Below are 55,866 nucleotides of genomic sequence, written 5' to 3' on the forward strand. Positions count from 1 at the left end.
ACCGCAGTTGGAGATCCGGGTGGACGGGCTGCGCTGGCATCCGGTGGACAGCCTGGCCGGGCGCGGCCCCGACGAGCGGGTGTACGTCACCGGCACCACCGCCGGGGGCGCCTCCCGGTCGAGCGGGGTCGAGAACGGCGGAGGCCGGACGACGGTGACGTTCGGGGACGGGGTGCACGGCGCCCGGCTGCCGACCGGCCACGACAACGTACGGGCCCGCTACCGCTTCGGCACCGGCCGGGGCGCCGATGTCGCGGCGGACCGGATCACCCAGGCCGTCACCCGTCCGCTGGGTGTCACCGCCGTCACCAATCCGCAACCGGCCACCGGCGGCGCGGACGCGGACGGCCCGGCGCTGACCCGGCGCACCGTGCCGCTGGCGGTCTCCGCCCTGGACCGGCTGGTGTCGACGGCCGACTACGCGGACTTCGCGCGGTCCCGGGCGGGCATCGGCCGGGCGTCGGCCCGTGAGGTGTTCGACGGGCGGCGGCAGGTGCTGCATGTGACGGTGGCCGGGGTGGACGACATCACTCCCCCAACCTTCGGCCGCGGGGACCCCCATCTCGCTTCGCTCGCGCCGGACGCGGAGGTGCTGCGGGCGCTGCGGGCCGCGCTGGCGGAGTACGGCGACGGGCGGCTGCCGGTACGGGTCGATGTGCGGGAGCCGGTGCTGCTGCTCTGCGCGGTGAAGATCAAGGTCGCCCCGGACCACGCCTGGTCGCTGGTCGAGCCGCGGGTCCGGGCGGCGCTGCTGGCGCGGCTCGGCTACGACGGCCGGGAGCTGGGGCAACCGGCCCGGCTGTCGGAGGTGCTGGCCGCCGCCCAGGCGGTACCCGGGGTGGACCATGTGGACGTGGACGCCTTCACCGGCGTCCCGGCGTCCGTCACCGTGGCGGAACTCGCCGCGCTGTCCGACACGTTGGCGGGGCCGCCGCAGGAGTCCGTACCGGCCCGGCTCGCCCGTTTCGACGAGCGGATCCACGAGGTCACGGCGGTCGGCGGGCAGACGCTGACCTCCGTCGCCGCCGAGTACGGCATCCCGCTGGCCACGCTGCTGGGCCTCAACCCCGATCTCACCGACACCCGCCCGCTGCCCAGGGGCCGTGCGGTCCGTGTCTTCCGTGGCGTCCGGTCGGCGCAGCTCGCGCTCTTCGCCCCGCACGTCGCGGACACGCTGATCCTTACCGAGGAGACCCGATGACCACCAACAGGGAGCCGGACGGGCTCGCGGAGCTGCTCCCGCAGTGGCACCGGCTGCGCGACGCCGAGGAGGGCGAGCCGCTGCGGGCCCTGCTCGCGGTGATCGCCGAGCAGGTGGACCGGGTGCGGGACGGCGTCGCCCAGCAGTACGACGACTGGTTCGTGGAGACCGCCGCCGAGTGGGTGCTGCCCTACCTGGGCGATCTGGTGGGCTACCGTCCGCTGCCCGGCTACGAGCGGGTGTCGGCCACCGGGTTGCGGGACGGCGGGCTGCCGGACGCCTCGCGGCAGCGGCTGGCCCGGGCGCTGGCGCCGCGCCGCGAGGTGGCCGCCACGGTCGGCAACCGGCGGCGCAAGGGCACCCTGCCGCTGTTGGAGGAGCTGTCCGAGGAGGTGGCGGGCTGGCCGGGGCGGGCGGTGGAGTTCTCCCGGCTGGTGACGCACCAGCAGCCGGTGCGGCTCTACGGGGCGGCCACCGAGGCGGCGGACGCGCTGCGGCGCGGGCGCGGTCGGCTGGTGGACGTCCGCGACGGCGCGGCGCTGGACCTGGCCGGTGGGCCGTTCGGCACCCTCCCCCGCTCGGTGGACGTGCGGCGCGCCGACTCCGCCCGCTCCCCAGGGGGGTGCTCGCCGACCGGTGTCGGCCTGTTCGTCTGGCGGCTGAAGCCGTATCCGGTGACCCGTGCCCCGGCGTACTGCCTGGACCGGGCCCGTCATCTCTACACCTTCTCGATCCTCGGCAACGACACCCCGCTGGTGACCCGCCCGGAGCCGGAGCCGTCGGCGTCGCATCTCGCCACCGTCGACAACGTCCCGGCGCTGATCACCCGCCGTCAGCTGCACGACCGGCTCGCGGACTACTACGGGCCGGGCAAGAGCTTTGTGATCCGGCGGGACGACGAGGACCATCCGGTTCCGCTCGCCGATCTCGTCGTCGCGGACCTCACCGGCTGGCGCTACCGGCCCGGGCGCGGGCAGATCGCCGTCGATCCGGAGCTGGGGCGGATCGCGTTCGGCGCCCGCTCGGCGCCGCGGCAGGGCATCTGGGTGGACTACCACTACGGCTTCGGGGACGACCTGGGCGGCGGGGAGTACCACCGGGAGCCGGTGACGCCGCCGGAGGCGGCCGTCTACCGGGTCGGCCCGGACGCCCCGTTCCACCGGATCATGGACGCCTTCGGGGCGTGGCGGCACGACCGGCGCTCCGGGCGGTGCGGTCCCGACGGGATCATCGAGATCGTCCACAGCGGCGCCTACCAGGAGCAGTTGGACTTCGACCTGGAGCCGGGCGACCGGCTCCAACTGCGCGCGGCGGTGGGCACCCGCCCGGTGATCCGGCTGCTGGACTGGTACAGCAACCGGCCGGACGCGCTCAACATCCGGGCCGTGGAGGCGGAGTGCGCGCCCGGCGAACGCCCGCGGATGGTGCTGGACGGGCTGCTGGTGACCGGCCGCGGTCTGAACGTCACCGGTCCGCTGGGCTCCCTGGTGCTGCGGCACTGCACCCTGGTGCCCGGCTGGTCGCTGGAGCCGGAGTGCCACCCGGTCTCCCCGGAGGAGCCGAGCCTGGTCCTGGACCGCACCACGGCGTGTGTGGAGATCGACCGTACGGTGCTCGGCACCATCGAGGTGATCGGCGACGAGGTCGGCACCGATCCGCTCCCGATCCAGCTGCGCGACAGCATCCTGGACGCCACCGGCACCGACCGCGCCGCGCTGTCCGCGCCGGACTGCCGCCACGCGCACGCGGAGCTGTCGGCGCACCGGACCACCGTTCTGGGCGAGGTCCATGTGCACGCGGTGCGGATCGCCGAGAACAGCCTCTTCACCGGTCTGCTGCGGGTGGCCCGGCGCCAGGTGGGCTGCGTCCGCTTCAGCTACCTCCCGCCCGGCTCGCGCACCCCGCGCCGCCACCGCTGCCCGCCGGACCCGGCGGGCGTCGGCACGGAAGCCGCCCCGGTCCGGCCGCTGCTGCGCGGCACGCGCTACGGCACGCCGTGGTACGGGCAGTTGGCGGCGGGCTGCCCCGAGGAGATCGCCCGCGGCGCGGAGGACGGTGCCGAGCTGGGCGCGTACCACGATCTCTACCTGCCGCAGCGTACGGACAGCCTGCGGGCCCGGCTCGCGGAGTACACCCCGGCGGGCACCGACGCGGGGATCGTGTTCGTGACATGACCCCCGCCCGCCCGCCGTCGCCCCGCCGTCCGCTGCGCGCGGGCGCCCACCACCACCGACCGTCAGAGCTTTTGTACGAGGGGGACCCCTTCCATGCACGCTGACCTCTCCCGCATCACCTACCGGCCGGAGCGCCACTACTCCGCGGTGGTGGCGCAGCAGGGCCGGGTCCAGCTGGACGCCGACGCCAACGAGCAGACCGCGATCCAGTTGTTCCAGGCCCGCACCCTGGCCGCCGACCTGATCGGGCGGCACGGTGGCCCGCAGGGCGCCACCGGCTTCCACATCGAACTGCGCGGCGGTCCGCACGAGTTGGACGATCTGGTCATCGGCGGCGGCCGGTACTACGTCGACGGCATCCTGTGCGACGCCACCCGCCCCCGGCCCGGCACCCCGGTGCCGACCAACCCGGCCGCCGCGGAGGGCGAGGCCGACCCGGAGGCGGACGCCCCGCCCGCCGACGGGACGTGGACGTACTGGAGCCAGCCCGACGCCTTCCGCGACCCCGAACGCCCCGGCGACCGCCTCCCCACCCGGTTCCCCTACCTCGTCTACCTCAAGGTGTGGGAGCGGCTGGTCACCGCGGCCGAGGACCCGGCGCTGCGCGAGGTGGCGCTGGGCGCCGCGCTGCCGGACACCGCGGCCCGTACCAAGGTGGTGTGGCAGGTGCTGCCGCTGCCCGCCTCCGAATTGGGACTGGACGGCGACAACCCGCCGGCCGAGGAGATCCACACCGCCTTCGCCGACTGGTCGCGCCGGGCCGCCACCCCGGACTGCCGCCTGGCGGCCCGCAGCCGACGCCCCGACCACGGCGACGACGATCCCTGTCTGGTCGCCCCGGAGGCCCGCTACCGCGGCCCGGAGAACCAGCTCTACCGCGTCGAGGTCCACGAGGGCGGCACCGCCGGGGACGCCACCTTCAAGTGGTCCCGGGAGAACGCCTCCCCCACCTTCCCCGTCGACGTACTCGACGGCACCTGGGTGGAACTGGCCTCCCTGGGCGGCGACGACGCGCTCTCCCTGCACGTCGGGGACCGGGTCGAGTTCGTGGACACCGCGTACAGCAGCCGGGGCGAGGCGGCGCCGCTGCTCCGGGTGGAGGAGGTCGATCTGCCCGGCCGCCGGGTGCGGCTCTCCGACGAACCGGCGCCGGGCGTGGGCCGACGCCCCGAACTCCATCCGTTCCTGCGCCGCTGGGACCACCAGGGGCCGGGCCACCACCGGACGGTCCGCCGCGGCGAGCGGGCCGACCGGCTCCGGCACGGTGCGGTGCCGGTCGAGGAGGGCGAGTGGCTGCCGCTGGAGGACGGCGTCGAGGTGTACTTCGAGAGCGGCGGCGGCTACCGCACCGGCGACTTCTGGCTGATCCCGGCCCGCACCGCGACCGGCGGCGTCGAATGGCCCACCGACCCGGCGCGCCGCCCGCTGCTCCGGCACCCGCTGGGCGTCCTCGTCCACCACGCGCCGCTGGCCTGGGTGCACGGCGAGGAGGCCGTACCCGACCTGCGGTATGTGTTCCGGCCGCTGGCGACCACCGTCCAGGCGGCGGACGACGCGGCAGCGGCTCCGGCGGACGGCCCGGCGGGAGCGGAGGCTCCGTCCGGGACGCCGGATCAGGGCTCCGGTGCCGACGACGGCGTCGGCACCCTGTCGACCGGCGCGGATGCGGCGCACCCCCGTTCGCAGACGACGGAGGAGGCCGAGGCCCAGGTGGACGAGACGGGGTCGGTGGACTGATGGCCACTCCCCTGACCGGCTCCCGGCTCCTGGCCGCCCTGAGGGCGGAGGGCCTGGTCGTCCACGAGGTGCGCGACTGGCGTCGGCACAATCGCAACACCAAGGGCGGCTGGGGCCCGGTGAACGGGGTGGTCGTCCACCACACCGCCACCGAGTCCACCGACACCTCGGTGAACCTCTGTTACGAGGGCCGCCCGGACCTGCCCGGCCCGCTGTGCCACGGGGTCATCGACAAGGCCGGTGAGATCCACCTCGTCGGCAACGGCCGCGCCAACCACGCCGGTCTCGGCGACCGTCACGTCCTCCAGGCCGTCGTCGAGGAGAGGCAGTTGCCCAAGGCCCACCTCTCCGACACCGACGGCAACCGCCACTTCTACGGCTTCGAGTGCATCAACCTCGGCGACGGCAAGGACCCGTGGCCGGAGGCCCAGTTGCTGGCGGTGGAGAAGGCCGCGGCGGCGCTCTGCCGGGCGCACGGCTGGGGCGCCCGGTCGGTGATCGGCCACAAGGAGTGGCAGCGGGAGAAGATCGACCCGCTCGGCTTCTCCATGGACACCCTCCGGGACCGCATCAGCACCCGCCTGTCCGAGGCCCCCGAAGGACCGGTGACCCCGAGCACGGACGGAGGCGAGGGCTCCGGCCCGGGAAACGGCGCCCCCGGCGGAGCCGACGGCGACGGCGACGGCCGCCCGTCCCCCGTACCACCGAAGCCCCGGCACCCGCCCTACGAGCCCTTCCCCGGCCGCGAGTTCTTCCGCTCCGGCACCCGCAGCCCGGTGCTCGCCGCCATGGGCGAACGCCTGGTCGCCGAGGGCTGCGACCGCTACCGGCACACCCCCGGCCCGGACTGGACCGAGGCCCACCGCAAGTCCTACGCCTCCTGGCAACGCAAACTCGGCTTCCACGGCAAAGACGCCGACGGCATCCCGGGCCCCGTCACCTGGAAACGGCTCCATGTACCGAACAGCTCTGGTGGTCCGGCCGGTTGAGGGGGGTCGGGCTGAACCGGCACTGTGATCACGACTTCATGAAGGCCCAGCCAGTAGGGCTGAGCACGCCGTCGCACAGGAACTTGAACACGAAACGGGATCGACCCGGACCCCGATTTCCGAAGATCCATCCGGTAACGCCGCCCGTACGCGGGAAGGGATTTTCCCTCCCCGGTTGCGTGTACGCAGGTCGGGGCGTGAGCTGAAGGGAAGAGTGCGGTCGTCCTCCGAGGAGGGCGAGCACGGATATGGCCACGGTCGTGGTCAAGGCTGCCGAGGCGAAGAATGGGAAACGTAGCCGGAAATGAGGCCCCGAGCCCATTTCATGGAGTCGGGGGCGAAGAAGGTTCTCGGTAGTCATTGCCGCCGCAATGGTGGCGTAAATCGCCGTCAAACCTCGCCGAATTCGACGCCTCCGGCGGGTGGGTTGACGGGAAGCTCCACTCACATCAGGGGATCATCGTGATCATCATCGGTCTCATACTCCTCATCGTCGGATTCGTCATAGGGCTGCACATCCTGTGGGCGATCGGCATTGCGCTACTCGTCATAGGGCTCATCCTCTGGGTGCTGGGCGCCGTCGGCCATGCGGTCGGAGGTCGACGCCACTATTGGTAGTCCTTGGCAGTCACCACAGTCGCCGCAGCCACCGATACGCGGAGGCGGGGCGGGGGCGGGGACGGGGACGGAGGGGACACGGCGGAGGTGTCATCGCCGAGCCCCGGCGGTGCGCGCGCACCTGGACGGCTGCGAGTCCCTGACCTGGGCTTCGACCGGTTCATGGGGATGCTGCGGACCGAGATCACCGCGCAACTGACCCACCACCCCGGAGAGCCGCCTCCGTCGACTGACGTTGATCTCCGACGAGTTGAAGGAGAGCAGCGCCCCGGACCACGGGACCACCCCGGGCGGCGCGTCAAGCCGGACCAGCGCCGCGTATCGAAGAACGCGGCGCACGCAGGAGTACGATGGAATAACGCGTTTGCGTATTTTAGCCATATACGTCATAAAGTCTCCGATTTCGGAGCAGAAGCATGATCGCAGATAAGAAGGACCGTTCCGGGGCGGGCCACCGCGACGGCGAACCGGCCGCCGATCGGCGCAGCGCCGCCCGGACCGGCGGTCGGACCGGCGGCACGGGCGGGAAGCGCGCGGCGGAGCGGGTGACTGCGGCGCAGGCCATGCGGTATGCGGTCGAGCAGCTACAGGAGTTGCTGGGGCGGACCCCCGAAAGCGTCTCGACGGTCAAGCCGACCGATGAGGGCTGGGAGGCTGCCGTGGAGGTCCTGGAGCTGGAGCGTGTTCCCAGTACCACGAGCGTGATGGCGAGCTACCGGGTGCGCCTGGACGACGACGGCGGGCTGGTGGCCTATGAGCGCGTCCGCCGCTACACCCGAGGACAGATCGACTCGCGTATGTAGGACCTGACCTGGTCATTCCGATGGCCCGTTCACGACGTGGACGGTTCGTTCACCGAGCGAACGGCACGGCCACCCGTACGTGACCGGGAAGCGGCCCGCTGAAGGGAGCCACCGTGACTGTGGTGCCGCAGAGCGGAGGAACCGTCGCCCGAGGAGGTGGGGCGAACTCCGGAAATCTGTATGACGTCCTCGATCTGATCCTGGACCGTGGCCTGGTCATCGACGCCTTCGTACGCGTCTCGCTGGTGGGCATCGAGATCCTCAAGATCGACGCCCGTGTCGTCGTATCGAGCGTCGACACCTATCTGCGCTTCGCGGAGGCGTGCAACCGCCTCGATCTGGAGGCGGGCGCCAAGAAGCCCGAGGAGCTGACGGATCTCGTCGGCGACCTCACCGAAGACGGCTCGCGCGGCAAGGCCAAGGGTGCCCTGAGCGGAGCCGCGGAGGCCATTTCCGGGGCGCTCAAGGAAGGAAGCGAGGAGGACGAGGAGTCCGACGAGCGGGAGAAGGAACCGGTGCGGAAGCACGCCCGGGCGACGCGTCGGCCGAGCAGGCACCGGGAGTGATCAGCCATGGCCGTCTACGTCTACTCCGTTGTCGCGACCACACATCCGCGACGTCTGGACGATCTGCCGGGTGTGGGGGACCCACCGGCCACCCTGCGCACGGTGGGGAACCGGAAGCTGTCGGCGGTGATCAGCGACGCGCCGGAGGGCCTGCGTCCCAAGCGCCGTGATCTCGCCGCGCACCAGGACGTCCAGGAGCGTCTGATGGCCGACGGTCCCGTCCTGCCGCTCCAGTTCGGCTTCACCGCCGCGGACGACGAGGCCGTGCGGGCGGTGCTGGAGGAGCACGCCGACGCGTTCGCGGAACGGTTGCGGGCCGTGGAGGGCTGCTCCGAATACCACCTCAAGGCCGCCCAGGACGAGGACTCGATGCTCCGCCGGGTTTTGGCGGAGTCCGACGAGGCACGGGCGCTCAACGAGCGGATCAGAGGCGGCGCGGACAATCCGGAGCTGCCGCTCGCCCTCGGCGAACTGGTCGCCCAGGAGGTGCAGGCCCGTCAGGAGCGGCTCGCCGCCTCCGTTCTCGAAGCGCTGCGCCCCCTTGCCCGCGAGGAGAACACCTCACCGGCGACCGGGAACGACTTTCTGAACGTGTCCTTTCTGGTGACCCGGGACGGCGAAGCGGATTTCCGTACCTCGGTGCGGAAACTGGCGACGGAGCTGGGCGACGATTTCGATCTCCGGCTGCGCGGCCCACTGCCCGCCTACAGTTTTGTCTAGGAGCCTCTCATGGGCCTGTTGAATCAGATCGCCACCCTTCCGCTGGCACCCGTACGCGGCGTGGTGTGGGTCGTGGAACGCGCGGTCGAGGCCGCGGAGGAGCATTACTACGACCCCGAGCCCGTCGAGCAGGAACTTGTCGTCCTGGAGCAACGCCTCCTCGCGGGCGAGATCGACGAGGCGGAATTCGACCGGCGCGAAGACGAATTGCTGGACCGGCTCGAAGAGATCAGGGCGCATTTCCAGCCGGACCCCGACAGCGATATCAGGTGATGCCGTCGTGACCGCACCTGTCCCCCGGAGAATGAGTGAGTCCCCGTCCCGGGCCGCCCCCTACGGCCAGGGCTCGTCGGCCAATCTCGCCGACATCCTGGAACGGGTGCTGGACAAGGGCATCGTCATCGCGGGTGACATCCAGATCAATCTGCTCGATATCGAATTGCTCACCATCAAGTTGCGTCTGCTGGTCGCCTCGGTGGACAAGGCGAAGGAGATGGGCATCGACTGGTGGGAGCGCGACCCCGCGCTCTCCTCCCGCGCCTCCGGCGGATCCCCCTCGCTCGCCGAGGAGAACAAACGCCTGCGCGCGGAGGTGGAGGCGCTGCGGGAAGGCACCGCGCTCCCCCCGGCCGAGGACCGGGAGATCCGCCGGGCCCGGCAGGTCGACTCCCTCACGTCCCCTGCGTCACACGGCGAGCAGGCGGAGCCCGAGACGGGCGCCGAGAGGCGGGATGAGGCATGACCGAGGCCGTCACGTATGCGTACGCCGTCGCCCGGGACGACGACGGCACACTGGCGACGGAGCTGTCCGGGCTGTCCGGTGTGGCGGACGCGCCGGTGCGCCTGGTGCGGGCGGGGCGGAACGACGGTGTGGTCGTCGCGGTGAGCCCGGTGCCCGCACCGGACTTCCGGGAAGAGGCGCTGCACGCGCATCTGGAGGACATGGAGTGGTTGGAGGCGATCGCCCGCGCCCACCACCGGGTCATCGAGGCGATCGCCGCCCACGGCACCGTCCTGCCGCTCCGTCTGGCCACGGTCTACCTGGACGAGGAACGTGTACGGCTGATGCTCGACGACAGCCGGGAGGAGTTCGCCGACCGGCTGGCCGAGTTGGCCGGGTTGGAGGAGTGGGGCGTCAAGATCTACGTCGAGGACGCTCCGGGCACCGAAGATCCCGCCGCGCCGTCCACCGGCGCCGATCTGAGCCCGGGGCGCGCCTACCTCAGCCACCGGAAGGCACAGCGGCACGCCCGCGAGGACGCGTACCGAGCGGCCCAGCGGGTGGCCCGGGATGTGGCGGCGACCGCCCGCCGACAGGCGGTCGCCCGGGCCCAGCACCGCCCGCAGCAGGGCGAACTGGCCCGCGGGCCCGGGGAGAACGTCGTCAACGACGCCTATCTCGTCCCCCGACCCGCCGCGCACAACTTCCGCGCCGCTGTGCTGCGGACCGCGGAGGAGGCACCCGGTGTCCGGGTCGAGGCCACCGGGCCCTGGGCCCCGTACTCCTTCGCCGCCTCCCTCGAAGCCGAACCGGCGAAGAAGGTCACCCCATGAGAACGGCGCATGAGCCCGCCGCCCCGGCGGAAGGGCCGTTGCCCGACCGGCAGGTCGCCCTGATCGACCTGTTGGACCGGCTGCTCAGCGGTGGCGTGGTCCTCACCGGTGACCTCGTGCTGTCGATCGCCGACATCGACCTGGTACGCGTCTCCCTGAACGCGCTGATCGCCTCCATCGGTGAGCAGAACCCCGCCCCCTGGACCGCGGACCTCCCCGTACGTGACGGCCATGAGGGATGAAGGTCGCGACCCCCGCGCCCGCTTCGACGATGTCGCCGACGCGGCGACCCGCGCGTTCCGCCTGCTGCCCGCGGCGTCCCAGGACCAGGCTCCCGCCGCCCGTCCGGAACCGCACAGAGCCGCGCACCGGATCGGCGCCGACCCCGAAACCGTCGAACGGGGTCTGGTCAAGCTTGTTCTCACCCTCGTCGAACTGCTGCGGCAGCTCATGGAGCGCCAGGCCCTCCAAAGGGTGGAGGACGGAGACCTCACCGAGGAACAGGAGGAGCGGTTGGGTTCGACACTGATGCTCCTCCACCGCCGTATGACGGAACTGTGCACCCAATACGACTTGACGATGCAGGACCTCAATCTGGACCTGGGGCCTCTCGGGCCGTTGCTACCGCCGCAGGAATAGCCAGGGAAAGGAGGGCCGGAAGAATTCAGGAAGTCGGGCCGAGGCCCTGACAGGCACCCTCCGCCCGGTTCTCTCCGTCCTTGAGAGGCACTCATGGATGACTGTACGAAAGTCTCCCTCATTGCCGCCGTCGCGGCCGGATATCTGCTCGGCAGGACGAAGAAGGGAAGGCTGGCCATCGGCCTCGCCTCCCTGATCGCGGGTCGGCAACTCCCCGTCAACCCACGGGAAGCCGTCGGTCTGGTCCTGCAGAAACTGGCACAAGATCCGCAGCTGGCGCCGCTCGTCGAGCAGGCGCGGGGCGAGATGCTGGAAGCCGGGCGCACCGCGCTGTCGGCCACCGCCAACCGCCGCCTCGAAGCCGTCGCCGACGCCCTTGAACAGCGCACCAACACCTTGCTGGAGCCTCCGGAGACAGAGGACGACGACGAGGCTGAGGACACCGCGGACGAAGAGCCCGAAGACGAGGAGCGGGACGTAGAGGCGGAGCGGGAGGAAGCGGACGCACCGCGGCGTCGGCCGAAGAAGCGACCGGCCGCAGCGGCGAAGAAGGGTTCCGCCACAAAGGCGCCCGCCAAGAAGGCACCGGCCAAGAAGGCGGCGGCCAGGAAATCGGCTCCCGAGAAGGCGGCTGCGAAGAAGCGCCCGAGCCGCGTCAGTCGCAGGAGGTAGCTCTCATGGCCAAACAGGAGCGCAGCCCCACGGACAAGGAAAAGGACAAGGACAAGGACCAGAACGCCTCCGGTCTGGATCAGGTCAAGGAGAAATTGTCCGACTACGTCGCGGCCCAGGGACAGCGGTTGATCGAATCGGCCACCGGAAAGCTGAGCGACCTCACACAGGGCCTCGAAAACGCCGCAGAGGGCGGCGGGGAGGATCTCCTCGACGTCGGAAAGCGGGTGCTCGGTGGCGAGAACCCGGTCACGGCATTCGTGGGCGAAAAGGCCGGCACGGTGAAGGACAAGGTCGTGGATTCGGTCAAGAGCGCCTTCGGGAGTGACAACGGAAAGTCCGGAAGCGTCAAGGTGACCAACATCGTCGAGACCGTCGACATCGGTGTGCCGCTGCGGACGGCGTACGACCACTGGACCGAGCTCGAAGAGTTCAGCTCCTTCACCAAGGGCGTCACCGGCGTTTCCGCGCGAGACGACGTCGAAAGCGACTGGAAGCTGAAAATCGCCTTCTCCCACCGCAGTTGGCGGGCGACCGTCCAGGAGCAGGTCCCCGACGACCGCATCGTGTGGACGTCCGAGGGCGCCAAGGGGACCACCCACGGCGCCATCAGTTTCCACGAACTCGCGCCGACCCTGACCCGCGTCGTCGCCGTCGTCGAATACACCCCCTCCGGATTCTTCGAGAAGACCGGCAACATCTGGCGTGCGCAGGGACGCCGCCTGCGGCTGGACCTCAAGCACTTCCAGCGGTACGTCACCTTCGCCGACGAGGAGGTCGAGGGCTGGCGCGGCGAGATCCGGGACGGAGAGGTCGTCCGCAGCCATGAAGAAGGGCTGGAGGACGACGAGGACGGAGCCGGGGGCGAGCCCGAGGAGGACGGAGAGCCCGAGGACGAGTCGGAGGACGAGTCGGAGGACTGAGCGCGCCGTCACCGTGCGCCGGGCACTGGACGGAGCCCAGACCTGGCCGACGTGTGCGACGCGGTCACACGGCGGGCGGCAGGGCCTCGCGCAGGGCGCCGCGTCCCGCCTGCCAGGCGCCGAGGAGGTGACGGGCGAGCCGGTCCTCGACCTGTGCGGTGGCGTGGATGCCGAAGGCCACCTCGGGTTCGAGCCCGGGCTCGTCATGGAGCAGACCGCCGATCACCTCACGGCGGACCACCTGTTCGTGGACGGCGTCGGCCACGACATGTTCGGCGTAGAACCGTTCGGCCGCGGGCCCGGCACGGGTGCGGCGCATCGCCTCGGTGAGGCGGCGGGCCGCCGGGGGCGAGGTGATCTCGACGGTGGCGAAGTGGCCGACGAGCGCCCCGCGCAGGCGCCGGTGCAGGCCCAGCAGGGACATCAGATTGACGGTGGCGAGCGCTTCGGACGGCGCCAGGTCGACGTAGTGGCCGTACCCCGTCTCCAGGCCGAGGTCGGTCATGAGGTCGGCGAAGAGCTGGGCGTGGATGTCTTCGGCGCGTCCGGCGCCGAACTCGTCGAACTCGATGGCGGCCAGCCCGGCTTTGGCGCGTCCGCGGAGCCGCGGCAGGGCCCAGGCGTGCGGGTCGGCCTCCTTGAGGTGGTACAGCGACCGCAGGGCCGCGTACTCCCGCAGCTGATCGAGCCCGCCGTGGTGGTCAAGGTAGCGGGAGACGTCGGTGCCGGTGTCGGCGACCGGTTCGGCCAGGAGGGCGGCCAGGGTGTCGCGCAGGCCGGTCTGCGGGGCGTCGGCGCGTAGCGCGGCGAGGAACCTCTCCTCCAACGGGCGCCGTACCGCGAGGAGTTCCGCCTCCCATTCGAGGCCGTCGTCGACCCCCTCGAAGCCCCGGTAGTGGAGTTCGTAGAGGACGTACAGGGCGGTCTGCAGGTCGGCGCCGTAGGGGTCGGCGCGGCGGATCGCCCCGTCGGGCGGGAGGCGGCCCCGCTCCGTGCGCAGCCGGGCGATGACCGCTGCCGAGAGCGGGCCACGCGGCCGGGGCAGCGGCGGGTCGGTGACGGTCGTCATCGGTCGTCGCCCCCGTCGTGGCGCTGCGTGCGCGTGGCGGAGCGGCTCTCCCCGGTGTGGGTCTGCCCGGTCGGCCGTCGGTGGCTGGTGTCGCACCACGGGTAGCGGCGGCTGCGGCGGCAGGTGCACAGGGCCACGGTGAACCGGTCGGAGACCCACACCTCGCCGTCGTCGCCGGTGACCTCCACCGGGCCTTCCACCAGGACCGGTCCGTTGCGGACGAGGGTGATACGGCGGGGCCGCTCAGGGCTGTTCGGCACGGATGATCACCAACTCCTCTGTCTTCTGCGCCGGGCTCAGCAGCCCTTGACGCCGCAGATGGCGGTACCGGGAGCGCAGCACCGGGCCGAGGGGGACAGCCACCGGGTCGCCCGCGGTCGCCCGGAGCCCCGCCGCCGTGAGGCGGGCGAGCGTCGAACGGGTGCCGCACAGGGCGGAGTGCACCATCAGCAGCACTCCCCCGGTGCGCAGCGCGCGAGGGGCCGCGTCGCAGATGCGATCGATGTACCGACGTCCGTCACACCCCGCGTCCCAGGCGCGGCCTCCGGAACGGGCGGGCCGCCCGCCGGGCACGGGTACGTACGGTGGGTTGGCCACGAGGACGTCGAAGGCGCGGTCGGCGAGCGCGACGGCCATGTCCCTCCGGTGCACGCGGACGCGCTGCCCCCACAGCCAGGCGTTGAGGCGGGTGGAGAACACCGCGGGCCAGGAGATGTCGACGGCGGTGACCCGGGCACCGCACCGCGCGGCGGCCACCGCGAGCGCCCCCGTGCCCGACCCCAGATCCAGGACCGTGCTTCCGGGCCGCAGCCCCTCCCTGCCCAGGGCCCGCAGCAGAAGCCGGGTGTCGTCCTGGGGCGCGTAGACGCCGGGCAGCACCACCAGCGGAAGAAAGGGGTCCGTGTGCATCTACCGCCTCCGCGCCGTGCGGTCGGAGTGATCGCGACGGCTCTGATCCGGTGGACGTGCTCCTTCCCTTTCCATGGTGCGGACTCCCGGGGCCCGGAACCACTCGGCCGGTCGTGCGGCCCCCCACGGCGGTCCCTAGGGTGGAAGAGACGGGCCGTCGGCACGGAAACCGCAGGTCCGGGCGTCGAAGACCGCACCCACCCGACCCGCCCCGCGAGCCGCCGGGCCATACATTGGCGCGCCGCCCGCACGACGCGCCCCGGCACGATGGCGCGGCCCGTCAGCGGGGGCGCCGGGCCGTTCCCCGGCTGCCGCGCCCCCGCACCGAGCGATCAGCCGATGGGGTTGACGTAGGTGGCCGGGTGGGTGGCGCCGCTCTGGTCGAGGAGCGGGCCCCAGGGCCAATCGGCCCGCAGCGAGGTGGTCTCGTTCGGCGGGGTGATCTTCAGATACGAGGCGAGCCAGGCGTCGCCGCCCAGATCGGTCATCGCGACATTGATCGTGAAGTCGGTGGTCTCGCCGGGGGCCAGGGTGATCCCGCTGTACTTGGCGGACGAACGCGCCAGCGACCAGGCCTCACCGCTCTCGGAGATGACGTCCACACCGGGGAATCCGGCGAGCGTGCAGCTGCGGTCGCCGGAGTTGGTCAGCACGACGCTGGTGGTCGTCGAGCCCTGCGCGTCCGGGTCCGGCGCCGCGTCGTCGCCGGTGGCGATGGCCGCCTTCAGCTCGTTCGTGTGGCAGCGCTTGCTCTGTGCGGTGGCCGAGTTGGTGGCCCCCCGGCCCGCGGAGTCGGCGTGCGGGCCGCCCTTCGTACCGGCGTCCCCCTGGGCCCGGCCGTCCTCCACCGCGGTGGACGCGCCGGAACCCACGTTCTCCTGCGCGACCGCGGCCGAGTCGACCCTGTCGGCCGCCTTCGTACCGGCGTCCCCGCCGGAGCAGGCGGTGAGGGTCAGACCGGCGGCCGCGGTGAGCGCGGCGGCGGCGACGCGCAGCGTGCGGCGGCGGATGGTGAGCGAGCGCATGACGGGTTCCCCCCAGGGCGGTCGATGTTGGGCTCTCCTCGGTACGCCACCGACTCTGCCCGGGCCCTTTGGCGTACCGCTGCCACCCGGCTAACGCACCGCTAACCACAAGGCGGGCGGCGGACGGTGCGACGTCGCCCGCGGCACACGGCCCGGCCTTCCCCTCACGCCATAAGACGTTCTTCAGGAACCCCTCAGATCATCTTGGATTCTCTCGCCGACCGTCCCCGGGTAGCGTCTGTACCCGCATCTGCACATTCCCCTGTACCTGCATCTACGCGCGCACAAAGAGGAGAAAGATGAAAACTATCGGCCTGATCGGCGGCATGAGCTGGGAGTCGACGGCCGAATATTATCGGCTCCTCAACGAGTTCACACGTGACAGGCTCGGCGGTCTGCATTCCGCACGGTGCATCCTGTACTCGGTGGATTTCGCGGAGATCGAGGAGTTGCAGGTCCAGGGGCGCTGGGCGGAAGCCGGGGAGATCCTGGCCGCCGCCGCCCGTTCCGTGGAGAAAGCCGGTGCCGACACGGTGCTGATCTGCACCAATACGATGCACAAGGTGGCCGACCAGGTGGCGGCGGCTGTGACGGTCCCGCTGCTGCACCTGGCCGACGCCACGGCGGATGCGGTGCGGGCTGCGGGCGTGCGCAAGGTCGGTCTGCTCGGGACGGCGTTCACCATGGAACAGGACTTCTACCGTGCGCGCCTGGAAACGGGCGGCCTGGAAGTACTCATCCCGAATTCCGAGGACCGGGCCCTTGTACACCAGGTAATTTACGACGAGTTGTGCCTCGGTACGGTGAGCGAGGAATCCCGCACGGAGTACCGGCGCATTATCGGGAACCTCGTCGCGGCGGGCGCTGAGGGCATCATCCTGGGCTGTACGGAAATCGAGCTTCTCATCAAGGCCGAGGACAGCCCCGTGCAGATCTTCCCGACGACACGGCTGCACGCGGAGGCAGCCGTCCACGCAGCCCTGCTCCCGTAGGTCGCTTGACTCTCCCACGGAGGGAGAGTCGAAGGTGGGGCGCATGTGTATGGACAGCGGGTCGCCGCCCACGTGGAGCATCGGGGCCGTGGCGCGGCGGATCGGGTTGCCGGTGAAAGTGGTCAGGCACTGGTCGGATGTGGGCGTCGTGGCACCGGTCAGCCGGACCGTCGGCGGCTACCGCCGCTACGACACCGCAGGCGTGGCCCGGCTGCAACTGGCCCGCACTCTGCGGGACCTGGGGATGGGGCTCGGTGAGATCCGGGCCGCCCTGGACCGCGAGGACGGGCTCACGGAGGTGGCGGCTGCACATGCCGAGGCTCTGGAGAAGCAGATCCGTCGACTCCGGACCCACCAGGCCGTTCTGCGCACCGTCACACGCCGCACCACCCGGGAGGGACTCGCTCTGATGACCCGCACCGCCCACCTGTCCCCCGACGAACGCCGCAAGCTGGTCCACGACTTCCTCACCGACACGCTCGGCGATCTGGACGTGCCCCACTTCCGCGAAGGGCTCCTCGCGGCCGGATCCGATCTGCCGGAAGATCCCACGGATGAACAGATCGAAGCATGGCTGGAACTGGGCGAGTTGGTCGCCGACGGGGAACTGCGTCCCGCCATGCGGCGCCTCGCGGAGTACGCCGCCCGTCATGGGCAGGAAGCGCAGGACTCCGCCGCGGCGGAGGAGATGCGCGCACTCACCGGCACCTGGACCGCACGCGTCCGCGAGGCGATACGGACCGGCACCGCAGCGGACTCCCCGGCCGCCGACCAGGTCGTCGCCGACATCATCGCCGCCTGGCTGCCCAGCCGCGCGAACACCGCCCCCGCCCTGATCTCGGACGGCGCCGAGGCCCGCACGCTCCTGCACGAGCAACTCACCCGCGCCGCCGAGCCCTCCGTCGAGCGCTTCTGGCAACTGCTGTGCATCCTCGGCGACCGCCCCGCGCCCCCTGGGATCGCCGCGGAAGGCCGATGGCTCACCGCCGCATTGCGTACCAACCCCGCACCCGGCGCGCGTAACACCCGGCTCGAAGCCCTCTACGCCGACGGCACCGACCCCTGGCCGGGCGGCGTCGTGAACGCCTTCACGCGCGTCCAGGACACCGTCGGCACCCTCGTGCGCGCAACGGCACCGGACCGGTTCGGCCTGCCGACCCCCTGCGGAGACTGGACCCTACGAGATCTGCTCGACCATCTGGTGTGGGAGAACCTCATCTGGGGCGGCCTGGCGCAAGGCACGCCGCCCACCACCGGCCACGCCGAGGACCACCTCGGTACCGACCACATCGCCGCCTTCGACACCGCCGCCGCCCAGGCTCGCGCCGCCTTCCGCCAACCGGGCTTGCCGGACCGCTCCTTCGGCCCCGCCTCCGGCCGCCGTGTGGTCGAACAACTCCTCATCGAACTGCTCGTCCACGGCTGGGACCTCGCCACCACCCTCGGCCACGACCGCAACCTGGAACCCGACATCGCCCGTGCCGCCCTGCCGGTCGTCCGGGAAATCTACGGCGACCTGCCCCGCACCGGCTCCTTCGCCCCGGCCCAGCCCACCCCCGAGCACGCCCCACCCCTCGACCACGTAGCCGCCTTCCTCGGCCGCCGCATCCCCCACTGACCAACACCCACACACGATGGGGTCAGTCGAACAGGGAGAGGTCGATGGATTCCGCGAGGGCGGCGTAGCCGGTGTCGTTGCCGTGGAGGTGGTCGCCCATGTGCAGGGCGTCGTGGATACGGCTGGGGTCGGCGGGGTCGCGCCAGACGGCGTCGAAGTCGAGGACCGCGTCGAAGGCTCCGCTCGTGCGGATCCAGTCGTTGATCTGCTCGCGCGCCCTGTCGCCCTGGTGGGTGTACATGTCCGAGCCGCCGTAGGGGGCGATGGTCGCGGCGTAGATCTTCGCACCGTGGGCCGTGGCGCGGGCGGCGGCCTGGAGGTGGGCGGCGATGATGTCGTCCACGCTGACGGGCTCGCCGGGGAACATCGCGAGGAAGGCGGCGGTCTCCTCGTTGCGCGGGGCGAAGGAGAAGACGAGGTCGTTACCCACGGCGATCACCACATGCCCCAGGCCGGGAGTGGCGAGGATGTCGCGGTCGAAGCGCGCGAGGGCGGCGGTGCCGATGCCGTCGCGGAGCAGGCGGTTGCCACCGATGCCCTGGTTGACCACACAGCGGGTCCGGCTGCCGTGCGCGTGCAGGCGTTCGGCGAGCAGGTCGGTCCAGCGCCGGTCGGCACCGGGGGTGGATCCGATGCCGTCGACGCGGGAGTCGCCGAGCACGGCGATGGCCCGGGTAGGGGGGTCGGGCCGGACTTCCACCGCGGTGATCAGGGCTTGCGCCGGAAGCGGAGCGGCTTCCGTGGTCGGCGAGGCGCACGCGGTCGCGTCGCCGGGTATGAGCCGGCCGAGCGTGTGGAAGGTGCCGTGGCACGTGGCGGTGTCCACCCGGCCGGGCAGATAGAGGCTGATGGCCAGCCGTGACAGCGCGGGGGCCGTCAGGTCGACGGGGTCGCTGAGGGCCGGTGCGCCCGCCGGTACGGTGACGGTCGACCGGCCGCCGAACGTGATCGCGCGACTGCTGCCGTCCCGGATCGCGCCGTCGGCGTCCGCGAGGGCGACACGGGCGGCGCCGACGGTCAGTGGCACGGTGCCGTACTCGTTGCTGATGCGGATGCGCACGTGGTGTCCGCCGCCGCTGATGCGGACGACTTGCCGCAGCGTCGCGTTCTCGAAGGGCTCGAGGAAACTGACGGAGTTGTCCGGGGCCTGCGGGGCCGCTCCCCAGGTGCGCACCCACGCGGTGGGGGCGGAATCGTCCGGGCTCGCGGGGGTGGTGCGGGTGCTGTTCACGATCATGCTCCTCGGGGTGCGGAGTTCAGGGCCGGTGCCGTGCGTCGGTGGTGTGCGTCGGTGGTGTGCGCCGGGTGCGGGGTCAACTCGCCGTGCCTGCCGTGCCGGACGGCGGTTCGGCGGAGGTGTGGCCGCGTCTCCAGATCGCTGCTCCGGCGCAGGCGAGGCCGATGAGGAACGGGTGGACCGCACCGCGTTCGATGAGGCCGATGATCCCGATGACGTGGTCGCCGGAAGTGATGATCATGGCGAGGTAGAGCAGCGTCGAGAGCAGACCGATCACGCCGACCGTGATCAACGCCCGGCCCGTGCGGGCGGAGACGCCGATGCGCCGCCGACGGCGTCCGAGGACGATGGCCAGCACGTTGCCGCCGGTGAACCCGGCGAAGGCGCCCATGCTGTGGTACTCACCGGTGCCGTCCTTGAGGGCCTCGCCCGATCCGGGATACAGCGCGAGCAGTACGCCGCCGACCGCCAGCAGCGCGGCGGGGACGAGCACCGCCCACCGGCGCCCGTGTGCCAGGTCCCGCAGAGCGGCCACCCCGGCCAGGACGGTGATCCCGAAGAGGAAGAACCCGGCGTTCATCACCCAGGCCAGCGGCGAGTACATGTACTGGCCGAACAGGGTCGACGGCCCGTGGACGCCCAGGTTGCTGATGAAGTTGTAGGTGTAGCTGTAGGCGGGACGGGTCCACGCGGCGGCGGAGATGAACTCCCCCAGCAGGAAAATCACCGGTCCGGCGATCAGCAGCGCTCCCGCCACACGGCGCTGAGGCCGGGGTCCGTCCGCGTGGCCGTTCTCCTGCTCGTTCGTCGGCGGCTTCGCGCGCCGCACGGTGGCACGCACGGTCGTGTCTTCGGTCATCGGCGTCGTCTTTCTGGTGAAGGGCTGGGCGCGCGCTCGTACCGGCTGACGGCAACTCGTACCGACTGACGGCAGGCGGACGCTCCGCCTCGGGGATGACAGGCGGCGGCACAGCGGTCTGCCGTCGGAACGCCCACTGCCGAGCGATTAACTTCACTCGGACTCTAACTAACCCAAGTATAGTTTTACAACCGGTGAAGATAGTGATCGAGGGTAGGGTGAGGGCATGGTGGATTCAGTGCCCGTGGGGCGTCGTGAGCGCAAGAAAGCCGCTACGAGGGCGGCGATCCTGGATGCGGCGACGGCACTCTTCCTCGACCGCGGCTTCGATGACGTGACGGTGCGCGAGATCGCCGACAAGGCGGATGTGACACCCAAGACGGTCTTCACGCACTTCCCGCACAAGGAGGCGCTCGTCTTCAGTGACGAGGGCGAACGGCACGAGCGGCTCATCGCCGCGGTGCGGGACCGCACACCGGGGGCCTCGATCTCCGAAGCGCTGAAGGCGCATTACCTCGACGAGATCACCGCGCTGAAGACCGAGCCGCAGAGCCGGATCCTTGCGCTGATGAACCGCACACCCTCCCTGATCGACTACGCGGAGAAGATGTGGCTGCGTCACGAGGACGCGCTGATCGCCACGCTCACCGAGGAGTTCGGGCTCGACGAGCCGAGCGAGGAGATCCGCTTCTATGTACGTTTCGCGCTGCAGATCCAGCTCATCGCGGTGCGCGAGGAGGACCCGGAATCGTCCGTGACCGCCGGCTTCCGATTCCTCGACCAGGGCTGGGCGCACCACAACGAGGGCCGACACCAGGGCCCGTCGCGAAAGTGACACCGTCAGCCGCCGTTGAGGACGAGGTACCGGTGGGCCTTACGATCCCGCGTCTGCGCAGCTAAGAGTCACCTGCCCGCCCACCTGCATACCGGTCGAGGCCGGATCAACTTGCGGAGTCGGGAGCGGTACTCGCCCGGGGCCATGCCTCGGGTACGTCTGAAGGCACGCCTGAAAGCGTGCGGAGAGCCGTATCCGACCGCGCCGAAGACCGACTCGCCCGGTCGTCGGTATCGCGGAGCCGGACGGACGCCAGGTCGATGCGCCACTGCGTCACATACGCGCCCGGCGTCTGTCCGAGGGCGGACCGAACGCCTGGACAGCGTCGCCCGGGAGACGCTCGTCGCGGCGGCCAGGGTCTCCGTGGTCCATGGGTCCATGGGTGTTCCGGTCGGGCGTGGACACATACCAGGGCGTCGCGCACGACCGGATCACGCATCGCTCCCAGCCATGAGCCGGACCGCTCCTGCGGGTGGCGGGCCAGCCAGGCGCGTACGAACTGAACGAGCAGCAGGCCGACGATGCTGTTGACGGCGGCGGTACCGATCCGCGGCTGTGCGAACTCGGCAGCGAGAAGTTCGACGGCCGTTCCGGTGACGACGTGGGCGCCTTCACGCGCGAGAGGCGCCGCACGCCGAGCAGACGCCGCTGCCCGGAAGAGGAGCTCGGTCAGCCCAGGAAGCTCAAGCGCACCTCCCGCCGTGGGTTGTCGACGTTCGTGTCGACCAGGCAGACCGACTGCCATGTCCCCAGTGCCAGGCGGCCGCCGAGGACGGGGAGGGTTGCGTGGGGTGGGACGAGGGCGGGGAGGACGTGGTCGCGGCCGTGGCCGGGGGTGCCGTGGCGGTGCTGCCAGCGGTTGTCGGCCGGGAGGAGGGTGCGGAGGGCGGCGAGGAGGTCGTCGTCGCTCCCGGCGCCGGTCTCCAGGATGGCGATACCTGCGGTGGCATGCGGGACGAAGACATTGAGCAGACCGTCGCCGTCCGGGGCGACCTCCCGGAGGAAGGCGTCGCAGTCGGCGGTGAGGTCCGCGACGGTTTCGTGGGAGCCGGTGGTGACGCTCAGGGTGCGGGTGGTGAATGCGGTGCTCATGTAGCCATTGTGGGGCGGGGGTGGGGTGCGGTGCGGGAGGGGGCGGGCGGCTGGTCGGTAGACCCGGGCGCCTGCGCTTGCGTCAGAGCGCGTACCAGTGAGCCCCCGAGGGACACGTTCCGGCGAGCTTCCGGCAAAGCACGTTCCGGCGGCCGCAGGAAGCGCTCACCTGACATTCCGGCGCCCCGCAATGTGTCCGCAATAAATATCCATCTGCCGAGACGATGATTGACCCGTTCGCGAGGGCGCGGATACGTTCGACGCATGTGGATGCCAGCCTTGCTCACGACGCGTGGTCATATCGACCTGCTGCGAGTGACGTCTGCCGCGTGTTGTCGCGGCGGTGTGCGGGGCTGTGCGGGGCGGTGTTGCCGCGGTGGCGATTTCGAGGCCAGTTGTAGCCGCTGACGGCCGTCGCGAAGTAGCGACGTGAACTGACCGCTGACGAGCGGTATAGCGGTATATCCCTCACCTCGCGCCTCCTCTCCCCCTCCCCCTCCCCCTCTTCCTCCCCTCCCCCCACCTCCCGTGAATCGGTGGATTCGTGGAATTCCCACCCCTGGTGGTGAGTTCGCGTCGCGTCCGAGCCGCGGTGCATGCATTCCGTACGGCGACATTTCCCTACCTCGCCACGCTTTGTCCTTCGCAGCTGGCAGCAATTTCCCCTTCAAGGCAGCCTTTCCCCCGGGCTGCCGACCCTGGAGTTTCCGATGAGTCTTGGCCTCAGCCCTAGATCAGCAGGACCGGCGCCGCCCCTCGGGTCGGCGGCGGCACCGGTCACAGGAACCGCCCCGCGGCCACCCGAGTTGGAGCCGGTCGTCGCCGTCTCCGGGCGTCGGCGCGGGGTACCCCGATGGTTGCGGCGGGTGACAGGGCCGGTCGCGCTGTTGGTCGTGTGGCAGTTGCTCAGCGCGACGGGGGTGCTCCAGGAGGATGTGCTCGCCTCGCCCGGGGCCATTGCCCGGACTGCCGCGGGGCTCGTCGCGGACGGGACGTTGCCGTCGGCGATGGTGGTGTCGTTGCAGCGGGTTGCCGTCGGGCTGGTGCTCGGCGGAGTGGTCGGCACCGTTCTGGCGTTGCTTTCCGGGCTCTCGCGGGTCGGGGAGGATCTGATCGATGCGACGGTACAGATGCTGCGGTCCATTCCGTGGGTGGGTGTCATTCCGCTCTTCATCATCTGGCTGGGGATCGGCGAGGCGCCGAAGATCGCGCTGATTGCGCTGGGGGTCGCGTTCCATCTGTATCTGAATGTGTATGCCGGAATCCGGGGCGTGGACGCGCAATTGGTCGAGGCGGGTACGTCGTTGGGGCTCGGGAGGTGGGGGCTTGTGCGGCATGTGGTGTTGCCGGGTGCGTTGCCCGGGGCGATGACGGGTTTGCGGTATTCGCTGGCGACCGCCTGGCTGGCACTGGTCTTCGGTGAGCAGGTGAATGCCGATGACGGTCTCGGGTTTCTGATGAATCAGGCCCGGGAGTTTTTCCGTACCGATGTGATCGTGGTGTGTCTGGTGGTCTATGCGCTGCTCGGCCTGCTTGCCGATTTTCTCGTCCGCACCCTGGAAAGGCTGTTGCTGCAATGGCGACCGACATTCACCGGAAAGTGAGCCCGGGGCCGGGAGAAACCGTCCCGGACGAGGGCCGGGCGGCGGCCGTCCGCGCCCGTGGGCTGGTGCGGGAATTCGGCGGGCGGCGGGTGATCGACGGGCTGGAACTGACGCTGGCACCAGGTGAGTTCGTGGCATTGCTGGGGCGCAGCGGATGCGGGAAGTCCACGCTGCTGCGGGTGCTGGCGGGGCTCGACCGGGAGATCGGTGGCGAGGTGTGGGTGCCGCGCCGGAAGGCGGTGGCGTTCCAGGCGCCGCGGCTGATGCCCTGGAAGAAGGTGTGGCGCAATGTGCTGCTGGGACTGCCGGGGCGTCCCGAACGTGCCGTGGCGGAGCGGGCGTTGGCGGAGGTCGGGCTGGGGCACCGGTCCGACGCCTGGCCGCGGACGCTCTCCGGTGGCGAGGCGCAGCGTGCCTCGCTGGCCCGGGCGCTGGTGCGGGAGCCGGATCTGCTGCTGCTCGACGAGCCGTTCGGGGCGCTGGACGCGCTGACCCGGATCACCGCGCAGCGGCTGGTCGCGGAGGTGTGGCGGCAGCGGGGCTGCGCGGTGTTGCTGGTCACCCATGACGTGGACGAGGCGCTGCTGCTCGCGGACCGTGCGCTGGTGATGGACGAGGGCCGGATCGCGTACGAGACGCCGATCGCGCTGCCCCGACCGCGTACGCCCGCCGATCCTGGGTTCGCGGAGCTGCGCACCCGGTTGCTGGACCGCCTCGGGGTGGCGGAGTCGGCGGGTGACGGTGGCGCCGCCTCCGGGAGTGAGCCCGTCGCGGTGGGCGGGGCGGCGCGATGACGGTGGCAGCGGAAGGGAGCGGACAGTTGGCGGGAGTACGTGGTCGGCGGCTTGCCGGGGCGGCGTTGTTGGTGCCGCTCGTGGCATTGCTGGCCGCCTGCGGTGGCGCGTCGCGGGCGGACGGTGCGGCGGGCGGGCGCGGCGGCGATGTCGACGGGAAGGGGTCGCTGACCCTCAACGTCGGTGATCAGAAGGGGGGTTCGGAGGCGATTCTGCGGGCCGCCGGGGAGCTGGACGGTCTGACGTACCGGATCAGGTGGTCGACGTTCACGTCCGGGCCGCCGCTGCTGGAGGCGGTGAACGCCGGTGCCGTGGACATCGGCGGGGTGGGCAACACTCCCCCGGTGTTCGCCGCGGCTGCCAGGTCGAAGATCAAGGTGGTGGCCGGTGCGCACAGCCGCGCCGAGGGCGATGCACTGCTGGTGCGGAAGGACTCCCCGCTGACGCGGACCGCGCAGCTCAAGGGCAGGTCGATCGCGGTGGCGCAGGGCAGTTCGGCGCACTACCAGCTTCTGGCACAGCTGCGGAAGGCGGGGCTCTCGCCGAAGGACGTCACGCTGAACTATCTCCAACCCGCCGATGCGCTGGCCGCTTTCACCCTCGCCAAGGTGGACGCCTGGGCGATCTGGGACCCGTACACCTCGCAGGCGCTGGATCAGGCCGGTGCGCGGGTGCTCGCCACCGGGCAGGGCGTGGTCAACGGGCTGAGTTTCCAGGTGGCGGCGCCCGCCGCGCTCGGTGAGGCGAAGAAGGCGGCGGCGCTGAAGGACTACGTCGAGCGGCTGCGCCGGGCGCAGGACTGGGTGTACGCGCACCCGGACGCCTGGGCGAAGGTGTGGGCGCGGGAGACGGGTATGCCGCAGCGGGTGGCGTTGGACGCGGTCAGGCGGACCCGGGGCACGGCCGTGCAGGTCGCGTTGGACAAGGCTGCCGTCGCCTCCGAGCAGCGGATCGTCGACGCGTTCGCCCGTGAGGGGCTGATCCCTCGTTCCTTCGACTTCGGGGAGTTCGTCGACCCCCGTTTCAACCGCGATCTGCCGCCTTCGGGTACGGCACCGCGTTCCTACGGAAAGGCCCACTGACATGTCCGTACATCTGCACTGGTTCCTGCCGACCGGCGGCGACGGGCGCACCCTGGTCGACCGGCACGCCTATACCGACGGCGGTATCAAGCGTGACCGGATCACGCCGGTCAGCGGGGTGCGTGCGCCTGATGTCGAGTACCTCGCGCAGATCGCCAAGGCGGCCGAGCAGTTGGGTTTCGAGGCGGTGCTGACGCCGACCGGTACGTGGTGCGAGGACGCCTGGTTGACGACGACGGCGCTGACGCAGGTCACCGACCGGCTGAAGTTCCTGGTGGCGTTCCGGCCGGGGGTGATCTCGCCGGTGCTGGCCGCGCAGATGGCCGCGACGTACCAGCGGCTCTCGCGCGGGCGGCTGCTGCTGAACGTGGTCACCGGCGGCGACTCCACCGAGCAGAAGCGGTTCGGCGATCATCTCGACCATGATCGGCGCTATGCCCGCACCGATGAGTTCCTCCAGGTCGTACGGGGTGTGTGGAGCGGGAAGCCGTTCGACTTCCACGGGGAGCACTACCAGGTGGAGGGCGGGCTGACGGCGCTGCCGCCGGATCCGCTGCCGCAGATCTTCTTCGGCGGTTCGTCGGCGGCGGCGGGGCCGGTGGCCGCGCGGAACGTCGATGTGTATCTGACCTGGGGTGAGCCGCCGGAGCAGGTGCGGCAGAAGATCGAGTGGATCCGGGGGCTGGCCGAGCAGGAGGGCCGTGAGGTCCGCTTCGGGATCCGGCTGCACACCATCTCCCGCGACTCGTCGAAGGAGGCGTGGGCGACCGCCGACCGGCTGCTCGGGGATCTGGATCCGGACACCGTGGCCGCGGCGCAGCAGGCTCTGGGGAAGAGCGAGTCGGTGGGTCAGCAGCGGATGCTGGCGCTGCACGGCGGCTCCCGGGACAAGCTGGAGATCGCGCCGAATCTGTGGGCCGGGGTCGGTCTGGTACGCGGTGGCGCCGGAACCGCGCTGGTCGGCAGTCATGCGGAGGTCGCCGACCGGATCGAGGAGTACCACGCGCTGGGCGTCGAGCACTTCGTTTTGTCCGGCTATCCGCATCTGGAGGAGGCGTACTGGTTCGGTGAGGGCGTCCGTCCCGAGCTGGCGGCGCGGGGGCTGCTCGCCGGGGTCCCGGCGCCGCTGGAGGGCGTCCCGGCGGCCAATGGCCGACCGGCGTCCGCGCCCGGCGGGGCGCCGCTGCTGGTCGCCGGCGGGCGCTGAGCCGTCGCCCGTCCCGGGGCGGTCGGGTCCGTTCCGTCACGTCGGTGGCGGTACGGGAAGATCCGGCCGCCCCGGGTGGTTGGTGCGGGCATGGACGACAGCGGTGGGCCGGGCGCGGTGCGTGAGGTCGAGGTGGCGGTGATCGGTGCAGGTCAGGCGGGGTTGTCGGCCGCCTTCCACCTGGGGCGGGCGGGGTATGTGCCCGACCGTGACACCGTGCTGCTCGACCAGGCGCCGCACCCGGGCGGCGCCTGGCAGTTCCGCTGGCCGACGCTGACGTACGCGAAGGTGCACGGGATGCACGCGTTGCCGGGCATGGAGCTGACCGGCGCCGATCCGGAGCGTCCGTCGGCGGAGGTGATCGGCGGCTACTTCGCCCGCTACGAGGAGCGCTTCGGGCTGCGTCCGCACCGGCCCGTCGAGGTGTCGGCGGTGCGGCCCGGTCCCGGCGCGCGACTGCTGGTGGAGACGTCGGAGGGGACGTATGCGGCGCGGGGGCTGATCAGTGCGACGGGTACCTGGGACCGTCCGTTCGTGCCGCGTCTGCCGGGCCAGGAGGTGTTCCGGGGGCGGCAGTTGCACAGTGCGCGGTATCCGGGGCCGGAGGCGTTCCGCGGGAAGCGGGTCGTGGTGATCGGTGGTGGGACGTCGGCGGTGCAGCAGTTGCTGGAGATCGCGCCGGTGGCGGCGGCCACGGTCTGGGTGACGCGGCGGCCACCGGTCTTCCGGGACGGCCCGTTCGGTGCGGCGGAGGGCCGGGCGGCGGTCGCGGCGGTGGAGCGCCGGGTCCGTGAGGGGCTGCCGCCGCGCAGTGTGGTGAGCGTGACGGGTCTGCCGATGACGGAGGCGGTGCGCCGGGCCCGTGCGGAGGGGGTGCTGCGGCGGTTGCCGATGTTCGAGCGGATCACCGAGGACGGTGTGGTCTGGGCGGACGGCAGCGCCGTCGCCGCCGACACGCTGCTGTACGCGACGGGGTTCCGCGCGTCGATCGGCCATCTCGCGCCGCTGCGGCTGCGGGAGCCGGGCGGCGGCATCCGTCTGGCGGGGACCCGGGCGGTGCGCGATCCGCGGGTGCATCTGGTGGGGTACGGCCCGTCGGCGAGCACCATCGGGGCGAACCGCGCGGGGCGGGCGGCCGTCCACGACCTGGGGCAACTGCTCGGCGGTGCGCCGCATCCGTCAGGTGCGGGCGGGGAGGACTCGCGCGGCGCCCGTACGGAGGACGGCGCCCGCCCGGGAAGGGAACACACGAACGCGGGATCGAGTGTTCGCCAGAAGGCGTGATCGATCCCGAAAGTGGTTACCCGGACATCTCGCGCCGGGTCATGATTACGGGGCGCAAGTGAGGGGCTGCAGACCGTCACGGCGCCTCCGGTCGACATCCCTTGCTGGACCGGAGAGTTGGTCCCACATACATACGCACAAGGAGAAACACCGCGATGAACATCCTCACCAACCTGCTCGCCGGCATCGTCCACTTCGTGGGTTGGCTCGTCTGACGAATCGCACCCCGGCGCCGCCCCTCCCCGTCCCAGGGAGGGGCGGCGCCTCCGTGTGTGCGGGCGACCGCGGTGCCCGGCGCCCCCTACGCCTGCGGGGCAGCCTGCTCCGGCGCCGGAGCGTCCGTACCGTCCAGCGGGCGCCGCGCCGTCTCCGGCAGCGTCAGATAGACGACGAAGGAGACCAGGCAGAGCGCGGCGACGTACCAGGGGAAGAGACCGCCGTGCCCGGAGGAGGCGAACCAGGTGCCGACGTACGGGGCGGTCCCGCCGAAGAGGGCGACGGTCAGGGAGTACGGGAAGCCGATCCCGGCGGCACGCACCCGGGCGGGGAAGACCTCGGCGTTCACGGCGGCGGCGACCGCGGTGTAGCCGGTCAGCAGGACCATTCCGGCGCACTGCACCAGCAGCAGCGACCAGAAGGCGTCGGTGACCAGCCCGAGCAGCGGCACCACCAGCACCGCGAAGCCGAGGGAGAAGCCCAGCAGCAGCGGTTTGCGGCCGATGCGGTCGGAGAGTATGCCGCCGAGCGGTTGCAGCAGCATGAAGAAGGCCAGCGAGAGGGTGCCGACCGTCAGCGCGTCGCCCTTGTCGAAACCGGCGTTGACCTGCGCGTAGGTCGGCAGGTACGTGGTCCAGGTGTAGTACGCGAGGGTGCCGCCCGCGGTGATGCCGCCGATGAGCAGAGAGGCGCGCGGGTGGTGGCGGAGCGCCTCGAAGAGACCGGGGCGTTCGGCGGCGCTCTGCGGCGCCCGGTGGGTCTCCTGGGCGCCGCGCCGGATCCACAGCCCGAGCAGGCTCAGCAGGGCGCCGCCGAGGAACGCCACGCGCCAGCCCCAACTGCCCATCTGGGCGTCGCTGAGCAGAGCGGCGAGGAGGGCGGCGACGCCGGAGGCGAGGAGCTGCCCGAAGGTCGTGGAGACGTACAGGAAGCTGGAGAAGAGGCCACGCCTGCCGGGGCTCGCCGATTCGACGAGGAAGGTGGAGGACGCGGCGAACTCCCCGCCCACGGAGAGGCCCTGCACCAGGCGGGCGACGACGAGGACGACGGGGGCGAGGACGCCGGTGGCCGCGTAGGTGGGGGTGAGCGCGACCAGCAGGCTGCCGCCGCCCATCAGCAGGATGGTGAGGGTGAGGGCGGCGCGGCGACCGCGGCGGTCGGCGACGGCGCCCATCAGCAGGCCGCCCACCGGGCGCATGAAGAAGCCCACGGCGAAGACCGCGAAGGTCGACAGCAGGGGGACGAGGGAGTTCCCGGCGTCCTTCGGGAAGACCTGGTCGGCGAAGTAGACCGCAAGGAAGGAGTAGGCGTACCAGTCGTACCACTCGACGGCGTTGCCCACGGAGGCGGCGGCGAGTTGGCGTAGGGGGGACGCCGTGCGGCCGGGCGCGCCCTTCGTCAGGGGTTCGGTGTGTTCCGCGCTCGACATGATCCTCCGCTCGGTCCTGCGTATGTCCTGTGGCGTCGCCGTCCCGCTCGTCTTCCGCCGGTGCTTCCGGTGGGGCCGGTCCGCCCCGTGATCATGTACCGGCCGGACGGCTGTCCGCCAGGGTCTGCGGAGGACGAAAGGAAACGGCAATGAACTCCTGCGGCGGCGGGCGGTCCACGCTCGTCGTCGTGTCGTTCATCGAAGGAAACACCGGTCGGGGCGGGAGAGTTGCGGCGGGGTGCGCGCCCCGGGGAGAGCGGCAGGGCGCGTACGGGGGCGGCGTCGGGCGACGGTGCGGGGAAGGGGTGCGGCGGCCGCCCCGACCGTTGAACCGGCCGCCGCGCGCCTGACCCTACCCGCGAGTCACTTGTTGCGGCACCGGTAGATCGCCGCTGGTGGTGAGGGATGGGTCACCCGGATCGGCGTCGGGTGCGCGGTGGGCGTCGCGGCGGAGCAGGGCGGCGTAGCGGCCGTCGGCGGCGAGGAGTTCGGCGTGGGTGCCGCGTTCGGCGATCCGGCCGCGGTCGAGGACGACGATCTGGTCGGCGTCGCGGACGGTGGAGAGCCGGTGGGCGATGGTGACGGTGGTGCGGCCCGCGCTGAGTGCGTCGATGGCCTGCTGGACGGCGTGTTCGGTGCGGGTGTCGAGTGCGCTGGTCGCCTCGTCGAGGACGAGGACCGGCGGATCGCGCAGGATGGTGCGGGCCAGCGCCAGGCGCTGTTTCTCGCCGCCGGAGAAGCGGTAGCCGCGCTCGCCGACGAGGGTGTCGTAGCCGTCGGGGAGGGTGGCGATGTGGTCGTGTATCTGGGCGGCGCGGGCGGCGCGTTCGATCTCCTCGTCGCTCGCGTCGGGCTTGGCGAACCGCAGGTTCTCGGCGACCGAGGCGTGGAAGAGGTAGGTCTCCTGGGAGACGACGCCGATCGCGCGGGCGAGGGTGTCGAAGCCGAGGTCGCGGACGTCGGTGCCGTCGAGGGTGACCCGGCCGTCGCTCACGTCGTACAGCCGGGGGACGAGGTAGCTCAGGGTGCTCTTGCCGCTGCCGGTGGCGCCGACGACGGCGAGGCTGCTGCCCGCCGGGACGGTGAGGTCGATGTCGCTCAGGGTGGGCGCGGCGGCGGTGTCGTAGGCGAAGGAGACGTTCTCGAAGCGGAGGTCGCCGCGGAGTGCGGCGAGGTGGACGGGGCGCTCCGGTTCGGCCAGCGGGACCGGCAGGTCGAGGTATTCGAAGATCCGCTGGAAGAGCGCGAGGGAGGTCTGCATCTGCACGCCGGTGGAGAGCAGCGAGACGGTGGGGCGCAGCAGACCCTGTTGGAGGGTGACGAAGGCGACGAGGGTGCCGAGCGAGAAGACGGGGCCGCCCAGTTGGAGGACGATTCCGGCGGCCCAGTAGATGAGCGCGGGCATGGCGGCCATGACGATGCCGATGGTGGCCATCCGCCAGCGTCCGGCCATGCTGGAGCGGACCTCCAGGTCGACCAGGCGCTCGGACTCGTCGGCGAAGTCGCGGGTGAGGGAGTCGGCGCGGCCCATGGTGCGGCCCAGCAGGATGCCGCTGACCGAGAGGGATTCGGTGACCATGGCGGACATCGCGGCCAGCTGCTTCTGGCGCTGCGAGGTGATCCGTTTGCGTTCGTTGCCGACCCGGCGGCTGACCGCGACGGAGAGCGGGAGGAGCAGCAGGGAGACGCAGGTCAGCCGCCAGTCGAGGGCGAGCATCGCGACGACGGTGGCGACCACCGAGGTGAGGTTGGAGACCAGCGAGGTGGCGGTGGAGGTGACCGTGGCCTGCATCCCGCCGATGTCGTTGGCGATCCGGGACTGCACCTCGCCGGTGCGGGTGCGGGTGAAGAACGCCAGCGGCATCTGCTGGAGCTTCGCGTAGACCGAGGTGCGCAGGTCGTGCATGACGCGCTGGCCGACGGTGGTGGACAGCAGGGTCTGCAGGACGCCGAAGACGCTGGTGGTCACGGCGGCGAGGATCATGCCGAGGGCGAGCAGGGTGAGCAGGCCGGTGCGGCGCCCGGGGATCGCCACGTCGAGGATCTCGCGCAGCAGGAACGGTCCGGCGACCGAGACCAGCGAGGAGGCGGCGACCAGCAGGCCGACGGTGGCCAGCCGGGTGCGGTAGGGGCGGAAGAGGGCGAGGATCCGCCGGAGCTGGACCGGCTGGTCCGGGGCGTCCGGGTCCTTGGGCGGCGGGGTCCACTCGGGTTCGTCGCGGCGCATGGGCTCCTTCGAGGGTGTGGGTGCACATTCCGTGGATTTTTTCCGGAGCCTAGCCGATTGTTACCTAAGCTCATAATGAACTCTGTCCTGATAGCCTCCGACCATGCCCTCTTCCGACCCGATGCCCACGCCGGACCCGGCCCGGGCGACCGATCCGGTGGCCGCGCCCGCACCCGGCGGCGCGAACGTCGCCGAGCAGCTGGTCCGGCTCACCCGCCGGATGCAGCGCGCCCAGAAGCACCGCATGGCGCAGCTCGACCTCGCCTTCACCCCCGCCCAGTCGCGGCTGCTGCGGATGGTGGCCCATTACGGCGACACCCCGCCCCGGATGGCCGACCTCGCCGCGCGCCTGGAGGTGGTGCCCCGCGCGGTGACCACACTGGTCGACGCCCTGGAGGAACAGGACGCGGTGCGCCGGGTCCCCGATCCCGCCAACCGCCGGGTGGTCCGGGTCGAGCTGACCGGCACCGGCCGCGCCACGCTCGACGCGCTGCGCAGCGCGCGCCGCAGCGCCGCGGAGGACATCCTGGCCCCGTTGAGCACCGAGCAGCGCGACACGCTCGGCGGGCTGCTGGCCACCCTGGTCGACCGGGAGGGCCCGCACCGCTGACGGGCCCGCCGTCCGCCCGGCGGGCCGGGCACGAGCCGACCGGAGGAGTCCCATGCCCCTGCTGGAGCCGAAACCGGAGGCCCTGCGGCCCGCCCCGACCGGCGGCGCCGCCCCGGACCGGGTCCCTCCGGAGCGGGCGGGCGGCACCCCGGAGCCGCTCCGCGGCGACCTGATCGCGCTCCTCGGCGCGGACAAGGTGCTGCACACCGTCTCCGACCTCGTCCGCTACGCCTCCGACGCCAGCCCCTACCGCTTCGTCCCGCAGGTCGTCGTGCTCGCCGAGGACGTCGACGACATCTCCGCCGTCTTCTCCTACGCGCACGGCAAGGGCCGCCATGTCGTACTGCGGGCGGCCGGGACGTCCCTGAACGGGCAGGCGCAGGGCGAGGACATCCTCGTCGACGTACGGCGGCACTGGCGGGGCGTGGAGGTGCTGGACGGCGGCGCCCGCGCGCGGATCCGGCCCGGGACGACGGTGGCGCGGGCCAACGCGGCGCTCGCCCGCCACGGCCGGGTGCTCGGCCCCGACCCGGCCAGCGCCGTCGCCTGCACCCTCGGCGGAGTGGTCGCCAACAACGCGTCCGGGATGACCGCCGGGACCACCCGCAACTCCTACCGGACGCTGGCGTCGGTGACCCTCGTGCTGCCGTCCGGCACGCTCGTCGACACCGGTGAGCCGGACGCCGACGACCGGCTGGCGCACGCCGAGCCGGAGCTGTGCGCCCAGCTGCTGCGGATCAGGTCGACGATCGAGGCGGACGCGGAGCTGGTGGCCCGCATCCGCGCCAAGTACACGCTGAAGAACACCAACGGCTACCGCCTCGACGCGTTCCTGGACGGCACCACGCCCACCGAGATCCTGCGGGGTCTGGCGGTCGGTTCGGAGGGCACGCTCGCCTTCGTCGCCGAGACCGTCTTCGACACGCTGCCGCTGGAGCGGTTCCCGGTGACCGCGCTGCTGTTCTTCCCCACCCTGCGCGCCGCGGCCGCCGCCGTGCCCGGTTTCAACGGTGCGGGGGCGCGGGCGGTGGAGCTGATGGACGGCAACACGCTGCGGGCGTCGGTGCGCGTGGCCGGGGTGCCGGCCGACTGGGCGCAGCTACCGAAGGAGACCACCGCGCTGCTGGTGGAGTTCCGGGAGTCCGACGAGGAGGCAGCCGCCGCACGGCTGGCCGCCGCCGAGGGGCTGCTGGCCGGGCTGGAGCTGGTCGCGCCGGTCGCCTCCGTCACCAACGCCTTCACCCGTGACCCGGCGGTGATCGGCGGCTACTGGAAGGCCCGTAAGGCGTTCGTGACGGCGGTCGGCGGCTCCCGGCCGTCCGGCACCACGCTGATCACCGAGGACTTCGCGGTGCCGCCGGACCGGCTCGCCGACGCCTGTACGGCGCTGCTGGAGCTCCAGGACCGGCACGGCTTCGACGCGGCGGTCGCCGGGCACGCCGCCCACGGCAACCTCCACTTCCTGCTCGCCTTCGACGCCGCCCGCCCCGACGACGTGGCCCGCTACGCCGCGTTCATGGACGCGTTCTGCACACTGGTCACCGACCGGTTCGACGGCGCCCTCAAGGCGGAGCACGCCACCGGGCGGAACATCGCGCCGTTCCTGGAGCGCGAATGGGGGCCGCGCGCCACGGAGTTGATGTGGCGGATCAAGCGCACCCTCGACCCGCACGGCATCCTCGCCCCGCGCATCCTCCTCGACCGCGACCCCAAGGCCCATCTGCGCGGCCTCAAGACCATCCCCACCGTCGAGGCGGTCGCCGACCCGTGCATCGAGTGCGGCTTCTGCGAACCGACCTGCCCCAGCGAGGACCTGACGACCACGCCCCGGCAACGCATCGTGCTCCGCCGCGAGATGCTGCGGCAGCCGCCCGCCTCTCGGGTCACCGACGCACTGCTCGACGCGTACGGCTACGACGCCGTCGACACCTGTGCGGGCGATTCGACCTGCAAGCTGGCCTGTCCGGTGGGGATCGACACCGGTGCGCTGATGAAGGACTTCCGCCACCGGCGGCACTCCCCGCGCGAGGAGCGGGCGGCGGCGCTGGCGGCCCGGCACTTCGGCCGCGTCGAGCGCGCCGCGCGGCTGGCCGTGGCCGCCGCCGGGCGCCTCGACGACCGGCTGCTGGAGCGGGTCACCGACGCCGCCCGCCGGGCCGTCCGCCCCGACCTCGTCCCGCGCTGGCTGCCGCAGCTCCCCGGCGCCGCGGCCCGGGAGCTGCCCGCCACCGAGCAGACGGCGGCCACCGCGGTCTACTACCCGGCGTGCGTCAACCGCATCTTCGGCGGTCCGGCGGGCGACCCGGGCCCGTCGCTGCCGGAGACCGTGGTGGAGCTGGCGCGGCGGGCCGGTACGCCGGTGTGGATCCCGCCGGACGTCACCGGTACGTGCTGCGCCACGATCTGGCACTCCAAGGGCTACGACCGGGGCAATGTGGTGATGGCCAACCGCATCGTCGAGGCGGCCTGGGGCTGGACCGCGGGCGGACGGCTGCCGCTGGTCGTCGACGCCTCGTCGTGCACGCTGGGCATCGCCCGGGAGGTGGTGCCGTATCTGACGCCCGCCCACCGCGCCCTGCACGCGGAGCTGACCGTCGTCGACTCGGTGGTGTGGGCCGCCCGGGAGCTGCTGCCGCGGCTGGAGGTCCGCCGCCATACCGGCTCCGCGGTGCTCCATCCCACCTGCTCCATGCAGCACCTCGGTGACGAGGCGGAGCTGCGGCAGGTGGCCGAGGCGTGTGCGGCGGAGGTGGTGGTGCCGGACGACGCGGGGTGCTGCGCGTTCGCCGGGGACCGCGGGATGCTGCACCGGGAGCTGACGGAGTCGGCGACCGCCCTGGAAGCCGCCGAGGTCGCCGCCCGGGAGTTCGACGCGTATCTGTCGGCGAACCGGATGTGCGAGGTCGGCATGGACCATGCGCTCGGCACGCCGCGCTACCGCTCGGTGCTGACCGAGCTGGAGCGGGCGACGCGGCCGGAGGACGGTCCGGACGGTGACTGAGGCGGGGCGCGTGCCCTGTGGGGGCGGGCGCGCACCCCGCGCACGTCACTCCTTGGCGCCGAGGTGCAGCGCCACCGCACTCCGTGCCGGAACCGTCAGCTCCGCGGTGCCGTCGTCGCCGACGGTGACGGTGTTGCCCGCGCAGTCACCGGGCGCCGCCTTGACCACGTTGCAGTACGTACCCGCCGCCAGGCCGGTGGTGAAGGTGCGGGAGAGGTCGCCGTCGCCGTCGTTGACGGCCACGAAGCCGGAGTCGCCGCGGCTGAAGGAGAGCGCGTCGCCGCCGTTGTCCCACCAGTTGGCGAGGTCGGCCGGACCGACCTCGTTGTGGAAGCCGACCATCCCGGTGACGGCGGTCGCGGCGTGCTCGTTCGTCCAGCCGTCGCCGCCGGAGGGCGGGCCCGCGTCCTTGTCGTCCCAGGTGTAGCCGGAGTAGACGTTGGGCGAGCCGTAGGGCGAGGCGAGCAGGAAGACGTTGGCGAGGGTGTAGCGGTCGCCGTCCTTGTAGGTGAGCGTGGAGCCGTTGCGCTCGGTGTCCCAGTTGTCGACAAAGGTACGGGCCTTGTCGCCGGGGAGCTTGCCGTCGGCGACGGACTTCAGCTGCGCGATGGTGCCCGCCTGGAAGGCGCTCTTGAGGTGGGTGCCGTAGCGAAACTCGTCGACGTCCCCGATGCCGGTGTACTCCTCCGGCTTGACGGCCTCGCCGTCACCGGCGATGACCTCGCTGACCCAGTAGCCGGGGTCCTGGCTCATCTTGCCCTTGATGGCGGCGATGTCGTCGGCGGCCATGTGCTTGGCGGCGTCGATCCGGAAGCCGTCGGCGCCGAGGGTGCGCAGGTCGTCGAGGTATCCGGCGATCTTGCCGCGGACCGCGTCGCTGCCGGTGTCGAGGTCGGCGAGGCCCACCAGTTCGCAGTTCTGGACGTCGTCGCGGTTGCCGTAGTCGGAGATGTCCTTGCGGCAGCCGTGGAAGTCCTGGTCCTGGTAGGTGCCGGGGTAGTCGTACTTGGTGTACGCCGAGCCGCCGGTGCCGGTGCCGGAGCCCGCGGACATGTGGTTGATGACGGCGTCCGCGATGACCTTGACCCCGGCGGCATGGCACGCCTTGGTCATCGCCGCGAAGGCGTCGCGGTCACCGAGCCGCCCGGCGATCTTGTAGCTGACGGGCTGGTAGGAGGTCCACCACTGATCGCCCTGGATGTGCTCGGAGGCGGGTGACACCTCGACGTAGCCGTAGCCCGCCGGGCCGAGTTGGTCGGTGCACGCCTTGGCGACCTCGGTGAACGGCCGCTCGAAGAGGGTGGCGGTGACCGTCTTCTCCCCGGCGGGGGCGGCGGCCGGGCGCCCTTGGCCCGGGGTGGCCTGGGACGGCCAGGGCATGAACGCGGCGAGACCGGCGGCGGCCAGCACACCGGCCAGCGTCCCGCCCAGCACTCGGGAACGTTGCTCCATCTTGCGGCTCCTTCGACGAACGGGCGCGGACGTGCCGGGCCCGGGAACTGACAGCCACGCGCCAGGCCGCCATGGGGGGATTCCGCGTCGGAGCCTGCCGCCCTTCCGTGGACACGTCAAGGCTCGTCGTAAGATTTTTCAGGTATTTACGCAAGGAATTGCGGGTCGTACGGGACGGATGAGGCGCGCCGCCGGGCCCGCCCACCCCGCTCCGGACCGGGCTCCGGAGCGCCCTCCCGGGGCGGCCGACGAGAAGTCCAAGTGCCCGAACGCTCCGTCCAACCGGCCCTCTTGTGCCGTCGGCCGCCCAACCGCCAGGGTCCTGGGCGAGGTTCACGCTAGGCACCCCGCCATCCGCTCCCCTGGAGGACCGATGAACGAGGCCCATCCGCAGAACCAGGCATCCCCGTCCGACGGCCACCCGACCGCGGACTCCCCCGCCGACGACCCGGGCCCCAGCCGCCGTTCGGTCCTGTGGACCGCGGGCGCGGCGGGCGCCGGTCTCGGCCTCGGCGGCCTCACGGCGGGCCAGGCCACGGCCGCTTCCCCCATGCGCGCTCCCGCCGCGGCGCCCGGGGCGGCGGCTCCGGCGGCCCGGGGAAAGACCATGATCGGGGTGCCGTTCGAGCCGCGCAGCACCGTACGCGTCGGCATCATCGGTCTGGGCAACCGCGGCGGCAGCATGATCGACCTCTTTCTGGCGGTCCCCGGCGTCCGCGTCGTCGCGGTCTGCGACCCGGTGAAGGAGAAGACCGCGCAAGCCGCGAAGAAGGTCACCGACGCCGGACAGCCCGCGCCCGCCGTCTACGCCAACGGCGAGGAGGACTTCGTCCACCTCTGCGCCCGCGGCGACATCGACTTCGTCTACGCGGCCACACCCTGGGACCGCCACTTCGACATGGCCGCGACCGCGCTGCGCCACGGCAAACACGTCGGCGTGGAGTGCCCGCTCGCCCTCCGCCTCGACCAGCTGTGGGAGCTGGTCGACCTCTCCGAGCGCACCCGCAGACACTGCTTCCAGATGGAGAACTGCTGCTACGGCAGGAACGAGATGCGGGTGCTGCGCATGGCGCACGCCGGGCTCTTCGGCGATCTGCTGCACGGCGCCGGTGCCTACAACCACGATCTGCGCGGCCTGATGTTCGACCCGGAGTACTACGAAGGACCCTGGCGCCGCCTGTGGCACACCCGGCTCCGCGGCGACCTCTACCCCAACCACGGCTTCGGCCCCGTCGCCAACTACATGGACGTCAACCGCGGCGACCGCGCGGTCCGCATCGCCAGCTTCGGCACCCCCGCCCTGGGCCTGGCCGCCTACCGCAAGGAGCACATGCCGCCCGGCGACCCGAGCTGGAAGGAGTCGTACATCGAGAGCGACCGGACGATCAGCCTCGTGCAGACCGCCAAGGGCCGCGTCATCCGCCTCGAACACGACGTCTCCACACCGCACCCCTACAGCCGGATCAACAGCCTCGGCGGCACCAAGGGCGTCTTCGAGGACTACCCGGAGCGCATCTACCTGGAGCCCGACCACAGCGACGACGAGTGGGGCGACTTCGGGAAGTACGCGGAGTGGGACCACTGGCTGTGGAAGGAGCACGCCAACCCGCCGGGCGGCCACGGCGGCATGGACTACATGCTGGTCTTCCGCATGATGCAGTGCATGCGGCTCGGCCTCGTACCCGACTTCGACGTGTACGACGCGGCCACCTGGACCGCTCCCGTCCCGCTGAGCGACGCCTCCATCAAGGCGGGCGGCGCACCGCAGGAGATCCCCGACTTCACCCGCGGCCACTGGAAGAAGGCCCGGCCGGGGATGGACTCGGAGAAGCCCGCGGAGTAGCCGCCGACGGGCCCGGGCGCGGCACCCCGGGCCCGGGCGTCACCCTTCCAGGTGGGCCCGGTCCCCCATCACCACGACCGGACGGCGGGCCGGATCGAGGGCGCGGAGCAGATCGGCCATGCCCTCCTTCGCGATGCTGACGCAGCCCGAGGTGCCGCTGCCGTGGTCGAGATGGAGCCATATCCCGCCGCCCTTGGCCTGCCCCTCGGGCCGCTCCGGATCCAGCGGCGACCGGCCCGGCACGCGGTTGTAGTTCACGGCGACGACGTAGTCGAAGTCGTGCCGGGTGTTCTTCGACCAGTACGCGGGCGGGGTGAACGCCGCGCTGTGCGCGTACGGCAGCCGGGCGCCGGGGTCGGCGAGCACCCCACCCGCGTCGGTCAGCGTGAACACCCCCACGGGGCTGCGCCTGTCCCCCTCGCGATGGTCCGTCGTCCAGCCGTGCCGCCCGTTGTGCGCCGCCCAACTCCCCTTCTTCTCCCAGCCCTTGGCACCCTTGTCGTACAGGACGAGCGTGGCGTCCGGGGAGTCGGCACCACGGCCGTAGACCGCGACGACCTGGCGTGAGGCGGCGGGGATCCGGGCGCGCAGCGCCGGGCCGATGCCGGGGACGCGGGTGAGCGGAGCGGAGCGGGCGGCATCGCTCCCGCCGTCCGCGCCGTGCCCGCCGTGGGCCCGGGCACCGGCGTGGTCGTCGCCCGTTCCACCGCTCCGGTCGGCCGAACCGCAGCCCACCAGCAGCACCAGCCCCGCCGCGGCCCACATCACACCACCCGCATGTCGCATGCCCCCATGCTGCCACCCGCCACCGACAACGCCTCAGCCGCGGTCCGTCCGCCCGCCGGTCACGGTCCGTCGGCCGGACCGGGGCTGTCCGGGACGGGCCCGCACCGCGGAAAAACCGTTTGAAATCAACCGGCCACCGCGCCAGCCTGCCTGGACGTGTCCGCGACGCCGCGTCATCCGCCCTGCCCGGCGGGGCCGCGGCATCCGGTGCGCGTACCCGCACGGTGACGGCCCGGCGCCCCATCGGCGGCGGGCGCGGGCACCGGGCACCACGGGCGCACCACACCGTCCCGGACCTCACCCGCCCCCGACGCCGACCACCTCGGGCCCACCGACCGCGCCCCTCACACCAGGTCCGCATCCGCCTCCGACCCCGACCGTACGAAGCGCGTGACCGCTCCCCCTCCGGTCCGCCCCGCGCCACCAGGGCCGCATCCGGCCCGCCACCCCGTGCGCCGCCCCGGCGCCCCACCTCAACGTCTCTGGACACCATGCAGATTCGCGACCTTCCCTATGCCGACCCCGGCGAACCCGACGCCCGCAGCGGCGGCGCGCTCCTCCGCTGGCTCTACCGCAACCAACTGGGCGGCCAGCTCAAGGCCCTCTTCTGGGGGCTGGTGCACACCGGTGCGCAGGCCACGTTCCCGGTACCCGTCGGCCTCGCCGTCCAGGCGGTCGTCGACCGGTCCGGCTCCCGACTCGCCCTCGCCGGCGGACTGCTGGCCGTCCTGGGCGCGCTCGTCGCGCTCGGCGACACGATGCTGCACCGGGCGGCGGTGACCAACTGGATCACCGCGGTCGCCCGGATGCAGCAGCTCCTCGCCCGTAAGGCCACCGACATGGGCTCCGCCCTCACCCGCCGGGTCGCCTCCGGTGAGATCACCACCGTCGGCACCGGCGACCTGGAGAAGATCGGCTGGCTCGTCGAGGGCGTCTCCCGCTTCGGCGCCGCGGCCGTCACCTCGGTCGGCGTCTGTGTCGCCCTGGTGCTCTACCAACCGGCCCTCGGCACCGTCGTCGCCGTCGGCGCCCCCGTCCTGGCACTGGCGGTCCTGCCGCTGCTGCCGCACGCGACCCGCCGCGCCGACGCCCAGCGCGAGAAGGCCGGACGCGCCACCGAACTCGCCTCCGACACCGTCGCCGGACTGCGCGTCCTGCGCGGCATCGGCGGCGAGGACCTCTTCCTCGACCGCTACCGCACCGCCTCCCAGGAACAGCGCCGGGCCGCGATCCGCAGCGCCCGCATGTGGTCGCTGATCTCCGCCGTCCAGGTCGCCCTCCCGGGGCTGCTGCTCGTCGCGGTGGTCTGGTACGGCGTCCAGCTCGCCCTCCAGGGCCGGATCGCGGTCGGCGAACTGGTCACCGTCTACAGCGCCGTCACCTTCCTCCTCTTCCCGCTGCGTCACTTCGAGGAGACGGCCATGGCGTACGCCTTCGCCCGTCCCTCCGCCGACCGCGCCGCCCGGGTGCTGGCCCTGACCCGCCCCAGCGGCGGCGGTGTCACCCCGGACGGCCCGCTCACCGGCGATCTGCACGACCCGGTGACCGGACTGACCGCGGCCGCGGGCCGGTTGACCGCCGTGGTCTGCGGCGATCCGGATGCCGCCGGACGGCTCGCCGACCGCCTCGGCGGCCACCCACCGGACACCGAGCCCACGCCCGCCGCCTCCGACACGCCCGATGCCGCTCCCCCGGCCCCGGCCGAGGCACCGCCGTCCGTCCTGCTCGGCGGCACCCCGCTCGACGCCGTGCCCCGCGAGACGGCGCGCGCCGCCGTCCTCGTCCAGGACAAGGACCCGACGCTGCTCTCCGGCACCCTCGGGGACCTTCTCGACATCCCTGCCTCCGGCCGCGTCGAGAGCGCCGACGCCCTCGACGCCGCGCAGTGCGGCGATGTGCTGACCGCGTTGGCCCAGGCATCGGACGACCCGTCCGGCGCCCCGGACTCGGCCCGGATCGCCGAGCGCGGCCGCTCCCTCTCCGGCGGCCAGCGCCAGCGCCTGGCCCTCGCCCGCTCCCTGGTGGCCGACCCCGAGGTCCTCGTCCTCGACGAGCCGACCAGCGCCGTCGACGCGCACACCGAGGCGCGGATCGCCGACGGGCTGCGGGCGCTGCGCACCGGCCGCACCACCGTCGTCCTCACCGCCAGCCCGCTGCTGCTCGACCGGGCGGACGAGGTGGTGTTCCTCCGCGGCGACGTTCTCGTGGCCGCCGCACCGCACCGCGACCTGCTCCGCACCTGCCCCGCGTACCGCGCCGTCGTCACCCGCGACACCGCCCCGCCCGACCCGCCCGGCGACGACCGTCCGCAGCCCGCGGGCGCCGCCGCCCGTACCGCACCGATCGAGGAGACCGCATGATCGGCCTGGCCCCACCGGAGCACGATCCGGACACCCCGCAGACCGCCACCACCCTGCCGGTCGGCTCCCCGGCGACGGTGCGCTCCTACGTGGCCGGGCTGCTGCGGCGCCACCGCACGGCGTTCGCGCTGCTCATCGGCGTGAACACCACGGCGGTCGTCGCCTCGATGATCGGCCCCTACCTTCTGGGCGGGCTGGTCGAGGACCTCTCCTCCGGTGCCACCTCCCTCCCGCTGGGCACGACCGTCGCGCTCTTCCTCGCCGCGCTGCTGGTGCAGACGGTCTTCGTCCGCATCGTGCGGCTGCGCGGGGCGGTGCTCGGCGAGGAGATGCTGGCGGATCTGCGGGAGGACTTCCTCGTCCGGTCGGTGGCGCTGCCGCCGGGCGTCCTGGAGAAGGCGGGCACCGGCGATCTGCTCTCCCGGATCACCACGGACATCGACCGGCTCTCCGAGGCCATGCGGGAGGCCGTGCCGCAGTTGGCCATCGGGGTGGTCTGGATCGCCCTGCTGCTGGGCGGGCTGGTGGTCACCGCGCCCCCGCTCGCCGTGGCCGTCGTCATCGCGCTCCCGCTGCTGATCATCGGCTGCCGCTGGTACTACGCCCGTGCCCCGCGCGCCTACCGCTCCGAGGCCGCCGGGTACGCCGCAGTGGCCGCCGCCCTCACCGAGACCGTCGACGCGGGCCGCACCATCGAGGCGCACCGCCTGGGCCGACGGCGGGTGGCCCTCTCCGAGCAGCGGGTGCACTCCTGGACCCGCTGGGAGCGGTACACCCTCTATCTGCGGTCGGTGTTCTTCCCGGTGATCAACGTGACGTATGTGCTGCTCCACGGCACGGTCCTGATCCTCGGCGGCGTCTTCGTGCTGCGGGGTTGGATCACCCCCGGGCAGCTGACGACCGGTGCGCTGCTGGCGCAGATGATGACCGAGCCGGTCGACATGGTGCTGCGCTGGTACGACGAGTTGCAGGTGGCGCAGGTCTCCATCGCCCGGCTCGTCGGCGTACGGGAGATCGAGCCGGACGCCACCGACGCGGCGCTCGCCCCCGAGGGCCGGGACGTCCACGCCGACGAGGTCCGCTTCGGCTACCGCCCGGGCGTGGACGTGCTGCACGAGGTGTCGCTGCGGGTGCGGCCCGGCAGCAGGCTCGCACTCGTGGGCCCGTCCGGGGCCGGGAAGTCGACGCTCGGCCGTCTGCTCGCGGGGATCTACGGGCCCCGGACCGGTTCGGTGACGCTGGGCGGCGCGGAGCTGTCCGCCATGCCCGCCGAGCGGGTCCGCTCCCATGTGGCGCTGGTCAACCAGGAGCACCACGTCTTCGTGGGGTCGCTCCGCGACAATCTGCGGCTGGCCCGCGCCGACGCCGCCGAGGACGAGCTGTGGGCGTCGCTGACCGCGGTCGACGCCGAGGGCTGGGCGCGGGCGCTGCCGGACGGGCTGGACACCGAGGTCGGCTCCGGCGGCCATGCGCTGCCCCCGGCGCAGGCGCAGCAGATCGCCCTGGCCCGGCTGGTGCTGGCCGATCCGCACACGCTCGTGCTCGACGAGGCGACCTCGCTGCTCGACCCGCGGGCGGCCCGCAGTCTGGAGCGGTCGCTCGGGCAGGTCCTGGACGGCCGTACGGTCGTGGCCATCGCCCACCGGCTGCACACCGCGCACGACGCGGATCTGATCGCGGTGGTCGAGGCCGGTCGGATCAGCGAACTGGGCAGCCATCAGGAGTTGGTCGCCGCCGACGGTGCGTACGCGGCGCTGTGGCGCTCCTGGCACGGCTGAGGTGCGGGTGCGGCAGCAGCGGCGCTCCCCCTCGGGACGGCCGGGCTCCTGCGCGGCGGGCGTCGGCCCGACCGGCGCGGTGCCCCGGCCGGTCGCGGCGGCGGTGACCGGCCGGGGCGGCGCCGCGGTGAGCCGCGCCGCCCGGGCCGGGTCACGGGTCAGACGTACCCGAGCGCTCCGAGGGCGCCGATGCCGCCGAGGAGCATGAACGCGGGCATGAGGATCTTCAGCTCGATCCAGCTTCCGGCGCGGAACCGCATGGCCTGCGGCGGACCGACCGGGAACCAGCGCTTGCGGCCTATCGGTATGGGCCACAGGATCGGGCAGCCCGACACCGTCAGGGCGTCGCCGATGTCGTGCACCAGCGCGCCGAGGACGATCGGCAGGCCCAGCCAGAGGTACTCCTGGCCCGGGTCGGTGAAGAGCCAGCCGGCACCGTTGCCCGGCTCGTCGAGGATGCCCACCAGGATCCACGCCATGGTGGCGCCCAGGAGCCACACCAGGATGTCGCTGGAGACCCGGGCCGCGCGCCACAGCAGCCCCTCGATGGCCAGCACCATGTGGACGAAGAGGATGCCCAGCACCGCCCACCGCCCGCCCTCGACGGCGAGGAGCGACATGCCACCGCCGACGAGAGCGGCCCAGAGCCAGGTGTGGGTCAGTGTGCGGTGACCACCGGAACGGTTCGAGTCGCCGCGCATCTTCGTCGCCTTGTACACGGCGTGCGAGAGCTTGTCGACCACATCGCAGACCATGCGCGACAGCGGTCCGAAGGAACGGGAGATGGTCGCGGACTTGTGGTCCAGGTCGGGGGCGAGTGCCGCCCCGGCGCAGATCAGGGCGCCGCAGACGAGCACGGGCCAGGGCATCGGATACCCGGCGCCTGCTGCCGCCGCACCCACCCCCAGCCAGGCCGCGGCCCCGGACAGCGAATGCGCCGGTCCCATCATGGTCGTTCCCCACCCCTTGAATTCCGGTGTCCGGTCTCTGTGACGCCTGGTCGGCCACACAGCGTAACGCCAGATGATCTCCATATGAGCGGCCGGTTCCCGGATACGGGCCGGGGCCAGGCAGTATGGGGGCGTGACCCTCATCGATCATTTGCCGAACGACGCCGACCCCGATGCCCTCTTCGAAGCCTTTTCGAGTTGGGCCGAGCAGCAGGGCATCGCGCTCTACCCTGCCCAGGAGGAGGCGCTGATCGAAGTGGTCTCGGGCGCGAACCTCATCCTGTCGACCCCGACCGGTTCCGGTAAGAGTCTGGTGGCGGCTGGCGCCCACTTCACCGCGCTCGCCAACGACCAGGTCACCTTCTACACCGCGCCGATCAAGGCGCTGGTGTCGGAGAAGTTCTTCGATCTGTGCAAGCTGTTCGGCACCGAGAACGTCGGCATGCTCACGGGCGACGCGTCCGTGAACGCGGACGCCCCGGTGATCTGCTGCACCGCCGAGGTGCTCGCCTCCATCGCCCTGCGCGACGGCAAGGACGCCGACATCGGCCAGGTCGTGATGGACGAGTTCCACTTCTACGCGGAGCCGGACCGCGGCTGGGCCTGGCAGATTCCGCTGCTGGAGCTGCCGCAGGCGCAGTTCATCCTGATGTCCGCGACGCTCGGTGACATGTCGCGGTTCGAGGAGGACCTGACGCGGCGCACCGGCAAGCCGACGTCGGTGGTGCGCTCCGCGACCCGGCCCGTTCCGCTGTCGTACGAGTACCGGGCGACGCCGATGACGGAGACGCTGACCGAGCTGCTGGAGACCCACCAGTCGCCGGTCTACATCGTCCACTTCACCCAGGCGGCCGCCGTGGAGCGGGCGCAGGCGCTGATGAGCATCAACATGTGCACGCGCGCCGAGAAGGACGAGATCGCCAAGCTCATCGGGAACTTCCGGTTCACCACGAAGTTCGGGCGGAACCTGTCGCGTTACGTCCGGCACGGCATCGGTGTGCACCACGCGGGGATGCTGCCCAAGTACCGGCGGCTCGTCGAGAAGCTGGCGCAGGCCGGTCTGCTGAAGGTGATCTGCGGGACGGACACGCTCGGTGTCGGTGTCAACGTGCCCATCCGTACGGTGCTGTTCACCGCGCTGACCAAGTACGACGGCACCCGGGTGCGGACGCTGCGGGCCCGGGAGTTCCACCAGATCGCGGGGCGGGCCGGCCGGGCCGGTTTCGACACCGCGGGCTTCGTCGTGGCGCAGGCCCCCGATCACGTCGTCGAGAACGAGAAGGCGCTGGCGAAGGCGGGCGACGATCCGAAGAAGCGCCGCAAGGTCGTGCGGAAGAAGGCGCCCGAGGGGTTCGTCAACTGGGGTGAGAACACCTTCGAGAAGCTGATCGCCTCCGACCCCGAGCCGCTGACCTCGCGTTTCCGCGTGACGCACACGATGCTGCTCTCCGTCATCGCCCGGCCGGGCAATGCGTTCGAGGCGATGCGGCGGCTGCTGGAGGACAATCACGAGCCGCGCCGCAATCAGCTGCGGCACATCCGGCGGGCCATCGCGATCTACCGGTCGCTGCTGGACGGCGGCATCGTCGAGCGGTTGGACGAGCCGGACGCGGAGGGCCGTATCGTGCGGCTGACCGTCGACCTCCAGCAGGACTTCGCGCTGAACCAGCCGCTGTCGACGTTCGCGCTCGCGGCGTTCGACCTGCTGGATCCGGAGTCGCCGTCGTACGCGCTGGACATGGTGTCGGTCGTGGAGTCCACGCTGGACGATCCGCGGCAGATCCTCGCGGCCCAGCAGAACAAGGCGCGCGGCGAGGCGGTCGCGCAGATGAAGGCCGACGGCGTCGAGTACGAGGACCGCATGGAGCGGCTCATGGACGTCGAGTACCCCAAGCCGCTGGCGGATGTCCTCTTCCACGCCTACGGGCTGTACCGCCACAGCCACCCGTGGGTCGGCGACCATCCGCTGTCGCCGAAGTCGGTCATCCGCGACATGTACGAACGCGCCATGACCTTCACGGAGTTCACGTCGTTCTACGAGCTGGCGCGTACCGAGGGCATCGTGCTGCGGTACCTGGCGAGCGCGTACAAGGCGCTGGACCACACTGTCCCCGACGATCTCAAGTCCGAGGACTTCGAGGACATCATCGCCTGGCTGGGCGAGATGGTGCGGCAGGTCGACTCCAGTCTGCTGGACGAGTGGGAGCAGCTGGCCAATCCGGAGACGGAGACGGCGGAGGAGGCGGCGGAGCGCGCCGATCAGGTCCGTCCGGTCACGGCGAACGCGCGGGCGTTCCGGGTGCTGGTCCGCAACGCGATGTTCCGGCGGGTGGAGCTCGCGGCGCTGGACAAGGTCGAGGAGCTGGGCGAGCTGGACGCGGACTCCGGCTGGGACGTCGATGCCTGGGGCGACGCGATGGACGCCTACTGGGACGAGTACGAGGAGCTGGGCACCGGACCGGACGCGCGTGGTCCCAAACTGCTCCAGATCGAGGAGGATGCGGAGCACGGTCTGTGGCGGGTGCGGCAGACCTTCGCCGACCCGAACGGCGATCACGACTGGGGCATCTCCGCCGAGGTCGATCTGGCCGCCTCCGACGAGGAGGGACGTGCGGTGGTGCGGGTGACGGAGGTGGGGCAGCTGTGAGTGAGATGTGGCGGGCCGCGGCGGAGAGCTACCGGCCATGACGAATCCGGCGGAGAAGCTGGTCGATCTGCTCGATCTGGAGCAGATCGAGGTGAACATCTTCCGTGGCCGCAGCCCGCAGGAGTCCCTCCAGCGGGTCTTCGGCGGGCAGGTCGCGGGCCAGGCGCTGGTGGCGGCGGGGCGGACCGTGGCGGACGACCGGCCGGTCCACTCCCTCCATGCGTACTTTCTGCGCCCGGGCCGCCCCGGGGTGCCGATCGTGTACCAGGTCGAGCGGGTGCGTGACGGGCGGTCCTTCACCACCCGCCGGGTCGTCGCCGTCCAGCAGGGACGCACGATCTTCAATCTGACCGCCTCCTTTCACAAGCCGGAGCCCGGCTTCACCCATCAGTTGCCGATCCGTCAGGTGCCCGGGCCGGAGAATCTGCCGACGATCGCGGAGGAGGCCCGCGCGCATCTGGGCGCGGTGCCCGAGGCGCTGGAGCGCATGGCCCGGCGGCAGCCCTTCGACATCCGGTACGTCGACCGGCTGCGGTGGACGCCGGAGCAGCTCGAGGGCGCCGAGCCGCGCAGCGCGGTGTGGATGCGCGCGGTCGGGCCGCTCGGTGACGACCCGCTGGTGCACACCTGCGCGCTGACCTACGCCAGCGACATGACGCTGCTGGACGCGGTCCGCCTCCCCGTCGAGCCGCTGTGGGGGCCACGCGGCTTCGATCTCGCCTCCCTCGATCACGCCATGTGGTTTCACCGGCCGTTCCGTGCCGATGAGTGGTTCCTGTACGACCAGGAGTCCCCCATCGCGACGGGCGGCCGGGGTCTGGCCCGCGGCTCGATCTACGACCGCGAGGGCAGGCTGCTGGTCTCCGTCGTCCAGGAGGGCCTCTTCCGGCCGGTCTGAGGGGCGGCCGGTCCGCGCCGGTCGGGCCTGGTCGGCCCGGTCGGTGCCGCGGGCCGTCGGCGGCGGGGGACGGAGGACGGTCCGCTGGTGACGCTCCGCGGACGGTGCGGTGCCTCGTCGCGGGCCCGTTCGACGGCTCGGTTGAGGTTGACGCGGTACCACAGCACCTCGTCGAACGCCTCGGCGACCAGGACGCTTTCGTAGGCTTCGCGGGCGGCCGGGGTGGCGGTGATCACGGAGGCGAAGTGGGGCTTGAGGTCGCGGAGCACGGCCCGTTCCGCCGTGTCCGGGACGACGGAGGCGAATTCCTCCGGGGGCAGCACCGCGGCGAGGACGGCGGCCGCTTCCCAGGCGTCGGCCGCCTGTCCCATGAGCTGGGCGACGCGTCGGCCCCGCCATTGGCGAGGGCGCCAGTCCTGGCCCTCGTCGAGCATCGTCCGTACCGCCGCCGGGGTGTTGGTGTGCAGCAGCTCGGGGGCGCGGTCGGCGAAGGCGGCGACCTCCGAGGCGAGGTAGAGCCAGACGAGGACGCCGTAGCGGTTGACGTAGAACCTGACCGGGGTGAAGCAGCCCGATTTGGTCAGGCGCAGGAAGCGGCTGGGGCCGATTCCCATGAGGGCGGCGGCTTCCGTGGTGCCGACGGTGTGGAGCCGCTCCCGGAAGACGTCCGGGTAGTCCGGCGCGGACCGCAGCCGGTGGATCTCTCCGACGGGGACGCGGCGCCGGAGGTGCGCGACTGCGGGCCGCGGAGTCATTCCCGCCGGGACCGTGCGTACCGCGCCGAGCTGGATGGCCAGCTCCAACTCCCCCGTCCTCAGCTCCAGTTCGCGGGCGGCCTGGCCCATCGTGAGTGTCTGCTGTCCGTCGTGCATGACTGTCATGGAAATCCCCCGCAGTCCGATTGGTCACTGACAGTCACGACTGTAGCGGGGGTGTGTGACAGTCGGTCAACCCTGCTCTCGCCCCTGTGGATAACTCTGCGGATTCTGCGGTTTGCGGGCCGCGACGCCGAGATGTTCGCCGACGCGATTGACGAGCAGCGTCATCTCGTAGGCGATCTGTCCCATGTCGGCGTTGCGGCCCGCCAGTACGCACAGGCAGCTGCCGTCCCCCGCGGCGGTCACGAAGAGGACCACGTCGTCGAATTCGACCATCGTCTGCCGCACCCGACCGGCGCGGAAGTGGTGCCCGGAGCCCTTCGCGAGGCTGTGCAGGCCCGAGGCGACCGCGGCCAGATGCTCCGCGTCCTGTCGTGCCAGGCCCTGGCTCACGCCGGTGACCAGGCCGTCGTTGGAGAGAACCAGCGCGTGCCGCACCTTCTCCACACGCTGCGTCAGATCATCCAGCAGCCAGTCGAGCCCGCTGGTCAGTGCCATGCTGCTTCCTCCCCGTGTCCCCGTCCCCGCCAGTGGCGCGGACGGCAGCCGGTACATGACTGCTGTGCCAGCGTGGCTCACCTCCGGCGTCTCGGCAAGCGGCCCTGCGGCGTGCCCTGCGCAGCACGATCGCTGCGGATGGGGAGTATGTGCCCATGGCACGAAAAATGGCGAAAGAAGAGTGGCTGAAGTTCCTCTCCGGGGGAACCCGCACCGGCAAGTTGTCGACCGTACAGGCCGATGGCCGTCCCCATGTGGCACCGGTCTGGTTCGTCGTGGACGGCGACGAATTGGTGTTCAACACGGGCGAGGAGACCGTCAAGGGCCGCAATCTGCTGCGGGACGGCAGGGTGGCGCTGTGTGTGGACGACGAGCGGCCACCGTTCTCGTTCGTCGTCGTCCAGGGCACCGCCGAGATCGGTGAGGACGTGGCGGACGTCCGGCACTGGGCGACCCGTATCGCGGCGCGCTACATGGGCGAGGAGCGGGCCGAGGAGTTCGGTGCGCGGAACGGGGTGCCCGGGGAGTTGGTGGTCCGGGTCCACGTCGACAAGGTGGTCGCCATGGCCGACCTCGCGGCGTGAGCCCGGGGCGGTGCGGCGTCCGGTGACGGGCCGCGCCGCCCCGGGAAGCGCCGCTCGCGGCAGACTGGGCCACGACCCCGGTGCGGTGACGGCCCGTCCATCCACCGCGCCGTCCGCCCCGGCGCCGCCCTTCCCGGTGGCCGCCGCCCCGCCCCGGAGGAGCCCGATGCCCGACGGAGAGATCCGACACCCGCAGAAAGTACGGGAGTTCTTCGGTCCGCGTGCGGCCGACTGGGAGGCCCGCTTCCCGGACGACGGACCGGCCTACGCAGCCGGGGTCGCCGCGCTGGAGCTGCGGCCCGGGCAGCGGGTCCTGGACGCGGGCTGCGGCACGGGCCGGGCGCTGCCCGCGCTCCGGGCTGCGGTGGGGGCGCGCGGAACCGTCCTGGGCGCCGACCTCACCCCGGAGATGCTGGATGCCGCCGTACGGGAAGGGCGGGACGCTTCGGCGTCGCTGCTGCTGGCGGACGCGTCCCGCCTTCCCGTCGGCGACGCGGTGCTCGACGCCGTCTTCGCCGCGGGGCTGATCTCCCATGTCCCGGACCCCGCGGACAGCCTCGCCGAATGGGCCAGGGCGGTCCGCCCCGGGGGACGGCTGGCGCTGTTCCATCCCGTGGGCCGGGCCGCGCTCGCCGCCCGCAAGGGCCGGGCGCTCACCCCCGACGACCTGCGGGCGGAGCCGAATCTCCGGCCCCTGCTGGCCGCCGCGGGCTGGGAGTTGGTGCGGTACGCCGACGAGGAGCACCGCTATCTGGCGCTGGCCGTGCGCAGGGGCTGAGCGCTACGCCGACTCCCCCGGGCCGGTCGCCCCGGGGGCCGTCGACGGAGCGGGACCTTCCGTGTGCGGCACCGGGCAGGTCCCGGCGCGGCGCCCCGGGAAGGTGCCCAGGTCGGCGATGCGGAAGCCGTTGGGGTAGCCCTTGATCTCGGGGTTCTGCCGGGCGTAGTGCGGGCGGCGGCGCGGTGGCATCAGCCGTACCGCGCGGGCGCGCAGCCGCAGGGCGGTGCGCACCGCGGTACGGACGGCCGGGCGCGGCGGCTTGTACCGGAAGGCGGTGATCAGGGAGTCGTCCAGGAGGGCCATGCTCGCGCCGCGCACCACCGGGGCGAGCGGGCCGTACCAGCCCGCCATGAGGTCCAAGGTGGCGTCCGAAACCCGCCGGGCGCCCTCGTCCCAGCCGAAGTGGGCCTCTTCGTAGCTGTCGAGGCAGTGCGCGAACTCCTCGTAGGTGCGCGGGATGCCGGTGATGCCCATGTGGCGGCCGAGAGTGGCGTAATACGTCACCAGGGCGCGGATCTCGTGGTCGCTGAGCCGCCGCCACCCGTACTGGTCGATCCAGCGTTTCGGCACCACGACGAAGGTGCACAGGACGTAGCGCATGTCGTCGTTGCTGATGTCGTAGCTGCGGTGCATCTGGTTGATGCGGCGGATCGCGGTGCGGCCTTCGGCTCCGTCGAAGCCGTGCTCGACGACGGCGTCCAGGAGGAGCGCGGTGTCGTCGTAGCGCTTCTGGGTGCGGTCGGTGAGTTCGGCGGTCTCGGCCAGCAGGCGGCCGATGCTGGGCACCGCGTAGGTGCGGTAGAGGGCCAGTTCGAGGGCCCGGGTCATGTCCCAGGGGAATTCGTGGGTCGCGGTGATGCGGTAGATCCGCAGGTGATCGCGTTCCGGGTCGAGTCGCCGGATTTCCTTCAGCCAGTCGTAGCGCTGCACCTGGTATGCCCCATCCGTTCGATTGGAAGGCTTCGACCTTAGGTGCCCGGGGACGTGCCCCGTCCGTGTGCCGGACAGCGTGGCCGGAAGACGCCGTGACGTGTTCCGGCCGCAGCACGGCGGGCTGCGGAGGGCATCAGCCTCTGGTGACAAGGCCGTACCGAGCCATTTAAGGTGCGCCGACGACTGTCGGACGGACCGGATGGGGTGGCTGGCGTGGCGACGAGCGAGGACGCTGGCGACGACCAGTTGTTCGTGCTGACGGCGTTGGTGTTGACTCCCGCGCAGTTCCCGAGCGTGCTGGGCGACGACTATCCCGAGGTGTGCGCGGGCCTCGGTCTCGAACCGTACGCCGAGGGGTACGGCCTGGTCCTCGGGCAGGACGGCCGGGGCGCCCGGTGGACGGTGGCCACCGAGGACGTGACCCTGGTGGCGTGTGCCGTCGCCGCCTGGGACTGCGGCATGGAGTACGACCTCTCCCCCGGGGAGGACAGCGTCGTCGCCGCGCTGCCCGGCTGGCCGCTGGCACTGGCCGTGGCCGCCCCCGGGATACCCGAACCGCACGATCCGGCCCCCGATGAGGGCGGCCGTCCGGCGCTGACCCCGCCGGACGCCTCCGCGTGGGGGCCGGCGCAGCGGCGGTTGGGGGCCGACGAGATCGCGATGCAGTGGGCGGTGTGGCGAGAACAGACCGACGGCGAGGCGACGTTCGTGGCGCCCGGTACGCAGCCGCACGCGGGGGTCCGGCGGGTCCTGGCCGAGGCACGCGGCTATGTGACGCAGCCTCCGCCGCCGGGGCGGGTCCGGTCGTCGTTCGCCGCGGGCGAGGCGCGCACCCTGCGGGTGGACGGCCCGGGGTGGAGCATGGTGGCCCGCACCGACGACATCGCGTTCGTGCTGCTGGACGAGGAGCCGGGCGAGGTGCATCCCGTCGGCCGTGGCCCGGAACTTCCCGCGTTGCTGACGTCGTTGGAGGCGCTCGCGGCCCGCCCCGTCTGAGGGTGGTCCGGGCATCGCCGGTGCGTCGACGTCGATTGTCAGACCCTCGTGATGGACTTGTCCTGCATCGGTCGACAAGGCTCACGGGGAGGCATTGATGCAGGTGATGAGTGGTGCGCGCGTCCGGATGACGGTGGCGGGACAGGCTCGTGGACGGACCTTCGGCACGGCGGGACGGATCGGCGGTACGGCGGACGCCGGAGTGTTCACCGGGGCGGCGGAAGCAGGGGCTTTGACGGTTCGCGGCGAGGGCCGCGGATGTGGCTCGGGGGCATCCGGCGGCGGGGGGTTCCGGGTCGGCCGCGCCTCTGTGGCGGACCGCACCGGAGCGGGCTCGCGCAGGAAGGGCGACACGATCATCGGGGCCCGTCGGCACCCTTCGGACAACCACCGGCCGGTGGCGCCGCGCCCCGCGTACCGGTGCCCTGACACGGGCGCGCAGGCCGTACGACGGGGATGAGCAGGGGCTGACCGGCACGGCGTCCGGTTCGGTCTGACACAACCAGGAGAGGAGAGGAAACGCCGTCCGGCCCGGGGCCTTGCCCGGGGCGGGCGGCTCGCCCGAAGGCCCGTCAGGAGTTCGACCAGCCGCGGGTGGAGAGCACGAGGCGGTAGCCGTCGGGGTCCTCGATGGTGACGCCCCATTCGTTCCAGTAGGGGTTCGGCGAGCTGACACGCGTGCCGCCGTGCGAGACGAGCCGGGACACCAGCTCGTCGGGGACGGGGCCGTCCAGATAGATGACCAGCAGGTCCTCTTCGGTGGGGCGGGGTTCCTCGGGGTGCCGGGCGTCGTGGACGAGTTCGAGGTGCCAGGGGGCGTCCGGGTGGCCGACCATGAGCAGGTCGTGCAGCCCGGGTTCGCCGGTCGCCCGGTGGAGGACGGTGAGGTCGAGCCCCTGTACCCAGAACCGTTCGGCCCGGGCGAGATCGCGGGACGGGCGGGCGATACGGATGTGGCTGGCACCGGTGAACGGCACGGTGGCTCCCTCGGGCTGCGGGCTTCGGCGGCGGACGGGCTGTCCGCCTGCGGTCGTGTCCGCGAGCGAGCGTAGGTACGGGAGGGGCATGCAGACATCGGGCCACGGTCCCGGTCCGCTCGGCAGGGGTCCGGGTCCGGAGACCTAGGGCGTGTGCGCGGCGTTCCGTCGTTGTTCCAGCGTTCGCCCGGCGGACGTGGAGCGCGGCGACGGGGCATGTCCTCATGAGGCGGAGGGGCGCCCGGACCTCGGGTGCCCGGGCCCCGGACCGTGTGTGTACGGGTGTGGTCCGACGGCGCCACGGAGCGCACCTCGGGCGGCGTGTACAGCCCCGGGCACATGGCGCCGAGCGGATTCAGGCGCTGCGAGCGACCTCCGGCGTCGGGGGGAAACGGTCACCGGCGGTTGCGGGAATGCCGAAGGCGCCCCCGTGGGCAGCGGGTGTTCGCCCGCTGCCCACGGAGGGCGCCCCGGCTTCTGCTCGCCTCAGCGGCCCAGCTGCTTGCGGTTCACGTTCCGCAGGCGGCGGCGCTGGGAGGGGTCCAGCGCCAGATAGGCGACGACCGGCACACCGACCATCACCAGGAGGGCCGCCCAGAGCGGCAGCAGCCACAGCAGGATCACTCCCGCCGCGACGCCACCCACTGCGACCTTCGCCCGTGTGGACATCGATTCACTCCCCTTCCGCGGCACGTACCGCGCTCTGTCACTTCTTGAACGCCGTCCAGGCGCCGCAGGTTCCATGAACAGCTTGCGCGTCCTGTACCCTCGGGCGCCACATCGGGCAGTAGTCAAACTTGAGGAGTCCGTGTCACCGTGACCCACCTCCCGCTGTCACCCGCCACCCCTCGACCAGCTCTGTCAGCCACCCTCGCCGACTGCGCGGCCACCTTCCTGCCCTCGGATCCACCGCGTGCCGGACGGATCGCCTTCTGGCGTCCGGACGGTGCGCCCCTGGACGCCGCCCCCGACTCCTCGGGCGCTCCCACCACGCCCGCACCGGCTCCGGACGGAGAGCACCCCGTGGCCCCCGAACAGCTGACGGTGGCGCTCCCCGGGGACGGCAGCGGCATCGCGCTCCGCGACGTACCGGCTCTCCTGCTGCCCGTCGCGGAGGCGCTCCCGCTGCTCACCCGCGCCCGGGGCGGTGGCGGCGCGGATCCCTCCGTCGCCTTCTGGGGTACGGCGGGGGTGGTCGCGCTGCAACTCGTCGCCCGGGGACGGCTGCTGCCCGGACTGAGCCCCCAGGGGTACGACGCCTGGCGGCTGGGGCCGTTCGATGCGGCGGACGGGGAGCGGGTGCGTGCGCTGGCCGCCGCCCTGCCGCCGTACGCGCGCGCCGCGCCGCTCCCCGCGCCGGACGGCACCGGTCCGGAGGGCGCCGTCCTGCTGCCGGAGGCGGAGCGGCATCTGCGGGCCTTCCTCGATGCGGTGGCCGACGGGCTGCCCCGCTCCCCCGCCGCCGAGCTCCTCACCGGCGCCCCGGCCTTCGCGGCGTCCGCCCCGCAGCACATCCCGGAGCAGCACGCCTGGGCGGCGGAGATCGCCGCCGGGCACGATGCGGGCGTACGGCTGTCGCTGCGGCTGGAGGTCCGCGGGCCCGGCGGGCTGTCCACGGCCGCCGGGGAGGGCGCGCCGGACCTCCTCGCCGCCCCGGGGAGCCTCACCTTCGCGGCCGTCCTCCAGGTGCACAGCGTGACGGACCCGGGTGTGGTGGCGGACGCGGCGGAGGTGTGGGCCGGGGGCCCGGCGGCCGGGGAGGCGTTCGGTGCGCGGGCCCGGATGGACACCCTGGTCACGCTGCGCCGGGCCGCCGCCG

General features: G+C 72.1%; 51 protein-coding genes and 1 pseudogene (2 of these 52 only partly in view). 34 read left to right on the plus strand and 18 right to left on the minus strand.

Annotated elements, in window-relative coordinates:
• From IF23_RS0103185 to IF23_RS0103255, 15 genes are all read left to right on the plus strand, one after another.
• Positions 1-1,201: the 3' portion of a putative baseplate assembly protein gene (locus IF23_RS0103185; protein WP_030279496.1), read on the plus strand. The gene continues 2,750 nt to the left of window position 1, outside the view; only the last 1,201 of its 3,951 coding nucleotides appear in the window; its start codon lies off the left edge, out of view; the stop codon is at positions 1,199-1,201.
• Entirely contained in the window at positions 1,198-3,375 is a 2,178-nt protein-coding gene (locus IF23_RS0103190; RefSeq protein ID WP_030279498.1) for a hypothetical protein, read from the plus strand. Before IF23_RS0103185 ends, IF23_RS0103190 begins: the two co-directional genes overlap by 4 nt.
• Positions 3,376-3,468: 93 nt before the next feature.
• Complete coding sequence (locus tag IF23_RS0103195) at positions 3,469-5,112, plus strand: DUF6519 domain-containing protein (RefSeq protein WP_030279500.1); 1,644 nt, start codon at positions 3,469-3,471, stop codon at positions 5,110-5,112.
• A complete protein-coding gene (locus tag IF23_RS0103200; RefSeq protein ID WP_030279502.1) occupies positions 5,112-6,101 on the plus strand; it encodes a peptidoglycan-binding protein in 990 nt (329 codons plus the stop codon). Before IF23_RS0103195 ends, IF23_RS0103200 begins: the two co-directional genes overlap by 1 nt.
• A 462-nt stretch (positions 6,102-6,563) precedes the next feature.
• Positions 6,564-6,719: a DUF6131 family protein gene (locus IF23_RS34305; RefSeq protein ID WP_169749982.1), complete on the plus strand. Its 156-nt coding sequence runs from the start codon at positions 6,564-6,566 to the stop codon at positions 6,717-6,719.
• Positions 6,720-7,135: 416 nt separating this feature from the next.
• Positions 7,136-7,522 (plus strand): gas vesicle protein GvpO, encoded by a 387-nt coding sequence (locus tag IF23_RS0103210; protein ID WP_030279504.1) that lies wholly within the window; start codon positions 7,136-7,138, stop codon positions 7,520-7,522.
• Positions 7,523-7,635: 113 nt separating this feature from the next.
• Positions 7,636-8,088: a gas vesicle structural protein GvpA gene (locus IF23_RS0103215; RefSeq protein WP_211266109.1), complete on the plus strand. Its 453-nt coding sequence runs from the start codon at positions 7,636-7,638 to the stop codon at positions 8,086-8,088.
• A 6-nt stretch (positions 8,089-8,094) separates the two neighbouring features.
• On the plus strand, positions 8,095-8,808 hold the full coding sequence (locus tag IF23_RS0103220; RefSeq protein ID WP_030279508.1) for a GvpL/GvpF family gas vesicle protein: 714 nt from the start codon (positions 8,095-8,097) through the stop codon (positions 8,806-8,808).
• 9 nt (positions 8,809-8,817) lie between these two features.
• Positions 8,818-9,081, plus strand: coding sequence for a gas vesicle protein GvpG (locus tag IF23_RS0103225; protein ID WP_030279510.1), 264 nt, complete (start codon positions 8,818-8,820; stop codon positions 9,079-9,081).
• Positions 9,082-9,112: 31 nt separating this feature from the next.
• On the plus strand, positions 9,113-9,550 hold the full coding sequence (locus tag IF23_RS0103230; protein ID WP_051739141.1) for a gas vesicle protein: 438 nt from the start codon (positions 9,113-9,115) through the stop codon (positions 9,548-9,550).
• Positions 9,547-10,362 (plus strand): GvpL/GvpF family gas vesicle protein, encoded by an 816-nt coding sequence (locus IF23_RS0103235; protein ID WP_030279514.1) that lies wholly within the window; start codon positions 9,547-9,549, stop codon positions 10,360-10,362. The genes IF23_RS0103230 and IF23_RS0103235 overlap by 4 nt, the downstream gene beginning before the upstream one ends.
• Complete coding sequence (locus IF23_RS0103240) at positions 10,359-10,604, plus strand: gas vesicle protein (protein WP_030279516.1); 246 nt, start codon at positions 10,359-10,361, stop codon at positions 10,602-10,604. Before IF23_RS0103235 ends, IF23_RS0103240 begins: the two co-directional genes overlap by 4 nt.
• Positions 10,594-11,001: a gas vesicle protein K gene (locus IF23_RS0103245; protein WP_030279518.1), complete on the plus strand. Its 408-nt coding sequence runs from the start codon at positions 10,594-10,596 to the stop codon at positions 10,999-11,001. Before IF23_RS0103240 ends, IF23_RS0103245 begins: the two co-directional genes overlap by 11 nt.
• Before the next feature lie 93 nt (positions 11,002-11,094).
• On the plus strand, positions 11,095-11,673 hold the full coding sequence (locus IF23_RS33360) for a hypothetical protein (protein ID WP_030279519.1): 579 nt from the start codon (positions 11,095-11,097) through the stop codon (positions 11,671-11,673).
• Between the two features lie 5 nt (positions 11,674-11,678).
• Complete coding sequence (locus tag IF23_RS0103255; RefSeq protein ID WP_030279521.1) at positions 11,679-12,596, plus strand: SRPBCC family protein; 918 nt, start codon at positions 11,679-11,681, stop codon at positions 12,594-12,596.
• Positions 12,597-12,660: 64 nt separating this feature from the next.
• On the opposite strand, the gene IF23_RS0103260 is transcribed toward IF23_RS0103255, so the two are convergent.
• From IF23_RS0103260 to IF23_RS0103275, 4 genes are all read right to left on the minus strand, one after another.
• Complete coding sequence (locus IF23_RS0103260) at positions 12,661-13,665, minus strand: iron-containing redox enzyme family protein (RefSeq protein ID WP_030279523.1); 1,005 nt, start codon at positions 13,663-13,665, stop codon at positions 12,661-12,663.
• Entirely contained in the window at positions 13,662-13,925 is a 264-nt protein-coding gene (locus IF23_RS0103265; protein WP_051739143.1) for a CDGSH iron-sulfur domain-containing protein, read from the minus strand. The genes IF23_RS0103260 and IF23_RS0103265 overlap by 4 nt, the downstream gene beginning before the upstream one ends.
• Positions 13,909-14,574 (minus strand): HemK2/MTQ2 family protein methyltransferase, encoded by a 666-nt coding sequence (locus IF23_RS0103270; RefSeq protein ID WP_030279526.1) that lies wholly within the window; start codon positions 14,572-14,574, stop codon positions 13,909-13,911. The genes IF23_RS0103265 and IF23_RS0103270 overlap by 17 nt, the downstream gene beginning before the upstream one ends.
• Positions 14,575-14,906: 332 nt before the next feature.
• Positions 14,907-15,599, minus strand: a complete 693-nt coding sequence (locus IF23_RS0103275) for a DUF4232 domain-containing protein (protein ID WP_030279528.1) — start codon at positions 15,597-15,599, stop codon at positions 14,907-14,909.
• Positions 15,600-15,898: 299 nt separating this feature from the next.
• Here IF23_RS0103275 and IF23_RS0103280 point away from each other — a divergent pair, with 299 nt between their 5' ends.
• Together IF23_RS0103280 and IF23_RS0103285 are read left to right on the plus strand one after the other, a co-directional pair.
• Positions 15,899-16,591 (plus strand): aspartate/glutamate racemase family protein, encoded by a 693-nt coding sequence (locus IF23_RS0103280; protein WP_030279529.1) that lies wholly within the window; start codon positions 15,899-15,901, stop codon positions 16,589-16,591.
• A 43-nt stretch (positions 16,592-16,634) separates the two neighbouring features.
• The gene (locus IF23_RS0103285) at positions 16,635-18,209 is read left to right on the plus strand and encodes a TIGR03086 family metal-binding protein (RefSeq protein WP_051739145.1); all 1,575 of its coding nucleotides are present in this window, start codon (positions 16,635-16,637) and stop codon (positions 18,207-18,209) included.
• 22 nt (positions 18,210-18,231) lie between these two features.
• Here the strand turns inward: IF23_RS0103285 and IF23_RS0103290 are convergent, their stop codons facing one another.
• Together IF23_RS0103290 and IF23_RS0103295 are read right to left on the minus strand one after the other, a co-directional pair.
• The gene (locus IF23_RS0103290; protein WP_030279532.1) at positions 18,232-19,440 is read right to left on the minus strand and encodes a GDSL-type esterase/lipase family protein; all 1,209 of its coding nucleotides are present in this window, start codon (positions 19,438-19,440) and stop codon (positions 18,232-18,234) included.
• Between the two features lie 82 nt (positions 19,441-19,522).
• A complete protein-coding gene (locus IF23_RS0103295) occupies positions 19,523-20,305 on the minus strand; it encodes a DUF998 domain-containing protein (protein ID WP_030279534.1) in 783 nt (260 codons plus the stop codon).
• A gap of 226 nt (positions 20,306-20,531) precedes the next feature.
• Between IF23_RS0103295 and IF23_RS0103300 the strand changes: the two genes are divergently transcribed.
• Positions 20,532-21,140, plus strand: coding sequence for a TetR/AcrR family transcriptional regulator (locus tag IF23_RS0103300; protein WP_030279536.1), 609 nt, complete (start codon positions 20,532-20,534; stop codon positions 21,138-21,140).
• Between the two features lie 68 nt (positions 21,141-21,208).
• On the opposite strand, the pseudogene IF23_RS35500 reads toward IF23_RS0103300, so the two are convergent.
• Positions 21,209-21,723, minus strand: a pseudogene (locus IF23_RS35500) (helix-turn-helix domain-containing protein); the annotation flags it as partial.
• A gap of 86 nt (positions 21,724-21,809) precedes the next feature.
• Positions 21,810-22,232 carry a YjbQ family protein gene (locus tag IF23_RS0103305; RefSeq protein ID WP_030279537.1) on the minus strand — a complete coding sequence of 141 codons (423 nt, stop codon included), beginning with the start codon at positions 22,230-22,232 and terminating at the stop codon, positions 21,810-21,812.
• A 710-nt stretch (positions 22,233-22,942) separates the two neighbouring features.
• On the opposite strand from IF23_RS0103305, the gene IF23_RS0103310 reads away from it, so the two are divergent.
• The 5 genes from IF23_RS0103310 (at position 22,943) to IF23_RS0103330 (ending at position 28,203) form a co-directional block, all read left to right on the plus strand.
• Positions 22,943-23,836, plus strand: a complete 894-nt coding sequence (locus IF23_RS0103310) for an ABC transporter permease (protein WP_078653750.1) — start codon at positions 22,943-22,945, stop codon at positions 23,834-23,836.
• Positions 23,809-24,630 carry an ABC transporter ATP-binding protein gene (locus tag IF23_RS0103315; RefSeq protein ID WP_051739149.1) on the plus strand — a complete coding sequence of 274 codons (822 nt, stop codon included), beginning with the start codon at positions 23,809-23,811 and terminating at the stop codon, positions 24,628-24,630. The genes IF23_RS0103310 and IF23_RS0103315 overlap by 28 nt, the downstream gene beginning before the upstream one ends.
• Positions 24,627-25,712 carry an ABC transporter substrate-binding protein gene (locus IF23_RS0103320; protein WP_051739151.1) on the plus strand — a complete coding sequence of 362 codons (1,086 nt, stop codon included), beginning with the start codon at positions 24,627-24,629 and terminating at the stop codon, positions 25,710-25,712. The genes IF23_RS0103315 and IF23_RS0103320 overlap by 4 nt, the downstream gene beginning before the upstream one ends.
• A 1-nt stretch (position 25,713) precedes the next feature.
• Positions 25,714-26,919, plus strand: coding sequence for an LLM class flavin-dependent oxidoreductase (locus IF23_RS0103325; RefSeq protein WP_030279544.1), 1,206 nt, complete (start codon positions 25,714-25,716; stop codon positions 26,917-26,919).
• 90 nt (positions 26,920-27,009) lie between these two features.
• Positions 27,010-28,203 (plus strand): NAD(P)-binding domain-containing protein, encoded by a 1,194-nt coding sequence (locus IF23_RS0103330; protein ID WP_078653751.1) that lies wholly within the window; start codon positions 27,010-27,012, stop codon positions 28,201-28,203.
• 301 nt (positions 28,204-28,504) lie between these two features.
• On the opposite strand, the gene IF23_RS0103335 is transcribed toward IF23_RS0103330, so the two are convergent.
• Positions 28,505-29,848: an MFS transporter gene (locus tag IF23_RS0103335; RefSeq protein ID WP_051739153.1), complete on the minus strand. Its 1,344-nt coding sequence runs from the start codon at positions 29,846-29,848 to the stop codon at positions 28,505-28,507.
• Positions 29,849-30,200: 352 nt separating this feature from the next.
• On the minus strand, positions 30,201-32,075 hold the full coding sequence (locus IF23_RS0103340; protein WP_051739156.1) for an ABC transporter ATP-binding protein: 1,875 nt from the start codon (positions 32,073-32,075) through the stop codon (positions 30,201-30,203).
• A gap of 103 nt (positions 32,076-32,178) precedes the next feature.
• Between IF23_RS0103340 and IF23_RS0103345 the strand changes: the two genes are divergently transcribed.
• Together IF23_RS0103345 and IF23_RS0103350 are read left to right on the plus strand one after the other, a co-directional pair.
• On the plus strand, positions 32,179-32,685 hold the full coding sequence (locus IF23_RS0103345; RefSeq protein ID WP_281179953.1) for a MarR family winged helix-turn-helix transcriptional regulator: 507 nt from the start codon (positions 32,179-32,181) through the stop codon (positions 32,683-32,685).
• 52 nt (positions 32,686-32,737) lie between these two features.
• Positions 32,738-35,686 (plus strand): FAD-binding and (Fe-S)-binding domain-containing protein, encoded by a 2,949-nt coding sequence (locus tag IF23_RS0103350; RefSeq protein WP_030279554.1) that lies wholly within the window; start codon positions 32,738-32,740, stop codon positions 35,684-35,686.
• 45 nt (positions 35,687-35,731) lie between these two features.
• Here the strand turns inward: IF23_RS0103350 and IF23_RS0103355 are convergent, their stop codons facing one another.
• Positions 35,732-37,138 (minus strand): alpha-amylase, encoded by a 1,407-nt coding sequence (locus IF23_RS0103355; protein WP_030279556.1) that lies wholly within the window; start codon positions 37,136-37,138, stop codon positions 35,732-35,734.
• 373 nt (positions 37,139-37,511) lie between these two features.
• Here IF23_RS0103355 and IF23_RS0103360 point away from each other — a divergent pair, with 373 nt between their 5' ends.
• Positions 37,512-38,981: a Gfo/Idh/MocA family protein gene (locus IF23_RS0103360; RefSeq protein ID WP_030279559.1), complete on the plus strand. Its 1,470-nt coding sequence runs from the start codon at positions 37,512-37,514 to the stop codon at positions 38,979-38,981.
• A 39-nt stretch (positions 38,982-39,020) separates the two neighbouring features.
• On the opposite strand, the gene IF23_RS0103365 is transcribed toward IF23_RS0103360, so the two are convergent.
• Positions 39,021-39,767 (minus strand): L,D-transpeptidase family protein, encoded by a 747-nt coding sequence (locus IF23_RS0103365; RefSeq protein ID WP_030279561.1) that lies wholly within the window; start codon positions 39,765-39,767, stop codon positions 39,021-39,023.
• A gap of 491 nt (positions 39,768-40,258) precedes the next feature.
• Between IF23_RS0103365 and IF23_RS0103370 the strand changes: the two genes are divergently transcribed.
• Both IF23_RS0103370 and IF23_RS0103375 read left to right on the plus strand, forming a co-directional pair.
• Positions 40,259-42,127, plus strand: coding sequence for an ABC transporter transmembrane domain-containing protein (locus IF23_RS0103370; protein WP_037677158.1), 1,869 nt, complete (start codon positions 40,259-40,261; stop codon positions 42,125-42,127).
• On the plus strand, positions 42,124-43,905 hold the full coding sequence (locus IF23_RS0103375) for an ABC transporter ATP-binding protein (RefSeq protein ID WP_030279569.1): 1,782 nt from the start codon (positions 42,124-42,126) through the stop codon (positions 43,903-43,905). Before IF23_RS0103370 ends, IF23_RS0103375 begins: the two co-directional genes overlap by 4 nt.
• 158 nt (positions 43,906-44,063) lie before the next feature.
• On the opposite strand, the gene IF23_RS0103380 is transcribed toward IF23_RS0103375, so the two are convergent.
• A complete protein-coding gene (locus IF23_RS0103380; RefSeq protein ID WP_030279571.1) occupies positions 44,064-44,855 on the minus strand; it encodes a metal-dependent hydrolase in 792 nt (263 codons plus the stop codon).
• A gap of 133 nt (positions 44,856-44,988) precedes the next feature.
• Here IF23_RS0103380 and IF23_RS0103385 point away from each other — a divergent pair, with 133 nt between their 5' ends.
• Both IF23_RS0103385 and IF23_RS0103390 read left to right on the plus strand, forming a co-directional pair.
• Complete coding sequence (locus tag IF23_RS0103385; RefSeq protein ID WP_030279573.1) at positions 44,989-47,502, plus strand: DEAD/DEAH box helicase; 2,514 nt, start codon at positions 44,989-44,991, stop codon at positions 47,500-47,502.
• 37 nt (positions 47,503-47,539) lie between these two features.
• Positions 47,540-48,400, plus strand: coding sequence for an acyl-CoA thioesterase (locus IF23_RS0103390; RefSeq protein ID WP_030279574.1), 861 nt, complete (start codon positions 47,540-47,542; stop codon positions 48,398-48,400).
• On the opposite strand, the gene IF23_RS0103395 is transcribed toward IF23_RS0103390, so the two are convergent.
• Together IF23_RS0103395 and IF23_RS0103400 are read right to left on the minus strand one after the other, a co-directional pair.
• Positions 48,337-49,272 (minus strand): DUF6397 family protein, encoded by a 936-nt coding sequence (locus IF23_RS0103395; protein ID WP_037677161.1) that lies wholly within the window; start codon positions 49,270-49,272, stop codon positions 48,337-48,339. The two genes, IF23_RS0103390 and IF23_RS0103395, sit on opposite strands and share 64 nt — an antisense overlap.
• A 75-nt stretch (positions 49,273-49,347) precedes the next feature.
• Positions 49,348-49,776, minus strand: a complete 429-nt coding sequence (locus IF23_RS0103400; protein ID WP_030279577.1) for a roadblock/LC7 domain-containing protein — start codon at positions 49,774-49,776, stop codon at positions 49,348-49,350.
• Between the two features lie 155 nt (positions 49,777-49,931).
• On the opposite strand from IF23_RS0103400, the gene IF23_RS0103405 reads away from it, so the two are divergent.
• Positions 49,932-50,360, plus strand: a complete 429-nt coding sequence (locus IF23_RS0103405; RefSeq protein WP_030279578.1) for a PPOX class F420-dependent oxidoreductase — start codon at positions 49,932-49,934, stop codon at positions 50,358-50,360.
• Positions 50,361-50,526: 166 nt separating this feature from the next.
• Positions 50,527-51,138, plus strand: coding sequence for a class I SAM-dependent methyltransferase (locus IF23_RS0103410; RefSeq protein ID WP_030279580.1), 612 nt, complete (start codon positions 50,527-50,529; stop codon positions 51,136-51,138).
• 3 nt (positions 51,139-51,141) lie between these two features.
• On the opposite strand, the gene IF23_RS0103415 is transcribed toward IF23_RS0103410, so the two are convergent.
• Positions 51,142-52,071: an oxygenase MpaB family protein gene (locus tag IF23_RS0103415; RefSeq protein WP_030279582.1), complete on the minus strand. Its 930-nt coding sequence runs from the start codon at positions 52,069-52,071 to the stop codon at positions 51,142-51,144.
• 216 nt (positions 52,072-52,287) lie between these two features.
• Between IF23_RS0103415 and IF23_RS0103420 the strand changes: the two genes are divergently transcribed.
• Positions 52,288-53,070 carry a hypothetical protein gene (locus IF23_RS0103420; RefSeq protein WP_030279584.1) on the plus strand — a complete coding sequence of 261 codons (783 nt, stop codon included), beginning with the start codon at positions 52,288-52,290 and terminating at the stop codon, positions 53,068-53,070.
• Between the two features lie 572 nt (positions 53,071-53,642).
• On the opposite strand, the gene IF23_RS0103425 is transcribed toward IF23_RS0103420, so the two are convergent.
• On the minus strand, positions 53,643-54,047 hold the full coding sequence (locus IF23_RS0103425) for a VOC family protein (protein ID WP_030279585.1): 405 nt from the start codon (positions 54,045-54,047) through the stop codon (positions 53,643-53,645).
• Between the two features lie 486 nt (positions 54,048-54,533).
• Complete coding sequence (locus tag IF23_RS0103430; protein WP_030279587.1) at positions 54,534-54,716, minus strand: hypothetical protein; 183 nt, start codon at positions 54,714-54,716, stop codon at positions 54,534-54,536.
• 147 nt (positions 54,717-54,863) lie between these two features.
• Between IF23_RS0103430 and IF23_RS0103435 the strand changes: the two genes are divergently transcribed.
• Positions 54,864-55,866, plus strand: partial view of a helicase-related protein gene (locus IF23_RS0103435; RefSeq protein ID WP_037677166.1) — the 5' portion only. It continues 836 nt past the right edge of the window; only the first 1,003 of its 1,839 coding nucleotides appear in the window; its start codon is at positions 54,864-54,866; its stop codon lies off the right edge, out of view.

The organism is Streptomyces catenulae, from assembly GCF_000718015.1.
GTDB classification, from domain to species: Bacteria; Actinomycetota; Actinomycetes; order Streptomycetales; family Streptomycetaceae; genus Streptomyces; species Streptomyces catenulae.

What these genes read in the sequence shown, in the direction of transcription:
- IF23_RS0103300 (WP_030279536.1), top strand. Translation starts at nt 20,532, where the DNA reads ATGGTGGATTCAGTGCCCGTGGGGCGTCGTGAGCGCAAGAAAGCCGCT.
- IF23_RS0103195 (WP_030279500.1), top strand. Translation starts at nt 3,469, where the DNA reads ATGCACGCTGACCTCTCCCGCATCACCTACCGGCCGGAGCGCCACTAC.
- IF23_RS0103340 (WP_051739156.1), bottom strand. Translation starts at nt 32,075, where the DNA reads ATGCGCCGCGACGAACCCGAGTGGACCCCGCCGCCCAAGGACCCGGAC.
- IF23_RS0103310 (WP_078653750.1), top strand. Translation starts at nt 22,943, where the DNA reads ATGAGTCTTGGCCTCAGCCCTAGATCAGCAGGACCGGCGCCGCCCCTC.
- IF23_RS0103320 (WP_051739151.1), top strand. Translation starts at nt 24,627, where the DNA reads ATGACGGTGGCAGCGGAAGGGAGCGGACAGTTGGCGGGAGTACGTGGT.
- IF23_RS0103225 (WP_030279510.1), top strand. Translation starts at nt 8,818, where the DNA reads ATGGGCCTGTTGAATCAGATCGCCACCCTTCCGCTGGCACCCGTACGC.
- IF23_RS0103370 (WP_037677158.1), top strand. Translation starts at nt 40,259, where the DNA reads ATGCAGATTCGCGACCTTCCCTATGCCGACCCCGGCGAACCCGACGCC.
- IF23_RS0103380 (WP_030279571.1), bottom strand. Translation starts at nt 44,855, where the DNA reads ATGATGGGACCGGCGCATTCGCTGTCCGGGGCCGCGGCCTGGCTGGGG.
- IF23_RS0103280 (WP_030279529.1), top strand. Translation starts at nt 15,899, where the DNA reads ATGAAAACTATCGGCCTGATCGGCGGCATGAGCTGGGAGTCGACGGCC.
- IF23_RS0103430 (WP_030279587.1), bottom strand. Translation starts at nt 54,716, where the DNA reads ATGTCCACACGGGCGAAGGTCGCAGTGGGTGGCGTCGCGGCGGGAGTG.
- IF23_RS0103190 (WP_030279498.1), top strand. Translation starts at nt 1,198, where the DNA reads ATGACCACCAACAGGGAGCCGGACGGGCTCGCGGAGCTGCTCCCGCAG.
- IF23_RS0103390 (WP_030279574.1), top strand. Translation starts at nt 47,540, where the DNA reads ATGACGAATCCGGCGGAGAAGCTGGTCGATCTGCTCGATCTGGAGCAG.
- IF23_RS0103235 (WP_030279514.1), top strand. Translation starts at nt 9,547, where the DNA reads ATGACCGAGGCCGTCACGTATGCGTACGCCGTCGCCCGGGACGACGAC.
- IF23_RS0103200 (WP_030279502.1), top strand. Translation starts at nt 5,112, where the DNA reads ATGGCCACTCCCCTGACCGGCTCCCGGCTCCTGGCCGCCCTGAGGGCG.
- IF23_RS0103360 (WP_030279559.1), top strand. Translation starts at nt 37,512, where the DNA reads ATGAACGAGGCCCATCCGCAGAACCAGGCATCCCCGTCCGACGGCCAC.
- IF23_RS0103350 (WP_030279554.1), top strand. Translation starts at nt 32,738, where the DNA reads ATGCCCCTGCTGGAGCCGAAACCGGAGGCCCTGCGGCCCGCCCCGACC.
- IF23_RS0103365 (WP_030279561.1), bottom strand. Translation starts at nt 39,767, where the DNA reads ATGCGACATGCGGGTGGTGTGATGTGGGCCGCGGCGGGGCTGGTGCTG.
- IF23_RS0103330 (WP_078653751.1), top strand. Translation starts at nt 27,010, where the DNA reads ATGGACGACAGCGGTGGGCCGGGCGCGGTGCGTGAGGTCGAGGTGGCG.
- IF23_RS33360 (WP_030279519.1), top strand. Translation starts at nt 11,095, where the DNA reads ATGGATGACTGTACGAAAGTCTCCCTCATTGCCGCCGTCGCGGCCGGA.
- IF23_RS0103410 (WP_030279580.1), top strand. Translation starts at nt 50,527, where the DNA reads ATGCCCGACGGAGAGATCCGACACCCGCAGAAAGTACGGGAGTTCTTC.
- IF23_RS0103285 (WP_051739145.1), top strand. Translation starts at nt 16,635, where the DNA reads ATGTGTATGGACAGCGGGTCGCCGCCCACGTGGAGCATCGGGGCCGTG.
- IF23_RS0103210 (WP_030279504.1), top strand. Translation starts at nt 7,136, where the DNA reads ATGATCGCAGATAAGAAGGACCGTTCCGGGGCGGGCCACCGCGACGGC.
- IF23_RS0103260 (WP_030279523.1), bottom strand. Translation starts at nt 13,665, where the DNA reads ATGACGACCGTCACCGACCCGCCGCTGCCCCGGCCGCGTGGCCCGCTC.
- IF23_RS0103245 (WP_030279518.1), top strand. Translation starts at nt 10,594, where the DNA reads ATGAGGGATGAAGGTCGCGACCCCCGCGCCCGCTTCGACGATGTCGCC.
- IF23_RS0103305 (WP_030279537.1), bottom strand. Translation starts at nt 22,232, where the DNA reads ATGAGCACCGCATTCACCACCCGCACCCTGAGCGTCACCACCGGCTCC.
- IF23_RS0103395 (WP_037677161.1), bottom strand. Translation starts at nt 49,272, where the DNA reads ATGCACGACGGACAGCAGACACTCACGATGGGCCAGGCCGCCCGCGAA.
- IF23_RS0103230 (WP_051739141.1), top strand. Translation starts at nt 9,113, where the DNA reads ATGAGTGAGTCCCCGTCCCGGGCCGCCCCCTACGGCCAGGGCTCGTCG.
- IF23_RS0103325 (WP_030279544.1), top strand. Translation starts at nt 25,714, where the DNA reads ATGTCCGTACATCTGCACTGGTTCCTGCCGACCGGCGGCGACGGGCGC.
- IF23_RS0103240 (WP_030279516.1), top strand. Translation starts at nt 10,359, where the DNA reads ATGAGAACGGCGCATGAGCCCGCCGCCCCGGCGGAAGGGCCGTTGCCC.
- IF23_RS0103345 (WP_281179953.1), top strand. Translation starts at nt 32,179, where the DNA reads ATGCCCTCTTCCGACCCGATGCCCACGCCGGACCCGGCCCGGGCGACC.
- IF23_RS0103220 (WP_030279508.1), top strand. Translation starts at nt 8,095, where the DNA reads ATGGCCGTCTACGTCTACTCCGTTGTCGCGACCACACATCCGCGACGT.
- IF23_RS0103375 (WP_030279569.1), top strand. Translation starts at nt 42,124, where the DNA reads ATGATCGGCCTGGCCCCACCGGAGCACGATCCGGACACCCCGCAGACC.
- IF23_RS0103275 (WP_030279528.1), bottom strand. Translation starts at nt 15,599, where the DNA reads ATGCGCTCGCTCACCATCCGCCGCCGCACGCTGCGCGTCGCCGCCGCC.
- IF23_RS0103355 (WP_030279556.1), bottom strand. Translation starts at nt 37,138, where the DNA reads ATGGAGCAACGTTCCCGAGTGCTGGGCGGGACGCTGGCCGGTGTGCTG.
- IF23_RS0103405 (WP_030279578.1), top strand. Translation starts at nt 49,932, where the DNA reads ATGGCACGAAAAATGGCGAAAGAAGAGTGGCTGAAGTTCCTCTCCGGG.
- IF23_RS0103295 (WP_030279534.1), bottom strand. Translation starts at nt 20,305, where the DNA reads ATGACCGAAGACACGACCGTGCGTGCCACCGTGCGGCGCGCGAAGCCG.
- IF23_RS0103255 (WP_030279521.1), top strand. Translation starts at nt 11,679, where the DNA reads ATGGCCAAACAGGAGCGCAGCCCCACGGACAAGGAAAAGGACAAGGAC.
- IF23_RS0103335 (WP_051739153.1), bottom strand. Translation starts at nt 29,848, where the DNA reads ATGTCGAGCGCGGAACACACCGAACCCCTGACGAAGGGCGCGCCCGGC.
- IF23_RS0103270 (WP_030279526.1), bottom strand. Translation starts at nt 14,574, where the DNA reads ATGCACACGGACCCCTTTCTTCCGCTGGTGGTGCTGCCCGGCGTCTAC.
- IF23_RS0103400 (WP_030279577.1), bottom strand. Translation starts at nt 49,776, where the DNA reads ATGGCACTGACCAGCGGGCTCGACTGGCTGCTGGATGATCTGACGCAG.
- IF23_RS0103315 (WP_051739149.1), top strand. Translation starts at nt 23,809, where the DNA reads ATGGCGACCGACATTCACCGGAAAGTGAGCCCGGGGCCGGGAGAAACC.